The following is a 57671-nucleotide window of genomic DNA, read 5'->3' on the forward strand; positions in this document are numbered from 1 at the left end:
CGACATTTTTGGTGCAGAGGATATTATGTAGACACTGTAGGAAAAAATGCGAAGAAAATTCAAGAGTATATTCAGAATCAGTTAAAAGAAGATTTAGAATATGATCAAATGACACTGAAGGAATATGTAGACCCGTTTACGGGTGAGCCGGTAAAGCAAAACAAATAAAAAGAGCCCATGGGGCTCAGTAGGGAAATGATGTTGCGGCTGGCGAACCTTTCGACGAGTCTTTAGACTCAGTGCCGGTAATATGCCCTTATAGGGCAAGAGCAAACCACCGGCTAAGCCGGTGGTGCTGATTAATTATTTATTAAGAAAAAATATAAGCTACAAAACAATGCTGGTTAGTTATTCTTAACAAATAAAAGGCGGTATATAATGGAAATTGGTTAAAAAATCAATTTGATGATGCAAATGTAAAAATTACAGTTGCTAAAATGATGTAAATGCACATAAAAATGTTGACATAATAGTGCAAATGCACTATTATGTATTTAAGGTAAATGGAAAGGTAATAAAAAGAAATCAAAAAGGTTTAAGGAAGGGGAAATGAAATGAGTAAAAAAATTATGAAGGCTGTTTTGTCATTAGGGCTTGCATCATCTTTTATCATTACAGGAAGCTTTAATATAGTTAAAGCTTCACAGGCTAATGACTTCGCTCAAATGACACCAGATCAACAAGAGGCAAATTATGGAAATAAGATGTTTTTTAAACCAGTGGATCAAAATGGAATTAAATCATTTGTCGGAGATCCAATGCCTTATTATGAGAATGGAAAGTACTATATGTACTACTTAAAAGATGGAGGAGATAGTTTTAGACACTCAATTTATTTAGCTACTACTAAGGATTTTGTGAATTATGAGGAATATAAAAAACCAATTATTGAAACAGAGGGAATAGGACAGGAAGAATGGATTGGCACAGGATCAATGGTAAAAGTTAAAAATGAGTATTTATACTTTTATACAGCACATGCTAATACAGATGCAACAGGCTTTAAAGAGACAATACGTGTTGCAAAAGGAAATAATCTTACAGATTTAAAGAAAGATAAAAAGTTTGAAGTTACACCACCAGAAGATATTCATCAAAAGAATGATTTCAGAGATCCTCAGGTGTATTACGATAAAAAAACTAAAAAATTATCGATGACAGTTACAGCATCAAAAGACGGTGTTGCGAGAATTTTGAAATATTCAATTAGCGAAAACTTGAAAGAAGTTAAATATGATGGAATTATATTTACAGAACCTACTGGAGTATTTTGGAATCTAGAATGTACAGATACATTCAAATTGGGTAATCGTTGGTATATTACTTATTCTGCACAGGATGATACATTATGGTATGCTTCATCAGATTCTCAATTTGGACCATATAGTGAGCCAAAGAGATTAGAAGGTAAACTATTCTACGCAGCAAAACATGTTGAAGATGGTAAGAATACATACATGGTTGGTTGGTCAAGACGTTCAGATCAAACAACATCAATGGATGTAAATGCATGGGCTGGAAATCTTGTTGTGCAGCAGTTGAAGGTAAATTCAGATGGAAGTTTATATTTAGCACCAGTAAAAAATTATGTTAGTACATTAAAAGCTGGACAAAGAAGTAAATTTAATCATTTTACACAGACATCAGAAACATATATGATAAGAGGATCATTTTCATATAAATCACTTGGTAATTTTGGCTTGAGTTTTGGATATAGCGACGATGCAAATCAAAATAAGTTAATTACAATTAATCCACAGGATAATACATTAGAGTTGAATTATGAAAATGGTAAGAAGCTTATAACTAAAGTAAATGCTCCATTAAAACCAGGCAAAAAATATTCATTCACATATATTAATGATGGTTCAACAGGCGTATTTTATATTGATAAAATAGCAGCGTTAACAGTTAGATTACACGGAGTAACAGGAAAAAATGTATATCTCTACACAAAAAATGATTCTGTGAAATTTAGTGGTATGGAAATATATAGAAAAAATTAAGGTATAGATAAGATACAAGCAAGTAATACAATACATCGCAAAACTTCCCCAACGTCAGAATAAAATGGCGTTGGGGTTTTTATAGTTAAAAATGACATAAGCTTAAATTATCTTCTTAAGGTGATTTTTAAATTGTTGGTTTGTTAATATAGTTTGTTTTATATTTAGAATAAATAATTTTTTGACTAGTATATAAGCCAAAATATCCAGAAAATAGATAACTGAAAGCAGTTGTAATCAAGAAGAAAGGCATTCCTTGGTATCCAAATAATTCAAAACTTATTAATAGAGATGAAATAGGACAATTAGTTACACCGCAAAAACAAGAAATCATTCCGATTGCGGAAGCAAAAGCGGGATTTATTCCCAAAATCAAGCCGACAACACTTCCGAAAGTTGCACCAATAAAGAAAGATGGTACAATTTCGCCTCCTTTATATCCACTAGAAAGTGTGAGGCAAGTGAAAACGATTTTTAAAAAGAAAGTATAAAAACAAACGTTTCCAGCTAAAGCATTATGTATAACATCAATACCAGCACCGTTGTAATCGTGTGTTCTTAAAAGCAATGTTAAAATTTGGACAGATAAACCGCCTGCAATTATTCTATAATATGGATTTTCAAAATATTTTTTGAATAGGTGTCCACTATAATGAAGCATGATACAAAATAAAATACTAACTAAAGCTGTAAGTATCGTAATTAAACTAGTCGAAAGAATATTGGGTAAGTTGTACGTTGGAATAAAAATTTTGTACATTGCTGATTTAGCACCGAAATATGTTGCAATAGCATTTGCGGTTAGCGAACTTATAACGCAAGGAACAAGTGCAGCATAATACATTACACCAACACTTACGACTTCGATTGAAAAAATTGCTGCGGCCATTGGTGTGCCAAAAAGCGAACAAAAGGCTGCACTCATTCCGCTCATAATCATTATTTTTTTGTCTTTGTCATCGAGTTTAAAAAGACGACCTAAACTATTGCCGAGACTTCCGCCCATTTGAAGAGCTGCACCCTCTCTACCAGCAGAACCTCCAAAAAGGTGTGTTAAAATTGTAGATATAAAAATCAAAGGTGCCATCCTAAGTGGAATGTGTTCATTAGAATGGATTGCGGATAAAACTAAGTTAGTGCCTGTATCTTTTTCGTCTTTAAATATTCTATATAGAAAAACAATGCAGATACCAGCGAGTGGCAAAAAATAGATAATCCATGAATTTTGTTTTCTAAAATTTGTAACAAAATTTAATGCAAAATAAAAAATGGTTCCCAAAGAGCCTGCAATCGAACCAACAATTAATGATAAAAAAATCCACTTTAAAGAAGAAGCAAAAGCTTTAAGATGGTTATTTAAAGGTGGAATAGAAAAGTTATTCATAAAATACTCCTTTGTATATTGTATTAATGTCTAGTATATATATTACCATATTGAATAATATTTTGTAAAATATTGCATTTATAGTTGCTAATGTATAAAAAAACAAATATAATTATAATATACGAAAAAATACGAAAAGAGGTAAAAACATTAATATGAGGACTAGTGGAATTTTGATGCCAATTTCATCGCTACCTTCGCCTTTCGGAATTGGAACAATGGGAAATGAAGCAAAAAAATTTATAACATATTTAAAAAAAGCAGGACAAACATATTGGCAAATATTACCAATTTGTCCAACTAGTTATGGAGATTCGCCATATCAATCTTTTTCGAGCTTTGCAGGAAATCCATATTTTATTGATTTAGAATATTTATTAAAAGATGGTTTGCTTACTCAAAAAGAGTTAAGTGATTATGAGTGGGGAGACAATGAAAGATACGTTGATTATGGTGTTATTTATGAGAATCGTTATAATCTTTTGAATAATGCTAGTATCAGATTTAGAGAGAATATACCCAAAAAATATATAGAATTTTGTAATAAAGAAAAAGAATGGTTAGATGATTACGCATTGTTTATGGCATTAAAAGATGCAAACGATGGAAGAGCGTGGTTTGAGTGGGATGATAAATATAAATTCAGAGAAAAAAAAGCGCTTGAAGAAGCAAAAGAAGAATATGAAGATAGTATAGAATTTTATAAGATATTACAATATTTATTTAGAAAACAATGGGATGCACTAAAAAAATACGCAAACAAGAATGACATACAAATCATTGGCGACATTCCTATTTATGTATCAGCAGACAGTGCAGATGTATGGTCTAATCCAAATGAGTTTTATTTAGATGAAAATCTAGAAATGATAGAAGTTGCTGGATGTCCTCCAGATGCATTTTCTGAAGATGGTCAATTGTGGGGAAATCCATTATTTAGATGGGATGTTATGAAAAAAAATAATTATTCTTGGTGGGTAAAACGTATTAGAGCAATGTCAGAAATGTATAATATCATTAGAATAGATCATTTTAGGGGATTTGATTCATATTATGCAATTCCGGCAAAAGATTCAACAGCAAAAAATGGAAAATGGAAAAAAGGACCAGGAATGGACTTATTTAATACATTAAAAGAAGAATTGGGCGAATTACCTATTATAGTAGAAGATTTAGGATACTTAACACAATCGGTTAAAGACTTGTTAAAAGAATCAGGTTTTCCAGGAATGAAAGTTTTGCAGTTCGCATTTGATGATATTAATGGAAATGAATATTTACCACATTTTTATAATAAAGATTGTGTAGTTTATACAGGAACACATGATAATGATACTATTTTAGGGTGGCTAGAAGATGCACCAGAAGAAACGGTTGATTTTGTGAATAATTACTTCAATTTGACGAAAAAAGAAGGATACAATTGGGGAGTTATTAGAGGAGCAATGTCTTCTGTGGCTGATACATGTATAATAACTATGCAAGATATCATAGGATTAGGTAAGGAAGCTAGAATGAATATTCCGTCAACTTTGGGAAAAAACTGGAAATGGAGAGCAATTCCGGAAGATTTCTCACTATCGTCAAGAAATAAATTGTTGAAGTATACTAAAATGTATGGAAGGCTTAATAAAGCGTTCGTCAAAACAGAGATAAAAAACAAAAAAGAGGCTTAGATGGAACGAGTATATCGGCATTTTGATGTTGGTATACTCGTTTTATATGTAAATTGTACTAATTTTTTGAAAAAACGCCGTAAAAATGGTCTAAAAACCGAAAACGTACTTTGCAAATTTATTTTTTTTTGGTATAATAACAAATGCATCAGTCGTGACGGAATTTGACGGAAATTGATGCTTTTTAATTAAAAATGAAAGAAAATAAAAATAAGTAAACAATTATTAAAGTAAATTTTATTTATGAATTACGGAGGACAAATTTAAAATGAATATGAAAGAGTTTTTTGATGGTTTATATAATAAACCGCACATGTTAAAAAGATTAATAATGTGTTTTGTATCAGTTGTAATTATAGGTTTTTGTGTATACTGGTTAAATTTAGTTAATTTTGGTAATGATCCATGTTCAACAATGAACTTTGGTATAATTGGTAAAGTACATATGACATTAGGAAATTGGCAAGCTCTATTTAATTTATTTTTATTTATTATAGTATTTTGTATTGATAAATCAGGAATTGGTTTTGGTACAGTTTTAAATATGTTTCTTGTTGGATATGCAAATGATTTAATGGCATTTATTATGAAACATTTCTTCCCAACATTTAACATTAACAAAGTTTCATTTGCTGTAAGAGTTACAATTATGATAGTTTCTATCGCAATTTTTATTTTTGTAGTAGCGGTTTATATGGCTGTTGATTTAGGAACTGCTCCATATGATGCTATTCCAATTATTATTGCAAATAAACAAGATAAAGTTCCATTTAAAGTTGTTAGAATTATCATCGATTTAACAGCTACAATTATAGGTTTTTCTTTAGGACAAACAGTTGGAATCGTAACATTAATTATGGCTTTTACAATTGGGCCAGCTGCATCAGCTGTTAAGGCTCCGATTGCTAGAATGGTAGAAGATAAAGATGTTGCAATGTAATATTATTTTGTAAAAGTAATATAATGGTAAAGTAAATCGTGAGAAATAAATTTTTAAGCGTAACAGTGTAATAACTGTTGCGCTTTTTTTGCGTACTAAACGATAATATGTTATACTCTATCTATGGGAGAGTTTTTTCTATATATATTATAATAAGTATATTTTTGAAAGTGTTATAAGCAAACGTGTTTATAATATTTTTAAAATAATAACTTGTTATGGAGAAAGAAAGGCTAGAAAAGATTAGACATTAGGAGGAAATAAAATGAGTCCAGTATACGAAAAATTAATGAAGTGTTATGAAAGTGTAAAAAGTAAAGTGGATTTTGAACCTCAGGTTGCCTTGATTTTAGGATCTGGTTTGGGAAATTATGGCGAAAAAATCAAAGTTGTACAGACATTAGATTATCATGAAATTGAAGGCTTTCCAGTGTCAACCGTACAGGGACATAAAGGCCAATTTATTTTTGGTTATGTAGGAGATGTTCCAGTAGTATGTATGCAAGGAAGGGTACATTACTATGAAGGATATGAAATGTCCGATGTTGTTTTGCCAACAAGATTAATGAAACTCATGGGTGCAAAAGTTTTATTTTTAACAAACGCAGCTGGTGGCGTTATGCAAGGAATGAAAGCCGGAGATTTGATGCTTATAAAAGATCAAATAGCGTCATTTGTTCCATCACCATTAATCGGTGCTAATATTGAAGAATTAGGAACTAGATTTCCAGATATGTCTCATATTTATGATGAAGATTTACAGCAAATTGTTAGAAAACACGCAGCCTTAAATGATATTAATATTAAAGAGGGTGTTTATGTACAATTTACAGGACCACAGTATGAAAGTCCAAGTGAAGTTGCTATGAGCCGTTTGCTTGGAGCAGGAGCTGTTGGTATGAGTACAGCATGTGAAGCTATTGCAGCTAATCATATGGGAATGAAAATAGTGGGTATTTCTTTGATTTCAAATTTAGCAGCAGGAATTTCAGCAGTGCCTTTATCACATACAGAAATTCAGCAGAGTGCTAAAGAAGCAGAACCAAAATTCCAAAAATTGGTTACAGAAACTATAAAAGAAATTGGAACTATTTTAAATAAATAAAATAAATATACACATTAAATACATAAAGTTCTTGTGGTATATTTTGCCGCAAGAACTTTGTGCTATAAAAGAAAAGAGGAAAAAATGAATATTCGCTTTTATAATGCAAGAATAGTAGTGCCTAAAGAAGAAAATGAAGATAAATTAGAAGTGATTTTCGGTGAAGTTTGGGTAAAAAAAGACACAATAGTTTATGTTGGAAATGGAAAAAATTCAGAAAACGTTTGCAAAGAAAATGATATAATTATTTGGAATAGAGAAATTGATGTAAAAGGAAACGTTTTAATTCCAGGATTTAAGAATGCACATACACATACAGCAATGACATTCTTAAGATCTTATGCAGATGATGTTCCACTTCAAGAATGGTTACAAAATCACATTTTTCCAAAAGAAGCTTTATTAAAAGAAGAAGATGCATATTATTTAAATGTTTTAGGAATAATGGAGTATTTGACAAGCGGAATTACTGCATCATTTGATATGTATTTATATCCATATGCAACTGCTAAAGCTGCTTATAACACTGGCTTTAGAACAATGATTACATCAGGACTTAATAATTTTACATCTTCAGTAAAAGAAGTTGAGGAGCAATATTTAAAGATTAATGAAATGTCAGATAGAATAAAATTTGTTCCAGGTTTTCATGCAGAATATACATGCAGCAAAGAATTATTAGAAGAATTATCAGTTTTTTCAAATAAATATAAACTACCTGTATGGACTCACAATTCGGAAACTTCTTTAGAAGTAAAGGAATGTAAGGAAAGATGGGGAATGTCACCAACTAAATTTTTTGATGAATTAGGTTTGCATGAGTACGGGGGCGGTGGATACCACTGTATTTGGATGGATGATGGAGATTATGATATTTTTAAAAAACATAATATGTCTATGATTACTTGCCCTGCATCAAATCTTAAATTAAATGACGGAATTGCTCCAATTACTACATTTAGAAAAAATGGAATCAAAGTTGGAATTGGAACAGACGGTCCTTCAAGTAATAATTGTCTTGATATGTTTAGAGAAATGTTTTTAGTTTCTGGTTTGGCAAATATCAAAGATCAAACAGCAAATAGTATTAATGCTGAAGATGTTTTGAAAATGGCAATAAAAGATGGCGCAGATGCTATGGGAATAAGTGAGTGTAACGCTATCGCTGTAGGAAAAAAAGCTGATATTGTTATGATTGATTTAAATCAGCCAAATATGCAACCTATAAACAATATTATTAAAAATATCGTATATAGCGGAAGTAAAACAAATGTTAAAATGACAGTTGTAAATGGTGAGATTTTATATGAAGATGGACAATTTAATATTGGAATTGATCCAGTAGAAGTATATGAAAAAGCAAACAGTATTATTAGAGAAATGGAATAGGTGCTATTGAATGAAATTGCTAAATTGTAGTATAAATAGTGTCGATTAAATTAATGTAGTAGATAATTATGATCCAAAACTCAAAAGATACATTGAAATCTTATAAAAATTCATATATAATGAATTAAGTTATGGGTTTTGAACATTTTTAATTGAGCAAAAATAAGGAGGAAACCTATTATGATTACAGTTTTTAATGCTTTATTTAATTATCTAGTTAAATTACTAGGTATTGTTGTTATCGCTTTTATAGGCGGTTCAATTGGCGTTTCATGTCGTAAAGCGCGCAATAAAAATAAAAAAGATAAAATATACTAAAATAAAAACAGCTTAGTTGCTGCATAGAGTTTTGGAGGAAAGTTTTCATGGAAAAGAAATATGGCGTAAATGACCTACGTCGAATGTATCTTGAATTTTTTGAAAGTAAAGAACATCTTAAGATGAAGAGTTTTTCATTAGTACCACATAATGATAACAGTTTATTACTTATTAATGCTGGTATGGCACCACTTAAGCCATACTTTACAGGGGAAGAAATCCCACCACGTAGAAGAGTTACAACTTGTCAGAAGTGTGTACGTACAGGTGATATTGAAAATGTAGGTAAAACTGCACGTCATCTTACATTTTTTGAAATGTTAGGTAATTTCTCATTTGGAGATTATTTTAAACACGAGGCTATTAACTGGTCTTGGGAGTTTTTGACAAAAGTTTTAGAATTAGATCCAGATCGTTTATATCCATCAATTTATGGTGAAGATGAAGAAGCTTTTGAAATTTGGACAAAAGAAGTTGGAGTACCAGCTGAGAAAATAACACGCTTCTATCGAGATCCTGAAACAGGTGAATGTGATAACTTCTGGGAGCATGGTGCAGGTCCATGCGGTCCATGTTCTGAGATTTATTACGATCGTGGAGAAAAATACGGTTGTGGAAGTCCTGATTGTAAAGTTGGTTGTGAGTGCGATCGTTTTATTGAAATTTGGAATAACGTATTTACTCAATTTGAAGGTGACGGAAAGGGTGGATATTCTGAATTAAAACAAAAAAACATCGATACTGGTATGGGACTTGAGCGTTTAGCTACAGTAATGCAGGAAGTTGATACTGTTTTTGATGTTGATACTATGAAAGCAATTCGTGATGAAGTTTGCAGTTTATCAGGAAAGAAATATAATGTTGATGCACTTGATGATGTTTCAATTCGTGTAATTACAGACCATATTCGTTCATCTACTTTCATGATTTCTGATGGTATTATGCCTACAAATGAAGGTAGAGGTTATGTGTTACGTCGTTTAATTAGAAGAGCTGCAAGACATGGTAAGATGTTAGGCATTAAGGGAACATTTTTACCAAAAATTGCAGAAGTTGTAATTAGAGATAGTAAAGATGGTTATCCTGAGTTAGAAGATAAAAAAGAATTCATCTTTAATGTTCTTGCAAAAGAAGAAGAAAGATTTGATGCTACAATCGACCAGGGACTTTCTATCTTAAATGATATGCAGCAGAAGATGATTGAAGCTGGTAGTAAGGTTTTACCAGGAAAAGATGCATTTAAATTATATGATACATACGGATTCCCAGCAGATTTAACAGCTGAGATTCTTGAAGAAAAAGGATTTACATTTGATCAAGCAGAATTTGATGAGTGCATGGAAATTCAGAGAAAAACAGCTCATGATGCTAGAAAAACTACTAACTATACAGGTAGAGAAGCATCTGTTTTCCAGAAAGTTGATCCAAGCATTACATCAGTGTTTGTCGGTTACGATAAATTAGAAGCTAGTTCAAAAATTAGTGTATTAGCAACAAGTGAAGATATCGTTGATGCACTTGCAGAAGGAGACGAGGGAGTAATCGTTGTTGATGAGACACCATTTTATGCTACAATGGGTGGTCAGCAAGGCGATTGCGGAGTGATTGTATCATCTGAAGGTAAATTTGAAGTAAAAGATACAGTTAAGTTATTAGGTGGTAAGATTGGCCATGTTGGTAAAGTTACTGAAGGTATGTTAAAAGTATCTGATACTGTTGAATTAAAAGTAGATGTTTACAATAGAGATAATGTTTGTAAGAATCATTCTGCAACACATTTATTACAGAGTGCTTTAAGAGAAGTATTAGGTAATCATGTAGAACAAGCTGGTTCATTCCAGGATGGTGAGAAAATTAGATTTGATTTTACTCACTTTGAAGCTATGACTTCAGAAGAAGTGAAAAAAGTTGAAAAATTAGTTAATCAAAAAATTAACGAAGGTTTAGATGTTGTAACAAACGTTATGACATTAGATGAAGCTAAACAATCAGGTGCAATGGCTTTATTCGGTGAGAAATATGGTGAAAAAGTTCGCGTAGTTTCTATGGGAGATTTCTCAAAAGAATTATGTGGTGGTACACATGTTTCTAACACAAAGGATATTGTAGTATTTAAGATAGTATCAGAGAGTGGTGTTGCAGCTAATACAAGACGTATAGAGGCTATTACAGGCGATAATGTGTTTAATTATTACAATGAAGTAGAAAAACGATTAGAAGACGTTGCGAAGACTTTAAAAGCAACTCCAAATAATCTTTTGGACAGAGTTAAGGCATTATTAGATGAAAATAAAGCTTTATTAAGTGAAGTTGAATCATTAAAGAGTAAGGCAGCAAGAGAATCACTTGGAAACGTAATGGATTCTGTTGTTGAAGTTAAAGGCGTTAAATTGCTTGCTACTTCAGTTGACAATGTTGATATGAATGAGTTAAGAAATTTAGGTGACCAATTAAAAGAAAAATTAGGTGAAGGTGTTGTTGTGTTAGCGTCTAACAATGAGGGCAAAGTAAATCTTATTGTTATGGCTACAGATGAAGCTATGAAAGCTGGAGCACATGCAGGTAACCTTATAAAAGCTATCGCAAGCAAAGTTAATGGTGGTGGCGGTGGTCGCCCTAATATGGCACAAGCTGGAGGTAAGAAACCGGAAGGAATTCCAGAAGCAATTGCCGAGGCAAGTAAGGCATTAGAATCAATGATCAAATAAAATATTTATTAAAAATTTATAAAAATCAGCAAAAAGTGTTGACAAAATTTGATTTTTTGATAAACTAAATTATAGTGCAATGAAGATTACCTTACAGTTGATGCACAATATGCAACTGGAGGGAGGTTAGGTGTGAGATAATGTCTAGTATAACAGTTAAAGAAAACGAGACTTTAGATAGCGCTTTACGTAGATTCAAGAGAAGCTGCGCAAAAGCAGGTATCCAACAGGAAATTCGTAAAAGAGAACATTACGAAAAACCATCCGTAAAACGCAAGAAAAAATCTGAAGCTGCAAGAAAAAGAAAATACAATTAGTATTAAGTTCAAGGCTGTCGCATAGCACGTGCGACAGTCTTTTGTATATTGAATTTTTAAATTTAATAACTTGCATTTTGCACATAAAAGAAGTAAACTACATAGGTGAGTTAAATTTGACTAACCAATAATTTTGTTTATTAATAAAGGAGTGACACGATGACAAAAATTGATATTATTTCAGGATTCCTTGGAGCAGGTAAAACTACATTTATTAGAAAAATGCTTTCAGGAGTATTAAAAGGACAAAAAATTGTTTTAATTGAAAATGAATACGGTGAAGTTGGTATAGATGGTGGATTCTTAAAAGATTCTGGAATTCAAATTACAGAAATGAATTCAGGATGTATTTGTTGTACATTAGTTGGCGATTTCGCAAAAAGCTTAGATGAAGTAATTACAAAATATAATCCTGACAGAATTATTATTGAACCATCAGGTGTTGGTAAATTATCGGATGTTATGAAATCTGTTATTGATATGGAAAAAACACATGATGTTAAGTTAAATGGTTTAGTAACAGTTGTAAATGCTTTAAAAGCAAGTAAACAGATGAAGGCATTTGGAGAGTTCTTCAATAATCAAATTGAGTATGCTACAACGGTTATATTAAGTAGAACTCAAAATGCAAATGACGAGCAGTTAGAGTTCTGTACAACTCAGATTCAAAAATTAAATCCAAAGGCAGCAGTTATAACAACTGCTTGGGATGATATTTCAAGTGAGCAGATTTTAAATGTAATTGAAGGACAAGAGAATCTTGAAATGAAATTATTAGCTGAGCATAATAGAGCTAGTGAACATCACCACGACCATGATCACGACCACGAAGACCATGAGTGTTGCCACCACGACCATGATCACGACCACGAAGACCATGAGTGTTGCCACCACGACCATGATCACGACCACGAAGGCCATGAGTGTTGCCACCACGACCATGATCATGACCACGAAGGCCATGAGTGTTGTCATGGACATCATCACCACCATGCGGATGAAGTATTTACAAGTTGGGGAAAAGAAACTCCACATAAATTTGAAAGAGCTAAAATCGAAGAAATATTAAAAGGTTTTGTTGAGTCTGATAATATTCTTAGAGCAAAGGGTATGGTTGAAGCAACAGATGGCAAATGGATTTATTTCGATATGGTTCCAGGAGATTACGAATTAAGAGATGGTCAGCCTGATTATACAGGTAGATTATGTGTAATTGGTACTGATATTCATGATGATGAATTAGAAGAATTATTTGGCTTAAAATAAGATTTTTATTAATAGATTACAGGTAATTATAAGTCAAAAAAGTAATTGTGAAATAGAGAGGATAACTTTATGCAAGACAATATTCCAGTATATTTATTTACGGGCTTTATGGATAGCGGTAAAACAAGCTTGATTGAAGAAACATTATTTGAGAATGATTTTACAGATGGTGCTAAGGGCTTAATCATCATGTGTGAAGATGGTGATTGCGAATATGATGTAGAAAAGCTTAACAAGGTAAATTTTGATGTTGTTGAAATTGAATCTGAGGCTGATTTTACACCAGAAAGACTTAAAGAGCTAGCTGATAAGTATCAACCGGAACAGGTATTTATTGAATATAATGGTACATGGCCAATTTCTCATATTTTAGAGATTGAATTGCCAGTACAATGGATGATAGTTCAAACATTATCAACTGTTGATGCTAATACCTTTATGATGTATATGCAAAATATGAGAGCTATGATGCAGGAACAGTTAATTTGTTCTGATGTTGTAATCTTTAACAGATGTGATGAGAGTGTTGATAAGCGTCAATTCAGAATGAACATCAAAGGATTTAACAGAAAAGCTCAAATCGTATATGAGAGAGAAGATGGTTCTTTAGATGATACACCAGAGGAATTACCATTTGACTTAGATCAAGATATTATAGAAATTTCTGATGCAGATTATGCTATTTGGTATATGGATGTAATGGAAAACTATAAAAAATATAACAATAAAAAAGTTAAATTCAGAGCATTAGTTGCTAATCCTGATAAATTAAAGAAGGGAATATTTATACCTGGACGTTTTGTAATGACATGTTGTGTTGAAGATATAACATTTATTGGTCTTAAGGCTAAATATCCTAATGAGGATCAGATTCCAGATAAATCATGGATTGATTTAACAGCTAAAATAAAAATTGAATTTGATATGGGATATAAAGGAAAAGGACCAGTTCTTTATCCTATATCTATTGAACCAGCTGAGAAACCAGAAGATGATTTGGTATACTTTTCATAATAACATAAAAATAAATAGACTTGGTAGTATTGACAAAAACACTTTATAAGTTTAAAGTGTTATATTATCGAGTAGTTTAATGAACGCACTAGCTACTGTCTAGAGCGTTCCTTTTTTTAGGAGGAAAAGTATGAAAAGAAGAAAAATATTGATGAGTATTTTGTTAGCAACGACCATGCTAATGAGTCTAGGTGCATGTGGTTCAGAAAAAAGAGAATCGGGTAAAAAGGTTTATAAAGTGGGAATAGTACAATATGTAGATGATGCTTCATTGAATCAGATAGAATCTTCTATAGAAAAAGAGTTAGATGAAAAAGGGAAAGAAAAAAATGTAGTTTTTGAATATAAAAAATATAAACATAATGGTCAAGCAGATGCTTCTAATTTAAATCAGATTGCGACAGAGTTAGTAAATAATGAAGTAGATATAATTATACCTATAGCAACTCCGGCAGCAATGATTTGCCAAAATGCTACAGAAGACAAGGATATTCCTATAGTTTTTTCAGCTGTATCAGATCCAGTTTCTTCTAAGTTAGTTAAATCTTTAGAAAAACCATCAGGAAATATAACAGGAACTTCAGATGCTCTTGACACTAAAACTTTGTTTAAAGTGATTAGGGCAGGTTCAGATGTAAAAAAATTAGGTTTGTTGTATAACAAGAGTGAAGATTCTTCAATTAAAGCAATAAAAGAAATTAAACAATTATGTAAAAAGAATGGAATTGAGGTAGTAGAAAAGACAGGAACGACAACAAATGAAATCGCTTTATGTGCAGATGCTTTGATTGAAAATAAAGTCGATGCAGTATTTACACCAACAGATAATACGGTACAAGTTGCAGAAATATCAATTTATGATAAATTTCAAAATGCAAAAATTCCACACTATGCTGGCGCAGATTCATTTGCATTAAATGGTGCATTTTGCGGTTATGGAATAAATTATGTTGAATTAGGTAAGAAAACAGCTGATATTGCAGTAGATATTTTAGTTGAAAAAAAGAAGCCTTCGCAGATTCCGGTACAATTCGTCAACAGTGGAATAGCTACAGTTAATACAGAAACAGCAGAAAAGATCGGTTTAGATTATTCAAAATTCAAAGATTTGTGTACTCAAGTGATTGAAACTAAAACAAAAAAAGAATTTGATTAAAAACCTTATGGAGGATAGTTTTATAGAAAATGAGTGGAACGGTTATTTTTAGTAAATTAATTTTCATTGGAGCTCTTGAACAAGGTTTTATTTATGCATTAGTTGCATTGGCATTATTTTTGTCATTTTCGATATTAGATATAGCTGATTTGTCAACAGATGGTTGTTTTACATTAGGATGCGTTGTTTCTGCAATTATGACGGTTAATGGGTATCCAGTATTGGGATTATTAGTTGCAATTTTAGCAGGAGTGTGTTCTGGATTTGTGACAGCTATATTACAGACAAAACTAGGAGTAGAATCTATTCTAGCAGGTATTATTGTAAATACGGCTTTATATACAATAAATATGGCAGTAATGGGTTTTGTCGCAAATGTAAATATATTTGGTTGTGATACTGTTTTTTCAAAAGCTAAAATTTTTTTGCCAGATGAATATTACAAATTAATTATAGTGGTGATAATTGTAATTATTGTAGGCGTACTTTTATCGTTTTTTCTTAAAACAAAGTTAGGTTTATCAATAAGAGCGACAGGTGATAATGTTTACATGGTTCGTGCGTCAAGCATCAATCCAGCTTTTACAATTACAGTGGGATTATGTGTTGCAAACTCTTTGACAGCATTATCAGGAGGAATTCTTGCTCAATATCAAAAATCAGCGAATATTGACGTGGGAACAGGTATGGTGACAATTGGATTAGCATCACTTATTATTGGGGAAACATTGTTTGGCAAACGAAGTATTAGAGTACGAATTGTTGGAGTTGTTTTAGGAAGTTGCTTGTATAGAGTCATTATTGCTTTGGCATTACGATTAAATATTCCGGCAGACTTTTTGAAGCTTATTTCAGCAAGTATAGTGGCAATTGCAATTATAATTCCTTACATGAAAAAGAAAACTCGTTTTTTGATTAATAGGAGAGTTTCGAAAAAGGAAATTGAAAATATGTATGACCAGGAGGATTTATAATATGTTAAAAATTATTAATGTTTCAAAAACCTTTAATCCTGGTACGATTAATGAAAAAAAGGCATTAGTTGATTTGAATTTAGACTTAAAAGATGGTGATTTTGCTACGATAGTAGGAAGTAATGGTGCCGGTAAATCAACTCTATTTAATGCTATAACAGGGAATTTTTATGTTGATAAAGGTCATATTATTTTAGGTGGAGAAGATATTACTTTTAAAAAAGAACATTTAAGAAGCAAAGATATAGGACATCTTTTTCAAGATCCATTAAAAGGAACTGCACCGAATATGACAATCGAAGAGAATATGGCGTTAGCTTACCTTAGAGCGTCAACGTCAAATTATACACTTTTTAATAGGATTTCTGCAAAGGACAAAAGTCGATTTAGAGAGTATTTATCTCTTTTGAATATGGGCTTAGAAGATAGAATGAAACAGCCAGTCGGGTTACTCTCGGGAGGGCAAAGACAGGCACTAACACTATTGATGGCGACGATGGTTACACCTAAAATTTTACTACTTGATGAGCATACAGCAGCGTTAGATCCAGCGACAGCCGATAATGTTATTGAACTAACAAAAAAGATTATTGAGGAACGTAGCATAACTTGTTTAATGATCACGCATAATATGAACCAGGCACTTAAACTTGGAAATAGAACGCTTATGATGCATCATGGTAATATTGTTTTGGATATAAAAGGCGATAAAAGAAAAAACATGACAGTTAATGAGTTACTTAATGAATTTGCAAGAAATGCTGGACAGAACATGGATAATGATAGGATTTTATTATCTTAATAGCACTTTTTGCACGTTAATGCACAATATTTTAGCTGAAATCTTAATAAATTTAAGGTATAATAAATATTGTATGCCGCAGTGGCTACAGATACTACACTAAGAAATTGGAGGAGAAAATGTATCAAATAGTTAGAAAACAAATTTTAGCAGAAAATATCATTTTAATGGATATTTTAGCTCCAAGAGTTGCAAAACATTGTCTTCCAGGACAATTTATTATTGCAAAAACAGATGAGATAGGAGAACGTATCCCTCTTACAATTTGTGATTATGATAGGGAAAAGGGAACAGTTACAATAGTAGTTCAAACAATTGGAGCAGGTACAAGTCGTATGATGAGTCTAGAAGAGGGAGATGCATTAGAAGATTTTGTTGGTCCTTTAGGATGTGCTTCAGAGTTGTGTAAGGAAGAAAATTTAGAAGAAACTAAAAAGAAAAATATAGTATTTATTGCAGGTGGACTTGGTACTGCGCCAGTTTATCCTCAGGTAAAATGGTTACATGAACATGGAGTTGATGTTGATGTAATTATGGGTTCAAGAACTAAAGATTTATTATTCTACATTGATGAAATGAAATCTGTTGCCAAGAATGTATATGTAACAACAGACGATGGCTCATATGGTTTCGCTGGAATGGGAACAGATCAGCTTAATGCCTTAGTTAATGAAGGTAAACACTACGATGTTTGTGTCGCAATTGGCCCAATGATTATGATGAAATTTGTATGTGTTCTTACAAAAAAATTAGAAATTCCAACAATAGTATCCATGAATCCTATTATGGTTGATGGTACAGGAATGTGTGGAGCATGTCGTTTGGTTGTTGGAGATGAAGTTAAGTTTGCATGTGTTGATGGCCCAGAATTCGATGGCCACTTAGTTGATTTTGATCAAGCAATGAAGAGACAACAACAGTATAAAACAGCTGAAGGCAGGGCAAAACTTGCGCTTGAAGAAGGTAATACACATCATGGTGGATGCGGACATTGTGGAGGTGACAAGTAATGGATATGATGAAAAAAGTTCCAGTAAGAGAACAAGATCCAAAAGTGAGAGCTACTAATTTTGAAGAAGTATGTTACGGATATAATGAAGAAGAAGCAGTTAATGAGAGTACAAGATGTTTAAATTGTAAGAATGCAAGATGTATTCAGGGCTGTCCAGTAAACATTAATATTCCTGGATTTATTTCTAAAGTAAAAGAAAATAATTTTGAAGAAGCATATCAAATTATTTCAGAATCATCAGCTCTTCCTGCTGTATGTGGTCGTGTATGTCCACAGGAATCACAGTGTGAAGGTAAATGTGTAAGAGGTATCAAAGGAGAAGCTGTTTCAATTGGTAAATTAGAGAGATTTGTTGCAGATTGGGCAAGAGAAAATGGAATTAAACCTAAAAAAGCTGAAGAATCAAATGGCCATAAAGTTGCTGTAGTAGGTGCTGGACCAGCCGGTTTAACATGTGCAGGTGATTTAGCTAGATTAGGATATGAAGTTACAATTTTTGAGGCTCTTCATCAGCCAGGTGGAGTATTAAGCTATGGTATCCCAGAATTCCGTTTACCTAAAGACAAAGTTGTTCAAGCAGAAATCGAAAATGTTAAATCACTTGGTGTAAAAATTGAAACTAATGTTGTTGTTGGTAAAGCAGACACTGTTGATGAATTATTAGAAGAAGGTTTTGAAGCAGTGTTTATTGGTTCAGGTGCTGGTTTACCAAGATTTATGGGTATTCCAGGAGAACAAGCTAACGGCGTATTCTCAGCCAACGAATTTTTAACAAGAAATAACCTTATGAAGGCCTTTAAAGAGGGTTATGAGACTCCTATATCAAGAGGTAAGAAGGTTGTTGTAGTTGGTGGTGGTAACGTTGCTATGGATGCTGCTAGAACAGCACTTCGTTTAGGAGCGGAAACACATATCGTATATAGACGTAGTGAGGCAGAGCTTCCAGCTAGAGCTGAAGAAGTACATCATGCTAAAGAAGAAGGAATTGTTTTTGATTTACTTCAAAATCCAACAGAAATTCTTGTGGATGAGAATGGTTGGGTTAAAGGAATTAAGATTATTAAAATGGAATTAGGCGAACCTGATGAGTCAGGAAGAAGACGTCCAGTTGAAATTCCAGGTTCTGAGTATGAAATTGAATGTGATACAGTTATTATGTCACTTGGAACATCACCTAATCCATTAATTTCATCTACAACATATGGATTAGATGTCAATAGAAGAAAATGTATCATTGCATCCGAAGAAACAGGCCAGACTTCTAAAGAAGGAGTTTTTGCAGGTGGAGATGCCGTTACAGGTGCTGCAACTGTTATTCTTGCAATGGGAGCAGGAAAGAAAGCTGCAAAAGGCATTGACGAATTTATTAAGTCTAAAAATTAATGAAAATTAATATGCTTAAAGCGTAAGATTAGATATTACGTATATAGTAAACGGATAATAAGAAAGTCGTTTAAACTATAAAAAGCATAAAATATGCAATAAAGCAAAAAGTGCATATATTAAAATAGAGCCAAAGATAGAGTATATAAGAGTTTTTCTTAAATCTATTTTTGGCTTTATATTGTTAAAGATTTGTATTCCCATTTTGAAAAACATTATAAATATATAAACTTCTTTAAATAATGGCATGTCCTCAAAAATAAAATACCATTCCTAGATAATGGTATATCTTCAAAAATAAAAGATCATTTCTAAATATAAATTTCAAATATTTACTGAAAATCCATAAAAAAATGTATAAAGCACAGAGTTGTTGTATATACAACATACCTGTATTTATTTCTATGATATATTTACCTTATAAACAAGAATACACAATTAATTTTAGAGAAAGGATATTTAATAAATGATTACGAAAGAAATGTATTTAGGCGAAATATTAGCAACAAATCCAGCTCTTGCTGATGTCCTTATGAACTGTGGAATGCATTGTTTAGGATGTCCATCTGCTCAAATGGAGTCATTAGAAGATGCATGTGTTGTACATGGGTTAGATGTTGAGAAAGTTTTATATAAGCTAAATGAGGTAGGATTATAAGATATGAGTGCATTTTTAGGACCAATTCATACATGGTTGTATAATAAGATAAATATGCAGAATGATTTAGTTGAAGAATTAATTAAATCTGCAATAAGTGAAAAAGCTGAGAGAGATGAACTTAAAGGAATGATTGCTAGAAGATATGGAGAACTTGAAAGTGGTAATTTAGAAGAAATCTGTGATCCAAATAATATTCATGGATGGTTACAAGAGAGAGTTTCTCTTGTTGAGAATAGGTTGGCATTTGTGGTTACTTATTTAACAATGAATGAGGATAAGAATATTGAAAAATTAGAGAAGGCAGCATATTCTTTTGGAGAGGAAAGAACAACTGAACTCACAGATGCAAAGTCAGCTTATAAATTTTTAGAGGATAATCTTTTAAATGGGATGCCATGTGATAGAGTAAATGAAGTAATCTATGAAGAAGAAAACCAAGTTTTGTGGAGACAGGTTGTTGACATTCATAGTATTTATTGGGAAAACATATCAGGAAATATGGAATATTATAATAGGATAAAGGAATCGTTTATAAATGGTTTACTTAGTCTAACAGGATTAAAGTTTGCTAAAGTAGATGTGAATCAGTACGAAATAAGGAGATAAAGTATGTACGGTATTGAAGTGTTAATAAAGGAACATGAGAATATTATACAGTTTACAGAAGTTCTTAAGCAATTATCAGTGCGGTTACTAGAGGGGAAAGAAGTAGATACAGAACTGTTAAGAGAATGTGTTGACTTTGGAAAAAACTATTCAGATAAGCAGCATCATGGAAAAGAAGAAAAGATTCTGTTTAGCGTAATGATAGATAAATTAGGACCAGTTGCTAATAAGTTAATAAAAAATGGAATGTTAGTAGAACATGATTTGGGACGTTATCATATGACAAAGTTGCTAAAAACAATTGAATTATATGAAACAGATAAGTCATCTGAAATTAAGATTCAATTGATTTGTCACGCAACAGGATATGCTGATTTGTTGAAAAGGCATGTAGATAAAGAAAACTCAGTTGTTTATACTTTTGCGGAGAGGATGCTTTCTGAAGAAGATAAAGAATTAGTAAATAAAGAAACTGAAATGTTTGAAAAAGAAGCAGCTGAGAATAAGGTACAAGAGAAGTATCTTGGATGGTTGAAAGATCAATCAGAAAGATTTTTAAAATAAGGTAAATAATCTTAATAAGAATTTGTTGTGGAATATAATACTTCATACAAATAAAAAACAAAAAATACTCTTCCTAGATATTACATTATTGTATCAAAAACAGGCACAATTCAATATTGGTGTCTGTTTTTTTTTTGAAAAAAATAAAAAAAATAAAAAAAACCTTCTTTAAATTGTTTGTATACTTGCCAATAAAAGAGAAAAAACAGATAATTCAAAAACAATAGCTAAGAAAAAACACAATAGTCAAATAATCTGACAATAGAGCAGTAAAAAACAGTTTACAGAATAAAAAAAACGTAGTATTATTATAAAAGAAAATTCATGAATTTAACGTAGTAAAATATTATTATGTTATAAGCGTCGTATAAAAGATGCAACAAGAATCAAATACACTAAAAGAGAGGATAAAGCTATGAATGAACATTTAAGTGAAAGTAATAGAATAGCAGAAGGTTTATATGATCCAAGTTTTGAACATGACAATTGTGGTATTGGTGCTGTAGTCAATATCAAAGGTATCAAAACACATGGAACTGTTACCAATGCACTTAAAATTGTTGAAAACTTAAAACATAGAGCAGGAAAAGATGCTGACGGTAAAACGGGTGATGGAGTAGGTATTTTATTACAGATTTCACACAAGTTCTTTTCTAAAATAACAAAGGAAATTGGCATTGAAATTGGAAATGAAAGAGAATATGGTGTTGGTATGTTCTTTTTTCCACAGAATGAATTTAAAAGAATTCAAGCCAAAAAAATGTTTGAAGTTATTGTTGAAAAAGAGGGTATGGAATTTTTAGGTTGGAGAGAAGTACCTATTGATTCTGATAAAATTGGTAAGAAAGCTTATGATTGTATGCCTCATATTGCACAGGCTTTTATTAAAAAACCTAGCAATGTAGAAAAAGGCATTGATTTTGATAGAAAATTATATATTGCAAGAAGAGTTTTCGAACAATCTAATGATGATACATATGTTGTTTCATTATCAAGCAGAACCATCGTATATAAGGGAATGTTCTTAGTTGAACAGTTAAGAGAGTTCTTTAAAGATTTACAGGATGTTGATTATGAATCAGCAATCGCTACTGTACATTCTCGTTTCTCTACTAATACTAATCCTAGTTGGGAAAGAGCTCATCCAAACAAATTTATCGTTCATAACGGTGAGATTAACACAATTAAAGGTAACGCTGATAAAATGTCTGCTAGGGAAGAGACAATGGAAACTGACATTTTAAAAGGAGAATTCCAAAAAGTTTTACCAGTAGTTAATCGTGAAGGTTCGGATTCTGCAATGTTAGATAATACATTAGAATTCTTAGTTATGAGTGGAATGGAACTTCCTCTTGCAGTAATGATTATGATTCCAGAACCATGGGCAAATGATAAATTAATGTCTCAAAAGAAGAGAGATTTCTATCAATATTACGCAACAATGATGGAGCCATGGGATGGTCCAGCGTCAATTTTATTTACTGATGGTGATATTATGGGGGCTGTATTAGATAGAAATGGACTTAGACCATCAAGATATTATATTACAGATGATGATTATTTAATCCTTTCGTCAGAAGTTGGTGTATTACCAGTTGATTCTACTAAAGTTGTATTAAAAGATAGATTAAAACCAGGAAAAATGCTTTTAGTTGATACTGTTGAGGGAAGAATTGTTACAGATGATGAACTAAAAGAAAAATATGCTAGCGCTAAACCATACGGTGAGTGGTTAGATCGCAATCTTGTAAATCTTAAAGACATCAAAATTCCAAATGGTAGAGTAATGTCTTATAAAAAAGAAGATAGACAAAGAATGCAAAAGGCATTTGGTTATACATATGAGTCGCTTAAAGAGGCTATTTTACCAATGGCTAAAAATGGTGGTGAAGGAACAGCAGCAATGGGTACAGATACTCCACTTGCAGCATTATCTGATAATAGAGAGCCATTATTTAACTATTTTAAACAGTTGTTTGCTCAGGTTACTAACCCACCAATTGATTCAATTAGAGAAAAAGTAGTAACTTCAACAGCTGTATATGTAGGTGAAGCTGGAAATATTTTAAAACAAGATCCAAGTAACTGTAGAGTTATTAAGATTGAAAATCCTATTTTAACTAATACTGATTTAATGAAAATTAGATCAATGAAAGTAGAAGGATTTAAGGTTGAAACTATTCCAATCATTTATTACAAGAATACAAGCTTAGAAAAAGCTGTAGCAAGATTATTTGTAGAAGCAGATAGAGCATATAAAGATGGAGCTAACATCATTATTTTATCAGATAGAGGTGTTGATGAAAATCATGTTGCTATCCCTTCACTTTTAGCTGTATCAGCTTTACAACAATATTTAATTAATACTAAGAAGAGAACATCACTTTCAATGATTCTTGAGTCAGGTGAGCCAAGAGAAGTGCATCATTTTGCAACATTATTAGGATACGGTGCAACAGCAATTAACCCTTATCTTGCACAAGATACAGTTAAACAGTTAGTTGATGATAATATGTTGGATAAAGATTATTATGCAGCAGTTGCAGATTATAATAATGCAATCGTAACTGGAATCGTTAAAATCGCTGCTAAGATGGGTATTTCAACAATTCAGTCTTACATGGGTTCAAAGATTTTTGAAGCAATTGGAATTGATAAATCTGTTATTGATAAATATTTTACAGGTACAGTAAGTCGTGTAGGTGGAATTAAAATTGAGGATATTGAAAAAGTTGTTAATGATCTTCACTCAGAAGCTTATGATCCATTAGGATTAGGAACTGATTTGACATTAGATTCTATGGGACGTCATAAGATGAGAAGCGGTGCTGATTCTCATTTATATAATCCTGCTACAATTCATATGCTTCAACAAGCAACATGGAAGGGCGATTATAATTTATTTAAAGAGTATACAAACTTAGTAAATAAAGAAGGTTCACACACTAATTTAAGAGGATTGATGGACTTTAATTATCCAGCCAAAGGAGTTCCTTTAAAAGAAGTAGAAAGCGTAGATAGCATTGTGACACGTTTTAAAACAGGTGCTATGTCATATGGTTCAATTTCTAAAGAAGCTCATGAAACACTTGCAATTGCTATGAATAGATTACATGGTAAATCTAATAGTGGTGAAGGTGGAGAAGATAAAGATAGATTAACAGTTGGTAAAGATGGAAAGAATCGTTGCTCAGCAATTAAACAAGTTGCATCAGGAAGATTTGGTGTTACAAGTAGATATCTTACATCAGCAAAAGAAATTCAAATTAAGATGGCACAGGGTGCTAAGCCAGGAGAAGGTGGACATCTTCCAGGTAAAAAAGTTTATCCTTGGATTGCTAAAACAAGATTATCAACACCAGGTGTAGCATTAATTTCACCACCGCCACATCATGATATTTATTCAATTGAAGATTTAGAGCAGTTGATATATGATTTAAAAAATGCAAATGAGGATGCTAGAATTTCAGTTAAATTAGTATCAGAGGCAGGTGTAGGAACTATTGCTGCAGGTGTAGCAAAAGCAGGAGCACAAGTTGTATTAATTTCTGGATATGACGGTGGTACAGGTGCTGCGCCAAGTAGTTCAATTCATAACGCAGGACTTCCATGGGAACTTGGACTTGCAGAAGCACATCAGACTTTAATTATGAATGGGCTTCGTAACAAAGTCAGAATTGAAACAGATGGTAAATTGATGAGCGGTAAAGATGTAGCTGTAGCAGCATGTTTAGGAGCAGAAGAATTTGGTTTTGCAACAGCTCCATTAGTAACATTAGGATGTGTAATGATGAGAGTATGTAACTTAGATACATGTCCAGCTGGTATCGCAACTCAAAACCCAGAATTAAGAAAACGATTTGCTGGTAAGCCAGAATATGTAGAAAACTTCATGAGATTTATTGCTGAAGAATTACGTGAATACATGGCTAAATTAGGCTGCAGAACAGTTGATGAATTAGTTGGTAGAGGCGATTTATTAAAGGTAAGAGAAGATTTATCAGATAGTGCTAAACTTATTGATTTAAATAACATTTTAAATAATCCTTACGGTAAAGCAGGAGAGACAGTTGTTTTTGATCCAAAGCATGTATATGATTTTGAACTAGAAAAAACTAAAGATAAAACAGTTATTTTAAAACAGTTAGAAGATGCATTGAAAAATAAACAAAGACGTGAATTATCACTTGAAATTACTAATACAGATAGATCTTTAGGAACAATTTTTGGATCACATATTACAAAATTATATGATGATACACTTGATGAAGATTCATATATCATCAAATGTAATGGTTCTGGTGGACAAAGTTTTGGTGCATTTATTCCAAAAGGATTAACATTAGAATTAATTGGTGATTCAAACGATTACTTCGGAAAAGGTTTATCAGGTGGTAAATTAGTTGTTTATCCACCAGCAGGAAGCAAGTTTGAAGCATCTGAAAATATCGTAATCGGTAACGTAGCACTTTACGGTGCAACAAGTGGTAAAGCATTCATCAGCGGTGTTGCAGGAGAACGTTTCGCAGTTAGAAACTCTGGTGCTACTGCAGTTGTTGAAGGTGTTGGAGATCACGGATGTGAATACATGACAGGCGGTAGAGTTGTAGTTTTAGGTAAAACTGGTAAAAACTTTGCAGCAGGTATGTCAGGCGGAATCGTTTATGTATTAGATGAGGATAATGATTTATATATTAGAACAAATAAATCAATGGTATTTACAGAAGAAGTTACAAATAAATACGATGTTATCGAACTAAAACAGATGATTGAAGAGCATGTAACACTTACAAATTCTAAAAAAGGTAAAGAAATTTTAGATAACTTCAGTGAATATTTGCCTAAGTTCAAGAAAGTTGTACCTTATGATTACCATAAGATGCAAACAGCAATTGTAAAAATGGAAGCAAAAGGATTAAATCCAAAACAAGCTCAAATTGAAGCATTTTATGCAAGTATCAAAGGTTAAGGAGGTAATAAGAAAATGGGCAAAGCAACAGGTTTTTTAGAATATGAAAGAGAATGCGCTAGAGAAATCGAGCCAAAAGAAAGAATAAAGAATTTTAATGAATTTCATGTTTTTCTATCACAAGAAGAACAAAGAAAACAGGGAGCAAGATGTATGTCATGTGGTGTACCTTTTTGTCAATCAGGAATGACAATTGGTGGAATGACATCTGGATGTCCTTTAAATAATCTTGTACCTGAATTTAACGATTTGGTATATACAGGAAATTGGCGTCAAGCATATAATCGTCTTAAGAAAACAAATAATTTTCCTGAATTTACTTCAAGAGTATGTCCAGCACTTTGTGAAAAAGCATGTACATGTGGACACTGGGGTGAGCCTGTAACAGTTAGAGATAATGAACATGGAATTATCGAAACTGCATACAAAGAAGGTTATGCAAGCGCTAAAGTACCAAAAGTAAGAAGTGGTAAAAAAATTGCCGTAATTGGTTCTGGTCCTGCAGGTTTAGCTGCAGCAGACCAACTTAACCAAAGAGGACATAGTGTTACTGTTTTTGAAAGAGATGATAGATTAGGCGGCCTTTTAATGTATGGAATTCCTAATATGAAATTAGAGAAGGATGTAATTTATCGTAAAATCAAAGTAATGGAAGAAGAAGGCGTTGAATTCAAAACTGGAGTTAATGTTGGTGTTGATGTAAACGTAAAAGATTTATTCAAAGAATTTGATAGAGTAATAATGTGCTGTGGAGCTAAAAAAGCAAGAGATATTGCAGCTCCAGGTAGAGAAGCAAAAGGAATTTATTTTGCAGTTGATTATTTATCAAGAAATACTAAGAGTTTATTGGATTCTAATTTTGCAGATGGTAATTATATCAGCGCAAAAGATAAAAATGTAGTTGTAATAGGTGGCGGAGATACAGGAAATGATTGTGTTGGTACATCTATTAGACAAGGTGCTAAATCAGTTGTTCAAATCGAAATGATGCCTGCACCACCAAAAGAAAGAGCAGCAGATAATCCATGGCCAGAATGGCCAAAGGTTCTTAAAACTGATTATGGCCAGGAAGAAGCAATTGCAGTATTTGGTAATGATCCACGTATTTATGAAACAACTGTAAAAGAGTTCCATAAAGATAAAAAAGGAAATCTTACAGCTATAACAACTGTAAAAGTAAGACGTGAAAAAGATGAAAAAACTGGAAGATTTAAAATGGTAAATGTAGAAGGATCAGAAAAGAAAATCCCAGCAGATATCGTTTTAATCGCAGCAGGATTTGTCGGAACAGAAGATTATGTTGTTAAGAATTTTAAAGTTTCTACAACAGAACGTGGAAACGTGGCTACGAAGCAAGGATCTTACGAAACTAAAATTCAAAACCTTTATGTTGCAGGTGATAACAGAAGAGGTCAATCTTTAGTAGTTTGGGCTATTAGAGAAGGAAGAGAAGTAGCAAAAGAAGTAGATAAGAGCCTTATGGGTTATTCATATCTATAAAATTTTATTAAACGTAATAATATAATTTACTCAACTTTCCCACCTGTAAACCAGTCGGTAATTTATGCTGGGAAAGTTGAGTTTATAAAAAACTATTGACAATTGAATGATTAAGAAGTAGAATGCAAAAAAAGAAGAGAAATAAACTAGTGACCGAGAGTAGTACATGTATCAAGTTTGATTTACAGAGAGCTACAGATAGTGAGATTGTAGTAATGAAAGGAACATGGAATGGACTTGGGAAGGTGGGAGCAAAGAGCAGTGGCTCGAGTAATGCCCAACGGGATTTCCGCTCGTTATCAAGGGAAGATGTATGTTAGTACATTATGTGAGTGGGTGCATTTTGCATCAATTTAGGTGGTACCGCAGGAGTATAGACTCTTGTCCTAAGACAATGAATTGAGATACATTGTCTTAGGACAAGAGTTTTTTTTTGGGGAGGTGAAAAGAGGAATGAAAAGAAGATAGTAAAGAGGTTGTTGAAAAAATTGTTTATGAAATGAAAGAAAGTTAAGATGGTTAATAGAGTTGTTGATGCAGTTAAGAAAGGGAAGAGATAATGAAAAAAATATTGTTGATCGATAATTATGATTCTTTTACATTCAATGTTTATCAATATTTGCGCGAATTACAGTATGATGTTATTTGTGTAAGAAATGATAAAATCACACTTGAAGAAATCGAACAAATGGATTTAGGAGCGATTTTTATTTCGCCAGGTCCTGGTAATCCACAAAGTGCAGGCATTTGTTTAGAGGTTGTGAAGAAATTCGCAGGGGAAATTCCAATGTTTGGAATCTGTCTTGGACATCAAATTATAGGAGAAGCATTTGGTGGTAAAGTTATTCATGCAAATCAGTTGTTTCATGGAAAAACATCAAAAATAATATCTAAAGGATTAGGAGTTTTTAGTGATTTTCCTAGTGAGTTTATTGCAACTAGGTACCATTCTTTGATAGTTGAAAAAGACAGTTTGCCAGATTGTTTTGAAGTTACATGTGAAACTGAAGATGGAGAAATTATGGGTATTGTACATAAAGAATATGAGATAGAGGGCGTACAATTTCACCCAGAATCCATAATGACCCAAAGCGGTCTGAAAATGTTAGAAAATTTTTTGAATAGAATTAATCTCAAGAAAGAAACAGTGGGAACACATAATCAGAATACTATTTGCTATGAGGCATTAAAAGAGATTCATGAACTTGGAATTAAACAGTATGCAAAAAAAGAAAGTCTGAAAACAGATTTTATTAATGTATTTAAAGCATTGAGAAAAAGGTTTGGAACAGAAAGTTGTTGTTTATTTGATTCAGTAAAAGGACCTGAAATTGATTGTGGCAATAGCTATATAGGATTGTTCCCAGAGCTTGAAATTATTGTTGATAATCATAAAATGAAAATACTGAGCGATTCAAAATATTTAAAAGAAAAATTTGAAATTAATTTTCGTGAGATCTTTGATAATGAACGGCAAGAATACAATTTGGGAGAAAGATGCTTTTCGGATATATTTCCTATAATTTCGGCAATGTTTAAAGAAGAAAAAGTTCATGACTTTGAGTCAAATTTTACAAACGGATTAATGGGAGTTTTTTCATATGAATATTTACACTATATTGAAAAGATTGCTGACAAGAACAAGCGAGTGCTAAATTTCCCGGATATTCATTTGAAATATTATTCACACATAATAGAATATAATCCAAAGAATAATGAAATATTGATTATAAATAATATTTTACCAACACAAAAGTATAAGGACATAGATATTATACAAATTGTAAATGATTATTTGAAAGAATCAAATAACGAAAACGCAGTTGAAACAGGTAAAATTGAATTTCTTCATTCTAATATTGAAGAAAGAGAATATTATCAAAAGGTGAAGAAGGCAAAGGAATATATAAAAGATGGTGATATATTTCAAATACAATTAGGTAGAAGACTTCACATAAAGCAAAAAATTAATCCGTTTAGTATATATGAAAAGCTTAGAGCAGTTAATCCTTCACCATATATGTTTTATTGGGAAGATAAAGCATATCAGTTAATTAGTAATAGTCCAGAGTTACAGTTAAGGGTTGAAAATGGAAATGTTATTATCAGACCAATTGCTGGGACATCCAAAGGAAAAGGAAAGAGTAAGGTGGAGGCTGAGTTTTTAAGAAAAGACTTGGAGAACAATCCGAAAGAGCAGGCAGAGCATATAATGCTAGTAGATTTAGCAAGAAACGATATTGGACGTGTTGCGGATGCAGGAAGTGTAAAGGTAACTACACTGATGAAGAGTGAAGAATTTTCTCATGTTTTTCATCTGATTAGCAGTGTGGAGGGAAAAGTAAGCAAAAATATCAATACAATGAAACTTTTTGAATCTACATTTCCAGCAGGAACTTTAACCGGTGCGCCTAAAGTACGTGCTATGGAAATTATAAATGAACTTGAAAATGAAGAAAGAGGACCATATGGTGGTGCTACGGGATTTTTTGAGTTTAATGGAAATATAGTTAGTTCTATTACAATAAGAACTATCTTAAGAAAAGAAGATGATTTGTATTTACATGCATCAGCTGGAATTGTAGCTGACTCGAAAGATTATCTTGAGTGGCAAGAAATTCAGCATAAGACAGAAGCAATAAAACAAGTATTAATAGAGGAGACATAAGATGTATTTAATTAATGACTCAACTTTCACAGCATAAATTACCGAACATCGCTTGGATAAATCCAGCCTGGGATTCTATCCAAGTGGTTACTTGATTTTTAATTATTTCTGTGATTTGTACAGAAAAACTCAGAAAGCATATCATAGTTTATGTGTGCTTCTTTGGTTTTTTTGTTTTTATTTAATTTTCTTTACATTTTTCAAAAGTTAGTCTATACTAATTATAACAAAAGTAATTAAACTAGGAGGAGTAATGATGTTATTAGAAATAAAAAGTTTATGTAAATCGTATGGAAAAGATGAGAATAAATTACAAGTATTAAAGGATATTACATTTTCAATACAAAAAGGTGAAATATGCGTGCTTTTAGGACCATCAGGATCTGGGAAATCTACGTTATTGAATATTATTGGCGGAATAGATGTGGCAGATAGTGGTTACGTATCAATCGATGGAGATAAGACTAAAAATATGTCTGAAAAAGAACTAACCATGTATAGAAGAAAACATTTAGGATATGTTTTTCAGATGTATAATTTAATTCCAAATTTAACTTTAAAGGAAAATATTGAGGTTGGAGAATATCTTTCAGATAATCCCCTTGATATTAATGAACTAATAAATGTTTTGGAATTATCAAATCATGAAAATAAAATACCAAATCAATTATCGGGTGGCCAACAACAAAGAACAGCGATAGGGCGAGCTATTATAAAAAATCCTGATATTTTATTATGCGATGAGCCAACAGGCGCTTTAGATTATAAAACTTCGAAAGCAATTCTTAAATTATTAGAAGATGTTAATAAAAAATACAAAACAACGATTATTATGGTTACGCATAATGATGCTATAAAAAATATGGCAGATAGAATAATTAAGTTAAAAGATGGAGAAATTAGAAAAAATTATTTGAATAATGAGAAAATATCAGCAGAAGAATTAGAATGGTAGGTAGGAGAGCGAAAATGAAAAATCCATTAAGAAAAAGAATATTAAGGAATATGAAAAGTGAAATTGGAAAATATCTAGCTATTTTTCTTTTTATGGTAATTTTTATAGGATTTATTTCAGGATTTATAGTAGCTGATGTAAGTTTAAAAGAAAGTAATAAGAAGGGGTTTGAAAAATATAATATTGAAAATGGAAATTTTACATTTGCAGATAAATTAGATAAATCCACATTGAAAGAAATTGAAAAGGAAAACAAAATAAAAGCGTATGAGCTTTTTTATAAGGATCTCAAAATAGAAGAAAAAAAAGAAAGAGAACTTCGTATTTATAAAAAAAGACATCAAATAAATCGAGAGTGCCTAATGCAAGGAAAATTTCCTAAGAAAAGAAATGAAATAGCAATAGATAGAATGTTTGCAAAATTAAATAATTATGAGGTAGGAGATAAAATTAAACTAAAAGGTAAAAAATACAAAATTAGTGCGTTAGTTGCCTTTTCTGATTATTCTACGCTTTTTAAAAGCAATTCAGATATGATGTTTGATGCTAATAAATTTGGTGTTGCGATAACAACGGCAAATGCGTATAACGAGATTAAGGAACGAGAAATTAACAAATATGCATTTAAATATAATAAAAAAATTGATAATAAAGTAAAAGACAATCAGTCAGAAGAAAAAAAGATATCAGATAAAATGGTGAAAAGACTCTTTTATAAGGGAAAATTAGAGGATTTTACACCAAGATATTTAAATAATGCGATAAAGTTTGCTGGAGATGATTTTGAAAGTGATGGTGTAATGATAGATACACTGTTTTATATCTTGATAGCAATAATAGCGTTTATATTTGCTGTTACAGCAGATAACACGGTTGTAAAGGAAGCAAATGTGATTGGAACACTCAGAGCCTCAGGTTATAAAAAGAGCGAGATTATAAGACATTATATATGCTCGCCTATGGTAATTACTTTGATTTCGGCTATTGTAGGTAATATATTAGGTTACACATATTTGTTTAAAGTATGTGCTGATTTATATTATAATAGCTATAGTTTGCCAACATTTACGCCTATTTTTAGCATGGATGCATTTATTAAAACAACAATTTTACCACTGATTCTAATGTATGTAGTTAATTATGTGATTTTGCGCCGAAGACTAACATTGTTACCTATTGATTTCATTAGAAGAAATTTGACCAAAAATAAAAAGAAAAAAAGTATTAGATTGCATAATTTTAGTTTTATGACAAAATTTAAAATTAGAGTTTTTTTACAGAATTTTCCAAATTATGTGTTGCTTTTTATAGGAATATTTTTGGCAAATGTATTATTATTTTTTGGATTAGCTTTAGTACCTCTATTAGATAATTTTGAAAAAATAACTATTGATAATATGGTTTGTGAATACCAAGTGTATTTAACATCGCCACAGAAGACTATGACAAAGGGCGCAGAAAAATTTTATCAAAAAACATTAAGTAATTTGCCAAATTCAGAATTTAGACAAGAAGATATTTCGATAATGGGAGTTCCTAAAAAATCAAAATATTTTAAAATTAAACCCCAAAAAGGTGAAGTGATAATTAGTTCATCAATTGCAGAAAAATACAACTTGTCAAAAAATGATGTTATTACTTTAAAAGAAAAATATAATAAGAAAAAATATAAATTTAAGGTATCAAGAGTATTTGAATATCCAGCAAATGAAACGATTGTTTTAAATGAAGCAACTTTTTGCAAGAAATTCAATGTTAAAAAGGAGAATTTTACGGGATATTTAACAAATAAAAAAATAAGAGACATAGACGAAAAAAATATATTAACAATTATTACGAAGTCCGATTTAACCAAAATGACTAGACAATTAAAAACTTCAATGGGAGGAATGTATAAGGCAGTTAATGTATTTGCTATAGTTACTTTTATGTTAATTATTTTCTTGTTAACTAAGTTGACGATTGAAAAAAATTCAAATTCAATTTCAATGCTTAAAATTTTAGGTTATACTCCAAAAGAAGAAAGAAAATTATATTTAATGACAACAAGAATTGTTGTATTTTTCTCAGTTTTATTGAGTTTGCCAATTACATATTATTCTTTTTCTATAATTTATAAAAGTATGATGAAAAAAATGTTCTCAGGATGGATGCCATTAGAGATACCACTAGAGGTTTACTTAGAAGTTATATTGTTAGGAATGCTATCTTATTTTGTTGTAGAACAATTTATTTACAAAAAAATAAAGAAAATTCCAATGGACTTAGCATTAAAAAATATAGAATAAATAATTTAAAATCTTTTGTTTTAGTGCTTTGTGTGATATACTAAATAGACATGTAAAAGATAAAGGCGCATAAGTTAAATTTATGCGTCTGATTATTATGGAAGGGGTAGACGTTATGTCTATTGGTATAAATATGAAAGAAAATAGTTATATATTAAATGTAAAAAATGCATACACACATGCCGGAAGTTTTCATTCGGACGATGTTTTTGCAACAGCATTTTTACAAATATTAAATCCAAATATTACAGTACATAGAATATTTAAGTGTACATCAGAGCTTGATGGAATCATTTATGATATTGGTTGGGGAGAATTTGATCACCATCAAAAAGACAAAAGATATAGAGAAAATGAAGTGCCTTATGCAGCGTTTGGTTTACTTTGGGAGAAATTCGGAACATTAATTATGGATGAAGAAAGTGCTCAAAAATTTGATGAGTATTTTATACAACCTTTAGACCTTTCGGATAATACAGGCTGTGATAATGATTTTGCAATGGCTATTTCTGATTTTAATCCAAAATGGGACGAAGATAAAAGTACAGATGAGGCATTTTTTGAAGCAGTTTCTTTTGCTAAGGGAATCTTAGAAAGAAGATTTGAAAAAACAAAATCAAATTTAAAAGCTCGTGAAATAGTTAGAGAAGAATTAAGTAAACTTCCAGAGGATATTGAGATTTTCGAGTTACAAAATGATGTTCCATGGAAATCTGCAGTTAAAGATACTAACATAAAGTATGTTATTTATAAATCAAATCGTGGTGGATATAATATTCAGTGCGTTCCTTCAGACGAAGATAAAGATGAACTAAAGAAAGCGTTACCTGAAGAATGGAGAGGCAAAACACAGGAAGAACTAGAAGAGTTGACAAATGTTAAGGGATTTAGATTTTGCCATAATTCTGGATTTTTATGTGCAGCAGAAACAATAGAGGGTGCTAGAGCTATAGCTAAAATGGCACTTGAGTTTTAATGGAGGAAAAATGAAGATTAATAAGAAATTATTTGTTATAATTTTTTGTTTGACTTTGCTTGTTGTGACAACATGTGTTTTTGCAATGATAATAAATGAAAATCATAGCGGAAATGCAGCAGTTGATTTATCAGATGAAAAGATTGTTGCAAATGGTGAGGGTGTTGTATTAAATAAGTCAAATATAATTATTAATCGTGCTGGAGTGTATGATTTTTCAGGTAAGATTTCAGATAAACACATAATTGTTGATGTTAAAAGTGGAAATGTTGTTATCAATTTTAGCAATGTTGTTATTTTAACTAAAAACTATAGTCCTATCCAAATAAAGAGAGCACATAAGGTTACCTTGAATATAGAAAAAAATACAACGAATACTCTTACTTTTGGAGATGAAAATGAGTATAACAAGAAGTTAGATGATAAATCTAAAAAAAATATTCAAAAATTAAACAATATTTATCAACAAAGTGAAGGTAGTCAACAAGATAACCTAAAAATTGCAAGTCCAAAAACTACTAAAGAATCAAAATCTAAAAAAGATACAGTAAAAGATTTTACAAAGCATTTTAGAGATAGGGCTGTTATCTCTACGGAGGTTCCGTTAGAAATTCGTGGCTCTGGAGATTTGTTTATTAATGCGTATAGAGGAAGCTCGATTGTTTCACAAAGTGATTTAAATTTTTACAATGCAAATTTGACTATTAAATCATGTGATAATGCGGTTGTTGCTAATAAAAATATTGACTTTAATGGTGGATTATATACGATATCATCAGGTAATCGAGGCGTTTATGCTGGGGGATATATAAATGGTTCACTAGCAAAAATTAAAGTACAAAATGGACAGGCTCAGAAGAAAGCATTTTGCGAATTGTATCAAAATGAACGAATTGATGCAATGAATAAATATATGGATTCTCAGACATATAACAATTATTTATCAGGCTTAGATTCTGAAAGTGGAATTTCATTAAACAAAAGTAAAATGAAATTAGATACATTTGGAAATGCTATATCAGCTCAGAATGATATTACTTTAATTGAAAATACTTTAAATTTAAAAGCTAATAATAATGCAATTTTATGCGAAGGCGATTTAAAAACCGTAAAAAATGATTGCTATATAGAAAATTCGTATAATGCTATCGTAGCTGATGCGTTTATTATGAATGATAAATATTGTGAAATAAATTGCAATAAAGTGGCTTTAAAGAGTAAATCTTATGATAAAGACATAAAAATAGAAACAGGTAAATATGTGATTAGAACTAAGGATATCTTGTTTTGGACATCAAAATCTGTTGTTTTGAAAAATAGTAATGTTTACGCTGAATCAAGTTCGGAAGACGAAAATTCAATTTGTAAAAATTCTCAAACAAATGGAACTATTGTCGTAAATGATGGTAAGTTTATAGCATGTGTCAAAAAGTTTGATGAGCAGATTTTGAATGACGATGATGATAGTAATTATTGTATATTAGATATTCCTGAAAATATTTTAGATGGTACAGACTACAATATTAGTGTCATAAATGGACCTCAATTCTATCAGGGTAAATTTGTGGCTGGAACCAAAAAAATAATTTGCGCATCAAATAAACTACAGGACAAACTGAAATTTACTTATGCTGACAAAGTATATGAATATCCGGTGATTGTAGTTGATGATGAGGAGAACAACTAAATGGAAGAATATATAAAAGAAGAAGGTTACACAGGCATGCCAGATGAGCAGATAATTAGCGAATTAGCGGAAGTATTTAAAACATTTGGCGATAGTACAAGAATTAAAATTTTGTTTTCTCTTGCAAAAAAAGAAATGTGTGTTGGAGAGATTGCAGATTTTGTTGACATGTCACAATCGGCGATATCACATCAATTAAAGATTTTAAAGCAAAAAAAATTGGTTAAATCCCAAAGAGATGGAAAACAAATAATTTATTCCTTGGCAGATGATCATGTTTATACTATTATAGGACAAGGATTAGATCATGTAAAAGAATAAATGAATTAGTTATATGTGGAAGGAAGAAAAATTAATGCACTCTAAAGTTATTTTTTTTGATATTGACGGAACAATTTGGGATGAAAACCATAAAATTCCAAAAAGTACAGTTGAAACAATTAGATTGTTAAAAGAAAATGGACATAAAACATTTATTTGTAGTGGAAGAGCTAGAGGAAATATCATCGATGAAAGATTATTAAATATAGGCTTTGATGGTATAATTGCTGCGTGCGGAAATCATATAGAGATGGATGGCGAAGTTCTTTACGAAAATATTTTATCAGATGAGTTAGTTGAAAAATCTTTGAATGTTACAACACAGCAACACATTCCAGTAGTATTAGAAGGGCCAGAGTATCATTGGTTTGATATAGAAAAGTTTTCAGGTGATCCATACACTAATAAATTAAAAAAAGTATTAAAAGATAAAGCGGTCCCTCTTGAAAATTATGAAGGAAAAATAGTGATAAATAAATTTTCTGGAGATATAACAGAAGATACAGATATGAATGTTGTCGAAAAGGAATTAGGAGAATACTTTGATTTTCTTATTCACGAAGGCGATGTTATAGAATTTGTCCCAAAAAATACTTCAAAAGCAACAGGAATAAAAAAAGTATGTGAAATTTTAAATATCAAACATCAGGATACATTTGCAATAGGTGATAGTATAAATGATGTAGAAATGCTAGAGTATGTAAATACTGGAATAGCGATGGGAAATTGCACTCAACCAGCAAGAAAAGTCGCAGATTATGTGACAACAAGTTTGTGGGAAGATGGTATTTACAATGCTATGAAACATTTTGAGTTAATATAGTTGCTTTAAAATGCAACATATTCGAATTGATATAGTTAACAAAAATGCAACGTATGTCAATAAAACGACATAGGTTGTATTTTTTTATTAAAAAAAGAGAAAAGATGAGAAAATCAAAGAAAAGAAGAGAAAAATGGCAGAAATATACACATAAACCGATAAAACAAGCAAATTACCCTTGTTTTATAGGATTGCAAATGATAGCAAAAAAAGTTTATTATTAAATCATCAATTAGCACTCAAAAGAAATGAGTGCTAACAAGAAAAGCGAGATAAGATAATTATTTTGATATTTACGAGGAGGCATATATAAATGAAATTAGTACCATTAGCAGACAGAGTTGTCTTAAAACAACTTGAAGCAGAGGAAACAACAAAATCAGGAATCATTCTTACAAGTTCAGCACAGGAAAAACCACAGGAAGCTGAAATTGTAGCTGTAGGTCCTGGCGGTGTGATTGACGGGAAAGAAGTAAAAATGAATGTAGAAGTAGGTCAGAAAGTTATCTATTCTAGATACGCTGGATCTGAAGTTAAATTAGATGGAAAAGAGTATATTGTCGTAAGGCAAAACGATATTTTAGCAATCGTTGAGGATTAATAGTTAGCAAATAATATTTATTGGAAAAGAGGTATTTTATAATGGCAAAAGATATTAAATATGGTTCACAAGCTCGTGCAGCTTTAGGCGCAGGTGTAGATAAATTAGCAAATACAGTACGTGTAACATTAGGACCTAAAGGAAGAAATGTTGTATTAGATAAATCATATGGTGCACCATTAATTACAAATGATGGTGTTACAATAGCAAAAGAAATTGAACTTGAAGATGCATTCGAGAACATGGGTGCACAATTAGTAAAAGAAGTAGCAACAAAAACAAATGATGTAGCAGGAGATGGTACAACTACAGCAACTGTTTTAACACAGGCAATGGTTCAAGAAGGAATGAAAAACCTTGAAGCTGGAGCTAACCCAATTGTTTTACGTCGTGGAATGAAAAAGGCAACAGATAAAGCTGTTGAGGCTTTAAAAGAGATGAGCCAAAAGGTAAATGGTAAAGATCAAATTGCTAAAGTTGCTGCAATTTCTGCTGGTGATGAAGAAGTAGGTAACTTAGTTGCAGATGCAATGGAAAAAGTTACAAATGATGGTGTTATTACTATCGAAGAATCTAAAACAATGAAAACAGAATTAGATTTAGTTGAAGGTATGCAATTTGATAGAGGATATTTATCAGCATATATGTGTACAGATATGGACAAAATGGAAGCAACATTAGATGATCCATATATTTTAATTACAGATAAGAAAATTTCTAATATCCAGGATATTTTACCATTGTTAGAGCAAATTGTTAAAACAGGCGCTAAATTATTAATTATTGCAGAAGATGTTGAAGGTGAAGCTCTTACAACATTAATTGTAAATAAATTACGTGGAACATTCAATGTTGTAGCTGTTAAGGCACCAGGATATGGCGACAGAAGAAAAGCTATGCTTGAAGATATTGCAATTTTAACAGGTGGACAGGTTATTAGCTCAGATTTAGGATTAGAATTAGCAGATGTTACAATCGATCAATTAGGAAAAGCTAAATCAGTTAAAGTACAAAAAGAGACAACAGTTATTGTTGATGGTGCTGGTTCTAAAGATGCAATTCAAGCGAGAATTAAACAAATTCGTAATCAGGTTGAAGAAACAACTTCTGAATTTGATAAAGAAAAATTACAAGAAAGACTTGCTAAAATGGCTGGTGGTGTTGCAGTTATCAGAGTTGGTGCAGCAACAGAAACAGAAATGAAAGAAGCAAAATTAAGATTAGAAGATGCATTAAATGCTACTAGAGCAGCAGTTGAAGAAGGAATTATCTCAGGTGGTGGATCAGCTTACATTCATGCAGCTAAAAAAGTTCAAGAATTAGTTGAAACTCTTGAAGGAGATGAAAAAACTGGTGCAAGAGTTATATTAAAAGCATTAGACGCACCATTATATTACATTGCTGCAAATGCTGGATTAGAAGGTGCAGTCATCATTAATAAAGTAAGAGAATCTGAAGTGGGTGTTGGATTTAATGCAGCAACAGAAGAATATGTTAACATGGTAAGCTCAGGTATCCTTGATCCTGTAAAAGTAACAAGAAGTGCATTACAAAATGCAACATCAGTTGCTTCAACATTATTAACAACAGAATCTGCAGTTGCTAATATAAAAGAAGAAGCACCAGCTATGCCAGCTGGAAATCCAGGAATGGGTGGAATGATGTAATTTAATAGTTAATGAGTAAATAGAAAATATTATAATTAACTATTTAAAATTAGCAAAAAAGTATATGCTTATATATAATTTATACATTATTCTATAAAAATAACACATGAAATTTATTAAAAGTAATCGGAAGAAAAGCGCTAATTGGTGGTGTTTTTCTGACGATTACTTTTTTTATAAAATAGTAAGAAAAAAATGTTGCTTTAAACATATTTGTTATGTTATACTCTACTGTGTGTGTTTATTTTGCAAGTTACTCATCTTTGTAAAAGACATACCAAATAGAAACAAGAAAACACGGTTAATGACGGTAAAACTGGTGCCTGAAAAGGTAGCTTTGTCGAGTGAGTTGACCGGAAGAATTAAACCATGGAGGTATTAAAATGAGTGTTATTTCAATGAAACAATTATTAGAAGCAGGTGTTCATTTTGGACATCAGACAAGAAGATGGAATCCTAAAATGGCTCCATACATTTATACAGAGCGTAATGGTATCTACATCATCGACTTACAGAAATCTGTAGGAAAAGTTGATGAAGCATATGATGCACTTTCTGACATCGTTGCTCAAGGTGGAACAGTTCTTTTCGTTGGTACAAAGAAACAGGCTCAGGATGCTATCAAATCTGAAGCAGAGCGTTGTGGAATGTACTTCGTAAACGAAAGATGGTTAGGTGGTATGTTAACTAACTTCAAGACTATCCAGAGCCGTATTGAAAGATTAAAACAGATCGAAACAATGTCTGAAGATGGAACATTTGATGTTCTTCCAAAGAAAGAAGTTGTTGAACTTAAAAAAGAATGGGATAAATTAGAGAAAAACCTTGGTGGTATCAAAGAAATGAAGAGAATTCCAGATGCTATCTTCGTTGTAGATCCAAAGAAAGAAAGAATCTGTGTTAAAGAAGCTCAGTCTTTAGGAATTACTTTAATTGGTATCGCTGATACTAACTGTGATCCAGAAGAATTAGATTACGTTATCCCAGGTAACGATGATGCTATCAGAGCAGTTAAATTAATTGTTTCTAAAATGGCTGATGCTGTTATTGAAGCAAAACAGGGTGTAGAAGAAGTAAACTCAGAAGCAGATGTTGAAGAAACAGAAGCTTAATTTGCTCTATCCTTTTAAAAGAAGAGGAAAAAGTATTTTAAAGAACTCAAATAGATGTGAAATGCAGTCGTAAGACTGCATCACATCGTGCGAGTTTTTTGAAATGTTTAATTAAATTAAATAATTGGAGGATGAAAATAATGGCTATTACAGCAGCTATGGTAAAAGAATTGCGTGAAATTACAGGCGCAGGTATGATGGATTGTAAAAAAGCATTAAATAAAACAGAAGGTAACATGGATGAGGCTATTGAATTCTTAAGAAAAAATGGCCAGGCTAAAGCAGAGAAAAAAGCTGGTAGAGTTGCAGCAGAAGGTCTTTGCTCAGTTAAAATCGATGGAAATACAGCAGCTATGGTTGAAGTTAACTCTGAGACTGATTTCGTTGCTAAGAACGAAGTATTCCAAGAATTCGTTGCTTCTGTAGCTACTCAGGTAGTTAATTCAAACGCTACAACAGTAGAAGAGTTATTAGAAGAAGATTGGAACGAAGATGCAAGCAAGAAAGTTAAAGATGCATTAGTAGATAAAATTGCTGTTATCGGTGAGAACTTAAAAATCAGAAGATTTGTTAAAGTTACATCTGAAAACGGATGTGTTGTTTCATACGTACATGGTGGCGGAAGAATCGCTTCTATCATTGAAGCTGAAACAGAAGTTGTTAATGATGACGTTAAAGAAGCATTATTAAACATTGCAATGCAGGTTGCAGCTTTAAATCCAAAATATATTTCAAGAGAAGAAATTTCAGCTGAGCACATTGCTCATGAAAAAGAAATTCTTCTTGCTCAGATCATGAACGATCCAAAAGAATCTCAGAAACCTGAGAAAGTTATCAAAGGTATCGTTGAAGGTCGTGTAAACAAAGAATTAAAAGAAGTTTGCTTAGTAGATCAAGTTTACGTTAAAGCTGAAGACGGAAAACAGACTGTAGCTAAATACTTAGAAGAAGTATCTAAAAAAGTTGGTGCTACTGTAACTGTTAAGAAGATGGTTCGTTTTGAAACTGGTGAAGGAATCGAGAAAAAAGAAGAAGATTTCGCTGCAGAAGTAGCTGCACAGTTAAATGCATAATTTGTAAGAGATTATACTTACTTATCCCCAAAGTCATGCGAAGTCATTGACTTTGGGGCTTTGTATATAACGAGAAAATAAAAGGATTACATTCCTTGAAAAAGTCGGATAATATCTTATTATTTCTCCTTTTTTTTAAATATTTCCACAAGATTTTATTTACAACCTATTAATATATGATAAAATATAACTAGGTATAATAATTTAGGAGGAGATTATGGAAGAAAAGGGGGAAAATGTTAATGAAGCAAGAAATAGGCGTAGGCGTATAAATAAGATAAAAAACACTATAGTTATATCTATTATAGTGTGGATGGTTTTATCATTTATAGGCTTGGTTTGTTTGAGTATTTTTGTCGTTCGCTTGAATAAAGATATTAAATTCTTATCAAAACAATTAGAACAGCGTTCTTATAATGGTGTCGGTGTTCAAAAAGATAATCTAAATAAAGTTTATCTTACATTCGAAGGCGGGCCAAGTGAAAATACACAACGTCTTTTAGATGTTTTAAAAGAACAAAATGTTAAGGCAACTTTTTTTGTTGATGGGAATGAAAGTGTACAAGCAAAAAATATTTATAAACGAATAGTAGATGAAGGACATACATTAGGGATGCGTTCGTATACTAATAAGTTGAACCAAGTATATAATTCAAAAGAGGCATTTGAACAAGATTTTTTCCATTTACAGAAGCTATTGTACAATAATACGGGAGTAAAATGTAAATATTACAGATTCCTAGGAAGTAGTAACAATCGTATAAGCAACGTGAGTATGTCAGTGTTTGTTGATTTTTTAAAAAAACATAATATAACATATGTTGATTGGAATGTTGCTGAGATTTTATCACTTAATAGTGAAGATAGAATTCAAAAAATGGAACAAGAAATTGCAAAAAATAAGATATCTGTGGTTTTGTTACATGATGGAATTGTAGAGTCAACAACGGTTGAAAATTTGGGGAGACTGATAAATGATTTAAAGAAATCTAAATCTCAAATTTTACCGATTGATAAAGATGCAAATGTAATACAGTTTTTTAATTCTAGTAGTATTGAATAAGGGCAAGTAAATATAAGGGATTAATGGAGGTTTTGAAAATGGGACTTTTTAAAGATTTTAAAGATGATTTTTCACAGTCAGTTAACGAAATTGCATCGGTGGATGAAAAGAAAAATGAAAAGACTACAAAAACAATTGAGTTAGATGTTGTAAAAAATAAAATGACATCTGAAAGCACCGATTTAAAATCAGAATTGTCAAAGCTAGATGGTTTGCTTGAACAGGTTAATGAGCAAGAAAAAAAGAATGGTTCAGCTGTTTCAACAGGGGCAAACAAAATGAATAATCAATCTAGAATAGAAGAAAATCCATTAGTAAAAAATAACGAGGAAAGAATTGAAGATGATAGAACTAAATCACAATTTATTGAATTGACAGGAGAGGCTTCTGATGATGTATCAGTTATTACTACTAGTACAACATTAGTTGGAGATATTCAGACAACTGGTTCGTTTGATATCCAGGGACAGATAAATGGAAATGTTGCATGCAATGGTAAATTGAATGTCACAGGTACAATTATCGGAAATAGTAATAGTGCAGAGTTTTTCTCTGATGCTGCAAAAGTTGAGGGAGAAATAGTAAGTACAGGAACAGTAAAAATTGGTGCTGGTTCTGTAATTATTGGAAATATATCTGCAACTTCTGCTGTAATAGCAGGTGCTGTAAAAGGTGATATAGATGTTCAAGGTCCTGTTGTAGTTGATACATCGGCAGTTGTCATGGGTAATATTAAATCTCGTACAGTTCAGATTAATAATGGTGCTGTAATAGAAGGCTTTTGTTCACAGACTTACGCGGAATTAGATGTTCAAGGCTTATTCGGAGTAAACTAAAGAGGTAATAAAAATGAAACGTATTTTATTAAAATTAAGTGGTGAAGCACTTGCGGGTGATAAGCATCAAGGATTTGATGAGGCTACAGTAACTGTAGTAGCTAAACAAATTAAAGAAGTTGTAGAACAAGGAACACAAGTTGGTATTGTTATCGGAGGAGGTAACTTTTGGAGAGGTAGAAGTAGCGAAACAATTGATCGTACAAAAGCAGATCAAATCGGTATGTTAGCTACAGTTATGAACTGTATTTATGTTTCTGAAATTTTACGTTCAGTTGGTTTAAAAACTGCAGTTCTTACACCTTTTGAATGTGGTTCAATGACTAAGTTATTTTCAAAAGATCGTGCAAACAAATATTTTGAGAAAAATATGGTTGTTCTTTTCGCAGGTGGTACAGGACATCCTTATTTCTCAACTGATACTGCTACTGTTTTAAGAGCAATTGAAATTGAAGCAGAAGGAATTTATTTAGCAAAGGCAATTGATGGAGTATATGATAGTGATCCAAAAATTAATCCAGATGCTAGAAAATATGATCAAATTTCTATTGATGAAGTAATTGAAAAAAAACTTGCGGTAATAGATTTAACAGCATCTATTATGTGCATGGAAAATAAAATGCCAATGTATGTATTTGGTTTAAATGAAGAAAATGGTATCGTTAAAGCCGTAACAGGAGATTTTAATGGTACTAAAGTGACAGTTTAGTAGGAGGAAATTCATAATGGATGAAAGACTTAATTTATACAAAGAAAAGATGCAGAAATCCTTAAAAAATCTTGAAGAAGAATATGCGTCAATTAGAGCAGGAAGAGCTAATCCACATGTACTTGATAGAATTCGTGTAGATTATTACGGAACACCAACAGCACTTAATCAGGTGGCTAACGTTTCGGTTCCTGAACCAAGAATGATTCAAATCCAGCCATGGGAAGCTTCACTTGTAAAAGAAATTGAAAAAGCTATCTTAGTATCAGATTTAGGATTAAATCCAACAAATGATGGTAAAGTAGTACGCCTTGTTTTCCCTGAATTAACAGAGGAAAGACGTAAAGATCTTGCAAAAGATATTAAGAAAAAAGGTGAAGATGCAAAAGTTGCTATCAGAAATATTAGAAGAGATGCAAAGGATTCATTTAAAAAGCTTAGCAAAGAAGGCGATATTTCTGAGGATGAAATCAAAGATTTAGAAGATAGTGCTCAAAAATTAACAGATGAATTTATCAAGAAAATTGATGCTGCTGTTGAAGTAAAAGCTAAAGAAATCATGACAGTTTAATATTTGATAACTTTATAAAGTGAAAATATAGACTGGTGGGGCATTGTATGTACATGCCCCACTTTCTACATAAGGAGAAAATTTAATGACTAATAATTATAATGAAATTAAGGATAATTTAAAAATTCCAAATCATGTAGCAATTATTTTAGACGGAAATGGAAGATGGGCAAAAAGCCAGGGAAGACCTAGAACATACGGACATACAGTTGGAGCAAAAAACGTAGAAAGAGTATGTGAGGCTGCAAATAATTTAGGAATTAAATATTTAACTTTATATGCATTTTCAACTGAAAATTGGAATAGACCAGATGGTGAAGTAAAAGCATTAATGAAGTTATTAGGAAATTATCTCTCAACATGTATTAAAACTGCAAATAAAAATAATATGAGAGTTAGAGTTATTGGTGACAAAACAAGACTTACAGCTAAATTTCAAGAAAAAATCAAGGAATTAGAAGAAGTTTCATCAAAAAACACAGGACTTAATTTAACAATTGCAATTAATTACGGTAGTAGAGATGAAATGATTCGAGCATTTAAAAAAATGACAGTTGATATTGAAAATGGATCTTTAAAAAAAGAAAGCATTGACGAAAAATTATTTTCTTCTTATTTAGATACGAAAGATATTCCGGATCCTGATCTAATGATCAGAACAAGCGGAGAACAGAGACTATCAAATTATTTGTTATGGCAGTTAGCATATAGTGAGTTTTATTTTACAGATACACCTTGGCCAGCATTTCATGAAGAAGATTTATTATTAGCAGTTAAGGAATATACTAAAAGAGATAGAAGATTTGGTAAAATAGAAGAGTAAGTGATTTTATTTTTTTGCAGAATGTTATATAATAGAATATATTATGCAAAAAATGTTTTAAGGAGACAAAATTAATGTTTAAAACAAGACTTATTAGTGGAATAATATTAGTTCTGCTTTCGATAATTTTAATTACAATTGGGGGTGATTTGCTACTATTTTCAACTATGGCAATTTCATTAGTTGGAATGTTTGAACTTTACCGCATATTTGAAATTCAAAATAAATTACTTGGATTTGTTGGTTATGCATCGGCGGTAGCATTTTATAGTAATTTCAAATGGCACTTTGTAAGTGATGTAGTATTGATTTTTATGGTAACCATGATTTTGACAATGTTTGTTTATGTTTTTACATATCCTAAATATAAAGCAAATCAAGTTTCGATGAGTTTCTTTGGTATTTTCTATGTTGCAGTAATGCTTTCATATGTATATCAAATTAGAAATCAAGTAAATAATGGACTATACATTGCATTTTTAATTTTTATTTGTTCTTGGGGATGTGATACATGTGCATATTGTGCAGGAAAATTATTTGGAAAACATAAGATGTCACCAAAATTAAGCCCTAAAAAATCGATAGAAGGTGCAGTTGGTGGAGTGTTAGGTACTGTTGTTTTGACAGTAATTTATACATCTATTTTCAAAAATAAGATGTGTAGTGATACAAGAGAAATCATAATTTTAGCAGCTGTTTCAGCGATTGCGGCATTAGTTTCTATGATTGGAGACTTGACAGCGTCAGCTATTAAAAGAAATTATGATGTTAAAGATTATGGAAAATTAATTCCAGGTCATGGTGGAATTCTTGATAGATTTGATAGTATGATTATTACAGCTCCTATTATTTATTATTTAGCACATTATATGCTTTAATAATAGAAAGTTTAGTATTAAAAATATCGGGATTACATTGTTATAGGAATTATAATGAATAAAGGAGAACCAAAGTGAGAAATATTGCGATACTAGGTTCTACAGGTTCTATAGGAAAGCAAACATTAGAAGTTGTAGAGGAACAAGGAGATATAAATGTAGTTGCTCTATCTTGTAGAGGAAATATTGATATTATAGAAGAGCAAATCAGAAAATTTAGACCTAAATTAGTTTGCGTATTTGATTCCAAAAAGGCTAAAGAATTAGAAGTCGCTATTAAAGATTTAGATGTCAAGGTAAGATCTGGAATGGAAGGTCTTATAGAAGTTGCAACTATTAAGGAAGCAGATATTGTTGTGTCTGCAGTAGTTGGAATGTTAGGAATTAGACCAACAATTGCTGCAATAAAAGCAAAAAAGGATATTGCATTAGCAAATAAAGAAACATTAGTTACGGCAGGACATATAATAATGCCACTTGCTAGAGAAAATGGTGTAAAGATTTTACCAGTCGATAGTGAACATAGTGCTATTTTCCAATCATTAAATGGAGAAAATTTTAATAAAATAAGTAAAATTCTTCTTACAGCATCAGGCGGACCATTTAGAGGAAAAACTTTAGAGGATTTGAAAAAAGTACGTATTGAAGATGCTCTTAATCATCCAAATTGGTCAATGGGTAAAAAAATAACAATTGATTCGTCTACTCTAGTGAATAAAGGCTTAGAAGTGATGGAAGCAAAATGGCTTTTTGGAGTTGATGCTAAACAGATTCAAGTTTTAGTTCATCCACAAAGTGTAGTTCATTCAGCGGTTGAGTATGAAGATGGTGCGGTTATTGCTCAGTTAGGAACACCTGATATGAGATTGCCAATTCAGTATGCGTTGTATTATCCATTAAGACGAAATTTATCAGGAAAAAGATTAGATCTATTTGAATTAGGTCAGCTTACTTTTGAAAAACCTGATTTAGATACATTTAAGGGTTTGGCGCTTGCATATGATGCAATTGAAAAAGGTGGTAATATGCCAACTATTTTTAATGCTGCCAATGAAAAAGCTGTTGCTATGTTTTTGAACAATAAAATAAAATATTTAGACATAGTAGAGATTATACAATCAAGCATGGAAAATGTGAAATTTATTGATACACCTAAATTAGAAGATATTCTTATGACTGAGAAAGAAACATACAGTTATATAGAAGAAAGGTGGTAAAATGAGTATAGTAATTGCAATAATTGTATTTGGTGTAATTGTTTTATTTCATGAATTAGGACATTTTTTATTTGCAAAATTAAATAATGTAAAAGTAAATGAATTTTCGTTAGGATTAGGTCCAACACTTTTTGGTATAAGAAAAGGAGAAACGTTGTATTCAATCAAACTCCTTCCATTTGGCGGAGCGTGTGTAATGGAGGGAGAAGACGGCGAAAGTAGCGAAGCAGAGGGGACTGATACACTTCGTAACACTTCCCAAAATGTCCAAGAAGAAATTATAGGCTCGAAAGAAAGTATACAAGTGGATGAGCATAAAGATGTTGGAAGATCATTTAATGATGCATCTATTCTTGGGAGAATGAGCATTGTGTTCGCAGGTCCTTTTTTTAATTTCATTATGGCATTTGTTTTCTTGATAATTGTTATAATGGCATCAGGATATGATACAACTAAGATTGTTGGGGTATCTAAAGGTTCTGCGGCTGCCGAAGCTAATATACAACCAGGTGATGATATAATCAGTATTGACGGAAAGAATATACATTTCTTTTCGGAATTATCAACATACAGGGTATTTCATCCTAACAAAGAAATAGATTTAAAAATTGAACGAAAAGGAAAAGTTTCAGAGGTAAAGATTGCTCCAAAATATGATAAAAAAACTAAGCAGTATTTGTACGGTATTGCAGGTGGAGCAGTGAAAAAGAATCCTAATATATTAGATGCTACAATTCATTCAGTTTATAAATGTAAGTATTATGTAGACACAACAATTAGTAGTTTGAAGCTTTTAGTTACAGGAAAGGTTAGTGCTAATGAGATGAGCGGCCCAGTTGGAATTGTAAAAGACATGGGCAGTAATTATAATGAGACAAAAGCCCAAGGTGGGATGCAAGTTGCAATTTTGTTTTTATTAAGTTATGCAGCCTTATTGTCAGTTAATCTGGGTGTAATGAATTTATTACCAATTCCTGCACTTGATGGTGGAAGATTATTCTTTTTAATAATTGAAGCTATCATGAAAAAGGTATTCAAAAAAGAAGTTGATAGAGAAAAAGAAGGATTAATTAACTTCGTAGGAATTGCATTATTGTTGGGGTTAATGGTATTAGTAATGTTTAATGACATTAGAAAAATTGTTATATAAATTTTGGAGGCAGTTTATATGTCGAGAAAAAATAGTAAAGTTGTAAAAATTGGTAATAAAGTTATAGGTGGTAATAATCCAATATTGATTCAGTCTATGACAAATACCAAAACAGAAGATGTTGAAGCAACTGTAGAGCAAATAAAACGACTTGAAAAAGCTGGTTGTGATATTATCAGATGTGCTGTTCCAACTAAAGAAGCAGCATATGCTATTAAAGAAATAAAAAAACAAATTAACATACCTTTAGTTGCAGATATTCATTTTGACTATAGATTAGCATTATTAGCTATAGAAAATGGTGCAGATAAAATTAGAATTAATCCAGGTAATATTGGTAATATAGATAAAATAAAGGCTGTTGTTGATGCAGCAAAAGAAAAAAATATTCCAATAAGAGTTGGAGTTAATTCTGGCTCATTAGAAAAAAATATAGTTGAAAAATATTCAGGTGTTACAGCTGAAGGACTTGTAGAAAGTGCACTAGATAAGGTTCACTTGATTGAAGGATTAGGATATGACAATTTAGTAATTAGTATTAAATCATCAGATGTTTTAATGAGTGTTAAGGCACATGAATTAATAGCTAATAAAACTAATTATCCACTTCATGTTGGTATAACAGAATCTGGAACACTCTTGAGAGGAAATATTAAGTCATCAATTGGATTAGGTATTATTTTAAATGAAGGAATTGGTGATACAATTAGAGTTTCTCTAACAGGTGATCCAGAGCAAGAGATAATTACAGCCAAACTGATTTTGAAGACATTAGGTCTTAGAAAAGGTGGCATAGAGGTTGTTTCTTGTCCAACATGTGGCAGAACACAGATAAATTTAATTAAGCTTGCAAACGAAGTTGAAGAATTAGTTGCTAATTATCCATTAGATATAAAGGTTGCCGTAATGGGCTGCGTTGTAAATGGACCAGGTGAGGCAAAAGAAGCTGATTTAGGTGTTGCAGGTGGTAAAGGCGAAGGTTTAATCATTAAGCATGGTGAAATCTTTAAAAAGGTTCCAGAGAATGAACTTTTAGCGGAACTTAAAAATGAATTAGATCATTGGGGAGAATAAAATTGAAGAAATTTTTTGATGTTTTTCCAACCTTAAAGATAAAAGATAATAGTGTAAATGCATTAATGACAGAAGCTGATGTAACAAAAGTAAGTGCGAATCGTGACAATAGTCGGATTCGCATTTATTTACATTCTACAAGGTTAATTTTTAAAAAAGATATTCATTTGATTGAAAACGAAATAAAGAAACAACTTTTTCCTAAAAATAATATTGAAGTAAATATAATTGAGAGTTTTACATTGTCAAGTCAATATAATGCTCAAAAATTATTTGAAATATATAAAGAAAGCATCTATGATGAATTAAGTGAATACAGCATATTAGAGGGAAATCTGTTACGAAAAGCGGATGTTTCCTTTACCGATGAAAAGCATATGACACTTGTCCTAGAGGAGACTATAATAGCTAAAACTAGAAAAGATGAGATTATAAATTTTTTAGAAAAGGTTATTTGTGAAAGATGTGGATTTGATTTAATAATAAATCCATCTTATAAGCATCCAAAAGAAAGCAAATATAGAATAAATAGCGAAAAGCAAATTCAGGAAGAAGTAGCACATATCGTTGAAAGAACAAATATCGCTAGCAATAAAAACAAAGATAGTGATATTGAAAAGGGTAACAATAATAATCAAAATATTATTACTAAAAATGATAATACAAAGGTTGAATCACATAATGGAGCTAAAGCAGATGCATCAACTAGTTCAACTTCGAAAAAACAAGAAACAGTTACTAAGAATTCTTCAACCGCAAATGCTCAGAAAACTAAATTTGCAAAAGGCGAAAATAAACGATTTGAAAGATACAAAAAATCAAATAATCCTGATGTTGTATATGGAAGAGACTTTGATGAAGAATCAATTTCAATTGAAAAATTAGATCAACCAATTGGCGAAGTAGTTGTAAGAGGTAAAATTTTATCAGTTGAAACAAGAGAAATTCGTAATGAAAAAAATATTGTTATACTTAAAATCACAGATTTTACAGATTCGATTGCAGTAAAAGCTTTTGTAAGAAATGATCAGTTAGATGACTTATTGTCATATATCAAAAAAGGTGCATTTATTAAAGTTAAAGGTAATGCAGCCCTAGACAAATACGATAATGACGTTGCAATTACAAATATAATTGGAATAAAAAAATTGAATGATTTTACAGTGGAAAGAGTAGATACTGCACCTGAAAAACGTGTTGAGTTACATTGTCATACAAAAATGAGTGATATGGATGGTGTAACAGATGTAAAAGATTTGGTAAAAAGAGCAATGAAATGGGGGCATAAAGCAATTGCGATAACAGATCATGGGGATGTTCAAGCTTTTCCTGACGCGAATCATGCTGTAGAAGGATGTGATACTGATTTTAAAGTAATTTACGGAGTAGAAGCGTATTTAGTTGATGATACCAAAGACATTATTGTGGATTCTAAAAATCAAACATTAGATGAAACATATGTAGTTTTTGACTTAGAAACAACAGGATTTAGTCCGGAAAATAATAAAATTATTGAAATAGGTGCGGTAAAAGTAGAAAACGGAAAGATAATCGATAGATTCTCTACTTTTGTAAATCCGAAGGAACCAATACCATTTAGAATTGAAGAATTAACTTCAATAAATGATAGTATGGTTGTTAATGCTGATGTGATAGAAGGCGTTTTGCCAAGATTTCTTGATTTTTGTGGGGATGCAATAATGGTAGCGCATAATGCAGATTTTGATATGAGCTTTATAAAACATAATTGTAAACTGCAAAATATTGAATTTAATCCAACAATTATAGATACAGTTGCATTAGCAAGAATGTTAATACCAACGCTTAACAGATTTAAACTAGATACAGTTGCAAAAGCTGTGGGTGTTTCATTAGATCATCATCATAGAGCAGTTGATGACGCAGAATGTACAGCAGAAATATTTGTAAAATTTATTGAAATGCTAAAAAATAGAGACTTAGATACTCTTGATAAAGTAAATAAAGCGGGCACTTCTTCAATAGAAACAATTAGAAAAATGCCAACATATCATGCAATTATTTTAGCTACTTGTGATCAGGGACGTACTAATTTATACAAATTAGTGTCTGATTCTAACGTAATTTATTATCATAAGAGACCTAGAATTCCTAAAAGTGAATTCATTAAATATCGAGATGGCTTATTAATAGGATCAGCATGTGAAGCGGGTGAGCTTTTTAAAGCAATCGTTGGAGGAAGACCAAACGAAGAAATTGCAAGATTAGTAAATTTTTACGATTACTTAGAGGTTCAGCCTATAGGAAACAATCATTTTATGTTAGAGGATGAGAAATATCCAGCCGAAACAGAAGAAGATTTACGAAATTATAACAGAAGAATAGTTAAACTTGGTGAGGAATTTAATAAATTAGTTGTTGCAACATGTGACGTTCATTTTATGGACCCTGAAGATGAAGTGTATAGAAGAATTATTATGGCAGGTAAAGGATTTAAAGATGCGGATAACCAACCGCCACTTTATCTTCACACAACAGAAGAAATGTTAAACGAGTTTTCATATTTAGGTAGCCAAAAGGCAGAAGAAATTGTTATAACTAATCCAAACAAAATAGCTGATATGTGTGAAAAAATCTCTCCAGTTAGACCTGATAAATGCCCTCCAGTTATTGAAAATTCAGATCAGATGCTTAGAGATATATGTTATAACAAGGCACATAAAATGTATGGAGAAAATTTACCACCAGTTGTAAAAGAAAGACTAGATAGAGAATTAAATTCTATTATTTCTAATGGCTATGCCGTAATGTATATCATTGCGCAAAAACTTGTGTGGAAGTCGAATGAAGATGGATACTTAGTAGGTTCGCGTGGTTCGGTAGGTAGTTCATTTGTAGCAACGATGTCTGGTGTAACGGAGGTAAATCCAATACATGCGCACTATGTGTGTCCAAATTGTAAATATAGTGATTTTGATTCAGAAACGGTAAAATCATTTGCAGGTAGAGCAGGATGTGATATGCCAGATAAAAATTGTCCAGTTTGTGGAACACCACTTTCAAAGGATGGATTTGATATACCGTTTGAAACATTCTTAGGTTTTAAGGGAAACAAAGAGCCTGATATTGATTTAAATTTCTCAGGAGAATATCAAAGTAAAGCGCATAAATATACAGAGATTATTTTTGGAGAAGGTCAGACCTACAAAGCTGGTACAATTGGTACATTAGCGGAAAAAACAGCATTTGGTTTTGTAAAAAATTATTATGAAGAGCGTGGAATACATAAAAGAGTATGTGAAATTGAACGAATTGTTCAAGGATGTGTCGGAGTAAGAAGGACAACAGGACAACATCCAGGAGGAATTGTTGTTTTGCCAATGGGAGAAAAAATATATACTTTTACGCCAATTCAGCATCCAGCAAATGATATGACGGTTGATATCACAACGACACATTTTGATTATCACTCAATTGATCATAATTTGCTTAAACTAGATATTCTTGGACACGACGATCCAACTATGATTAGGATGTTGCAGGATTTGACAGGTTTAGATCCAACAGAGATTCCATTAGATGATAAGGCAGTTATGTCCCTTTTCCAAAATACGAGCGCTCTTGGTGTGACACCGGAACAGATAAGAGGATGTGATTTAGGAGCATTAGGTATTCCAGAGTTTGGTACAGATTTTGCGATGGGAATGCTTCGAGATACACAACCCAAAGAATTCTCTGATTTAATTCGTATTTCAGGATTATCACATGGTACCGACGTTTGGCTAGGAAATGCTCAAACACTGATTCAAGAAGGAAAAGCAACAATTTCAACAGCAATTTGTACTCGTGATGACATAATGACATATTTGATTCAAAAAGGTTTAGAATCAGAAGAAGCGTTTAAGATAATGGAAGCTGTTCGAAAGGGAAGAATTGCTGGAAAAAAATGTGCAGAATGGGATGAATGGAAACAAGATATGATAGATCATGGAGTGCCAGATTGGTATTTGTGGTCATGTGAAAAAATTAAATACATGTTCCCTAAAGCTCATGCCGCTGCGTATGTTATGATGGCGTGGAGAATTGCTTATTGTAAAGTTTATTATCCACTTGCATATTATGCCGCATATTTTTCTATTAGAGCGACTGCGTTTAATTATGAATTAATGTGTATGGGACAAGAAAAACTAGAAAGCTATATGGATGAATATGAAAAAAATTCAGATTTATCTAAAAAAGAACAAGATACGTATAAAGATATGAAAATTGTTCAGGAAATGTATGCAAGAGGTTTTGAATTTATGCCAATAGATGTGTATGTGGCTAAACCTAACCGTTTTCAAATAATAGATGGTAAATTGATGCCAGCTTTTGATACAATAGATGGCTTAGGCGAAAATGCTGCAATTAATATAGCAGAAGCGTCAAAAAATGGTCCATATTTATCAAAAGATGATTTTAAAGATAGGACAAAAGTTCCACAAAAAGTGTGTGATAAAATGGCAGAAATGGGGCTCTTAGGTGATATCCCAGAATCTAATCAATTATCATTATTTGATTTCGCATAAAATAAAAACATTAAAACAATATAAAAACAGAAAAGTATTAATGAATTAATATGTTAAAATATTAAATCGCAAGGTAATGTTTCCTTTATTAGGTTGACATCAACTTGCGATTTTTTATTTATTTACTTAAGAAAATTTTGAAGTTTTCAGGTGCATTAACAGGTGCATAGTAAACTTCTTTAGATGAATAATCGGTAAAGAAATAGTATTTTGAAGTTATGTGTATGTTCTTAAAAATACCCATTTTTATTTCGTGAGGTTCTTCATTTTTGGTCAAATCCTTATAGTATAATCCAGGATGAGATGCATCATTTTTTTGGTAAATTACAAGTGTATCACTTACATTATAGCAATCGACACGATCTTTTATAATTGTTTTAGGTTTTCCACCAGGAGTTGCTTTAACTAAAGAATATTTATTATCAACGTCCATGTAATAAATATTTGAATTTTTGTCAACTATTGGTCGGTAACAATTACAATTGTAATAAAGTGTAGAAGTATCGGTGTTTGTACTGAATTTATATAAATCTCCATTTTTTTCAGTATTGTTATAATAAAACGCTTCCTCTCTTGCACTACAAGTAAAAATATATGTTGGCATTACCTGTTGTCTATTTGTACCATCAATGCAAACTTTGTAAAGGGAAGTTGCATTTTCATCATCGTAGTGTAAATAATAAATGTAATTACCTAGCAAAGAAGCATAAATACAGGGATCTTTGTCTAAAATTAAGGCTTTACTCGGTTTTACTTTATCGATTCGACAAAGGCTGTTGTTATTATATGAAAAGAAAGAATAATCATTATCCGACTTGGTGTTATTTCTTACGTAATAGAGGTAATTGCTGTCTGCGTTTATGTACATAATTGTATCATCATTTATTTTTTCAGGATTAGTTAAATCGGAATTCATTTTGTACAATTTAAATTCGTCACGAGGATTCGCAAAATAAATTACACCATCGGATTCGCAAAAAAGACCTGCATTATATAAATTTCCACCGGTATTTCCGTTTACAAAAGAAGTATTCATTTTTGTGATTTTCTTTTTTCGTGTATTAAAAAACGCAAAAAGACAGATTCCAACGATAATAATTAAAATAACCAATCCGATTATAGTTTTTATCTTTTTTTTCATAGTAGGGTACCTCCTAAAAGGAATATAAAAAATAATAACTTGTAAATAACTTAATAATGTAATATTATTTTAGATATAAGATGGGGTTAGTGTAACGAAACACTAAACTCTATTACTATTTCGAAAAATATAAAAAAGGACTTTAGTATAATGAAAGAAGATTTAATAAAAATAAGAAATGAAATTGATGAAATTGATAGTAAAATAGTGGAGTTATACGAAGCAAGAATGAGGATGTCAGAACGAGTTGCTAAGTATAAAATAGAAAATCATAAGCCAGTTTTAGACAAAGAACGAGAAAAAATCAAATTGCAAAAAGTTGGTGATTTAGCGTCGTCTGAATATACCAAAAATTGCATAATAGATTTATATAAGCAGATTATGTCGATGAGTCGTGAAAGACAATATCAATTATTAACGGAAAAAGGACAGATTCAAAAACCAAATTTTAAAGCTCTTGATGAATTAGATTTTAGTAATTCAAAAATTGTTTTTCAAGGTGTTTCGGGAGCTTATACTGAACTTGCAATGAAAGAATATTTTGGCGAAAATTGTGATAATTTTCATGTTAATACATGGAAGGAAGCTATGGAAGCACTAAAAAATAACGAAGCGGATTATGCTGTTTTTCCATATGAAAATTCAAGTGCTGGAATTGTAGCAGAAAATTTTGATTTATTAGTTGAGTATGATAATTTTATTGTGGGTGAGCAAATTATTAAGATAGAACATTCTTTATTAGGAAAAAAGGGTTCTAAAATAGAACAAATTAAAAAGATTTATTCACATCCACAAGCATTTATGCAATGTCAAAATTTTGTGGATTCACATAAAAATTTGAATAAGATTTCAATGAAGAATACAGCAATGGCAGCTAGGAAAATTAAAGAAGATGATGATTATACGCAAGCGGCTATAGCAAGTAAATCGTCAGCTGAAATATATGATTTAGATATTTTGCAAGAGTCAATTCAAGACAATAAAGAGAACTATACTAAGTTTATAATTGTTACAAACCAAAAAATATATAGTAAAAATGCAAAAAAAATTAGTGTTTGTTTTGAAGCACCACATGAAAGTGGTTCCTTATATCATATGCTTTCACATATTATTTACAATAATTTGAATATGAACATGATTCAATCAAGACCAATAAAAGAAAAAAATTGGAAGTATAGATTTTTTGTTGATTTTGAAGGAAATTTAGATGATTCAGCTGTAATAAATGCTTTGGTTGCATTAAAAGAGGATGCGGTTTCATTTAGAATTCTTGGTAATTATTAAATATTAATTTTTGGGTGATTTTCTTACTATTTTTTTATAAATTTATAGAACTTTAGCTAGAGATTAGCTATAATTAAATTAAGACATCTTTTTATTTTAATGAAGAAATGAGGTGCATAGTTTGGACATTCATACATTTGCAGCAATTTATATTGGTTCATACGAAATAAGTCTTAACATATATGAAATTTCATATAAAAAGAGAATAAAAAAGATTGATAATATCCGTTATCATATAGAATTAGGCAAAGAAGCTTTTTCGAAAAAACGTCTAGGATATGAGGCGGTTGAAGAACTATGCTCTAAATTATCTGATTTTTCAAAGATAATTAATGGATATAAAGTAGACGAGTATGAAATTTATGCGTCTGCAGTTTTAAGAGAAGTAACAAATGCTACGTTTGTGCTGAACCAAATTTACTTACGTACAGGCTTTTCGATAAAAGTCATCAATAAT

At 31.4% G+C, this 57671-nt stretch carries 46 protein-coding genes and 1 other annotated feature (1 of these 47 running past the window's edge); of the genes, 44 read left to right on the plus strand and 2 right to left on the minus strand.

Annotated features, from left to right (window positions below; translation table 11 throughout):
• On the plus strand, positions 1 to 168 hold a 168-nt coding region (locus tag BMY79_RS02610), incomplete at its 5' end, for a transposase (RefSeq protein WP_177176417.1).
• A gap of 386 nt (positions 169 to 554) precedes the next feature.
• Positions 555 to 2006 carry a glycoside hydrolase family protein gene (locus BMY79_RS02615; RefSeq protein WP_022749422.1) on the plus strand — a complete coding sequence of 484 codons (1452 nt, stop codon included), beginning with the start codon at positions 555 to 557 and terminating at the stop codon, positions 2004 to 2006.
• Between the two features lie 127 nt (positions 2007 to 2133).
• Here BMY79_RS02615 and BMY79_RS02620 read toward each other — a convergent pair whose 3' ends face one another.
• Positions 2134 to 3390: a chloride channel protein gene (locus BMY79_RS02620; RefSeq protein ID WP_022749423.1), complete on the minus strand. Its 1257-nt coding sequence runs from the start codon at positions 3388 to 3390 to the stop codon at positions 2134 to 2136.
• A 155-nt stretch (positions 3391 to 3545) separates the two neighbouring features.
• Here BMY79_RS02620 and malQ point away from each other — a divergent pair, with 155 nt between their 5' ends.
• The 40 genes from malQ to BMY79_RS02825 all read left to right on the plus strand — a co-directional run bounded on the left by malQ (position 3546) and on the right by BMY79_RS02825 (position 54789).
• Positions 3546 to 5066, plus strand: a complete 1521-nt coding sequence (gene malQ / locus BMY79_RS02625) for a 4-alpha-glucanotransferase (protein ID WP_022749424.1) — start codon at positions 3546 to 3548, stop codon at positions 5064 to 5066.
• 268 nt (positions 5067 to 5334) lie between these two features.
• Positions 5335 to 6006, plus strand: a complete 672-nt coding sequence (locus BMY79_RS02630; protein WP_022749427.1) for a YczE/YyaS/YitT family protein — start codon at positions 5335 to 5337, stop codon at positions 6004 to 6006.
• Between the two features lie 265 nt (positions 6007 to 6271).
• Entirely contained in the window at positions 6272 to 7111 is an 840-nt protein-coding gene (locus BMY79_RS02635) for a purine-nucleoside phosphorylase (protein WP_022749429.1), read from the plus strand.
• A gap of 84 nt (positions 7112 to 7195) precedes the next feature.
• On the plus strand, positions 7196 to 8500 hold the full coding sequence (locus BMY79_RS02640; protein ID WP_027421948.1) for an amidohydrolase: 1305 nt from the start codon (positions 7196 to 7198) through the stop codon (positions 8498 to 8500).
• A gap of 180 nt (positions 8501 to 8680) precedes the next feature.
• Positions 8681 to 8818 carry a hypothetical protein gene (locus BMY79_RS12110; RefSeq protein ID WP_022749431.1) on the plus strand — a complete coding sequence of 46 codons (138 nt, stop codon included), beginning with the start codon at positions 8681 to 8683 and terminating at the stop codon, positions 8816 to 8818.
• 47 nt (positions 8819 to 8865) lie between these two features.
• On the plus strand, positions 8866 to 11526 hold the full coding sequence (gene alaS, locus BMY79_RS02645) for an alanine--tRNA ligase (RefSeq protein WP_022749433.1): 2661 nt from the start codon (positions 8866 to 8868) through the stop codon (positions 11524 to 11526).
• Between the two features lie 140 nt (positions 11527 to 11666).
• Entirely contained in the window at positions 11667 to 11843 is a 177-nt protein-coding gene (rpsU, locus tag BMY79_RS02650; RefSeq protein ID WP_022749434.1) for a 30S ribosomal protein S21, read from the plus strand.
• Between the two features lie 159 nt (positions 11844 to 12002).
• A complete protein-coding gene (locus BMY79_RS02655) occupies positions 12003 to 13109 on the plus strand; it encodes a CobW family GTP-binding protein (RefSeq protein ID WP_074730381.1) in 1107 nt (368 codons plus the stop codon).
• Between the two features lie 69 nt (positions 13110 to 13178).
• Positions 13179 to 14123 (plus strand): TIGR03943 family putative permease subunit, encoded by a 945-nt coding sequence (locus BMY79_RS02660; RefSeq protein ID WP_022750366.1) that lies wholly within the window; start codon positions 13179 to 13181, stop codon positions 14121 to 14123.
• A 130-nt stretch (positions 14124 to 14253) separates the two neighbouring features.
• Positions 14254 to 15279 carry an ABC transporter substrate-binding protein gene (locus BMY79_RS02665; RefSeq protein ID WP_022750368.1) on the plus strand — a complete coding sequence of 342 codons (1026 nt, stop codon included), beginning with the start codon at positions 14254 to 14256 and terminating at the stop codon, positions 15277 to 15279.
• Between the two features lie 29 nt (positions 15280 to 15308).
• Positions 15309 to 16253 carry an ABC transporter permease gene (locus BMY79_RS02670; RefSeq protein ID WP_022750369.1) on the plus strand — a complete coding sequence of 315 codons (945 nt, stop codon included), beginning with the start codon at positions 15309 to 15311 and terminating at the stop codon, positions 16251 to 16253.
• Between the two features lies 1 nt (position 16254).
• A complete protein-coding gene (locus BMY79_RS02675; protein ID WP_022750371.1) occupies positions 16255 to 17055 on the plus strand; it encodes an ABC transporter ATP-binding protein in 801 nt (266 codons plus the stop codon).
• 119 nt (positions 17056 to 17174) lie between these two features.
• Positions 17175 to 18065 (plus strand): sulfide/dihydroorotate dehydrogenase-like FAD/NAD-binding protein, encoded by an 891-nt coding sequence (locus BMY79_RS02680; RefSeq protein ID WP_022750372.1) that lies wholly within the window; start codon positions 17175 to 17177, stop codon positions 18063 to 18065.
• Entirely contained in the window at positions 18065 to 19450 is a 1386-nt protein-coding gene (gene gltA / locus BMY79_RS02685) for an NADPH-dependent glutamate synthase (protein WP_022750373.1), read from the plus strand. The genes BMY79_RS02680 and gltA overlap by 1 nt, the downstream gene beginning before the upstream one ends.
• A 466-nt stretch (positions 19451 to 19916) precedes the next feature.
• Positions 19917 to 20108, plus strand: a complete 192-nt coding sequence (locus BMY79_RS02690) for a DUF1858 domain-containing protein (protein WP_027421954.1) — start codon at positions 19917 to 19919, stop codon at positions 20106 to 20108.
• A gap of 3 nt (positions 20109 to 20111) precedes the next feature.
• Positions 20112 to 20717, plus strand: a complete 606-nt coding sequence (locus tag BMY79_RS02695) for a hypothetical protein (RefSeq protein ID WP_027421955.1) — start codon at positions 20112 to 20114, stop codon at positions 20715 to 20717.
• 3 nt (positions 20718 to 20720) lie between these two features.
• Positions 20721 to 21281 (plus strand): hemerythrin domain-containing protein, encoded by a 561-nt coding sequence (locus BMY79_RS02700; RefSeq protein ID WP_027421956.1) that lies wholly within the window; start codon positions 20721 to 20723, stop codon positions 21279 to 21281.
• 415 nt (positions 21282 to 21696) lie between these two features.
• Positions 21697 to 26250 carry a glutamate synthase large subunit gene (gltB, locus tag BMY79_RS02705; RefSeq protein ID WP_022747969.1) on the plus strand — a complete coding sequence of 1518 codons (4554 nt, stop codon included), beginning with the start codon at positions 21697 to 21699 and terminating at the stop codon, positions 26248 to 26250.
• 15 nt (positions 26251 to 26265) lie between these two features.
• Positions 26266 to 27750 carry a glutamate synthase subunit beta gene (locus BMY79_RS02710; protein ID WP_022747970.1) on the plus strand — a complete coding sequence of 495 codons (1485 nt, stop codon included), beginning with the start codon at positions 26266 to 26268 and terminating at the stop codon, positions 27748 to 27750.
• Between the two features lie 140 nt (positions 27751 to 27890).
• Positions 27891 to 28142: a binding site (T-box leader), on the plus strand.
• Positions 28143 to 28309: 167 nt separating this feature from the next.
• Positions 28310 to 30418, plus strand: a complete 2109-nt coding sequence (locus tag BMY79_RS02720; protein ID WP_074730382.1) for a chorismate-binding protein — start codon at positions 28310 to 28312, stop codon at positions 30416 to 30418.
• A gap of 256 nt (positions 30419 to 30674) precedes the next feature.
• A complete protein-coding gene (locus tag BMY79_RS02725) occupies positions 30675 to 31373 on the plus strand; it encodes an ABC transporter ATP-binding protein (protein ID WP_022747973.1) in 699 nt (232 codons plus the stop codon).
• 14 nt (positions 31374 to 31387) lie between these two features.
• Complete coding sequence (locus BMY79_RS02730) at positions 31388 to 33661, plus strand: ABC transporter permease (RefSeq protein ID WP_022747976.1); 2274 nt, start codon at positions 31388 to 31390, stop codon at positions 33659 to 33661.
• 115 nt (positions 33662 to 33776) lie between these two features.
• Positions 33777 to 34637, plus strand: a complete 861-nt coding sequence (locus BMY79_RS02735) for an MYG1 family protein (RefSeq protein WP_022747978.1) — start codon at positions 33777 to 33779, stop codon at positions 34635 to 34637.
• Between the two features lie 10 nt (positions 34638 to 34647).
• A complete protein-coding gene (locus BMY79_RS11855) occupies positions 34648 to 36324 on the plus strand; it encodes a carbohydrate-binding domain-containing protein (protein WP_083383449.1) in 1677 nt (558 codons plus the stop codon).
• The gene (locus BMY79_RS02750) at positions 36325 to 36645 is read left to right on the plus strand and encodes an ArsR/SmtB family transcription factor (protein ID WP_022747980.1); all 321 of its coding nucleotides are present in this window, start codon (positions 36325 to 36327) and stop codon (positions 36643 to 36645) included. It begins immediately after the preceding gene.
• A gap of 34 nt (positions 36646 to 36679) precedes the next feature.
• Positions 36680 to 37468 (plus strand): Cof-type HAD-IIB family hydrolase, encoded by a 789-nt coding sequence (locus BMY79_RS02755; protein WP_022747981.1) that lies wholly within the window; start codon positions 36680 to 36682, stop codon positions 37466 to 37468.
• A gap of 313 nt (positions 37469 to 37781) precedes the next feature.
• The gene (locus tag BMY79_RS02760) at positions 37782 to 38069 is read left to right on the plus strand and encodes a co-chaperone GroES (protein WP_022747983.1); all 288 of its coding nucleotides are present in this window, start codon (positions 37782 to 37784) and stop codon (positions 38067 to 38069) included.
• A gap of 41 nt (positions 38070 to 38110) precedes the next feature.
• Positions 38111 to 39736: a chaperonin GroEL gene (groL, locus tag BMY79_RS02765; protein ID WP_074730383.1), complete on the plus strand. Its 1626-nt coding sequence runs from the start codon at positions 38111 to 38113 to the stop codon at positions 39734 to 39736.
• A 383-nt stretch (positions 39737 to 40119) separates the two neighbouring features.
• Positions 40120 to 40848, plus strand: coding sequence for a 30S ribosomal protein S2 (gene rpsB, locus BMY79_RS02770; protein ID WP_022747986.1), 729 nt, complete (start codon positions 40120 to 40122; stop codon positions 40846 to 40848).
• Positions 40849 to 40988: 140 nt separating this feature from the next.
• On the plus strand, positions 40989 to 41921 hold the full coding sequence (gene tsf, locus BMY79_RS02775) for a translation elongation factor Ts (protein ID WP_022747987.1): 933 nt from the start codon (positions 40989 to 40991) through the stop codon (positions 41919 to 41921).
• A 217-nt stretch (positions 41922 to 42138) separates the two neighbouring features.
• Positions 42139 to 42984, plus strand: a complete 846-nt coding sequence (locus tag BMY79_RS02780; RefSeq protein WP_083383451.1) for a polysaccharide deacetylase family protein — start codon at positions 42139 to 42141, stop codon at positions 42982 to 42984.
• Between the two features lie 38 nt (positions 42985 to 43022).
• Positions 43023 to 43820, plus strand: coding sequence for a polymer-forming cytoskeletal protein (locus BMY79_RS02785; RefSeq protein ID WP_022747990.1), 798 nt, complete (start codon positions 43023 to 43025; stop codon positions 43818 to 43820).
• Positions 43821 to 43833: 13 nt separating this feature from the next.
• Positions 43834 to 44529: a UMP kinase gene (gene pyrH / locus BMY79_RS02790; protein WP_022747991.1), complete on the plus strand. Its 696-nt coding sequence runs from the start codon at positions 43834 to 43836 to the stop codon at positions 44527 to 44529.
• A 16-nt stretch (positions 44530 to 44545) separates the two neighbouring features.
• A complete protein-coding gene (gene frr / locus BMY79_RS02795; RefSeq protein ID WP_022747993.1) occupies positions 44546 to 45100 on the plus strand; it encodes a ribosome recycling factor in 555 nt (184 codons plus the stop codon).
• An 85-nt stretch (positions 45101 to 45185) separates the two neighbouring features.
• A complete protein-coding gene (locus BMY79_RS02800) occupies positions 45186 to 45923 on the plus strand; it encodes an isoprenyl transferase (RefSeq protein WP_022747994.1) in 738 nt (245 codons plus the stop codon).
• 74 nt (positions 45924 to 45997) lie between these two features.
• Complete coding sequence (locus tag BMY79_RS02805; protein WP_074730384.1) at positions 45998 to 46801, plus strand: phosphatidate cytidylyltransferase; 804 nt, start codon at positions 45998 to 46000, stop codon at positions 46799 to 46801.
• Between the two features lie 74 nt (positions 46802 to 46875).
• Positions 46876 to 48018 carry a 1-deoxy-D-xylulose-5-phosphate reductoisomerase gene (locus tag BMY79_RS02810; RefSeq protein ID WP_022747997.1) on the plus strand — a complete coding sequence of 381 codons (1143 nt, stop codon included), beginning with the start codon at positions 46876 to 46878 and terminating at the stop codon, positions 48016 to 48018.
• Position 48019: 1 nt separating this feature from the next.
• Positions 48020 to 49168, plus strand: coding sequence for an RIP metalloprotease RseP (gene rseP, locus BMY79_RS02815; protein WP_022747998.1), 1149 nt, complete (start codon positions 48020 to 48022; stop codon positions 49166 to 49168).
• 18 nt (positions 49169 to 49186) lie between these two features.
• On the plus strand, positions 49187 to 50242 hold the full coding sequence (gene ispG / locus BMY79_RS02820) for a flavodoxin-dependent (E)-4-hydroxy-3-methylbut-2-enyl-diphosphate synthase (RefSeq protein WP_022747999.1): 1056 nt from the start codon (positions 49187 to 49189) through the stop codon (positions 50240 to 50242).
• Positions 50243 to 50244: 2 nt separating this feature from the next.
• Positions 50245 to 54789, plus strand: coding sequence for a PolC-type DNA polymerase III (locus BMY79_RS02825; protein ID WP_034230019.1), 4545 nt, complete (start codon positions 50245 to 50247; stop codon positions 54787 to 54789).
• Between the two features lie 118 nt (positions 54790 to 54907).
• On the opposite strand, the gene BMY79_RS02830 is transcribed toward BMY79_RS02825, so the two are convergent.
• Positions 54908 to 55930 (minus strand): DUF5050 domain-containing protein, encoded by a 1023-nt coding sequence (locus tag BMY79_RS02830; protein WP_074730385.1) that lies wholly within the window; start codon positions 55928 to 55930, stop codon positions 54908 to 54910.
• A 150-nt stretch (positions 55931 to 56080) separates the two neighbouring features.
• On the opposite strand from BMY79_RS02830, the gene pheA reads away from it, so the two are divergent.
• The gene (gene pheA, locus BMY79_RS02835; protein ID WP_074730386.1) at positions 56081 to 57214 is read left to right on the plus strand and encodes a prephenate dehydratase; all 1134 of its coding nucleotides are present in this window, start codon (positions 56081 to 56083) and stop codon (positions 57212 to 57214) included.
• 121 nt (positions 57215 to 57335) lie between these two features.
• On the plus strand, positions 57336 to 57671 hold the beginning of the coding sequence (locus BMY79_RS02840) for a Ppx/GppA phosphatase family protein (RefSeq protein WP_022748005.1). The gene runs 1203 nt beyond the window's last position; only the first 336 of its 1539 coding nucleotides appear in the window; its start codon is at positions 57336 to 57338; the stop codon falls past the right edge of the window.

The organism is Lachnobacterium bovis, assembly GCF_900111325.1.
GTDB classification, from domain to species: Bacteria; Bacillota; Clostridia; order Lachnospirales; family Lachnospiraceae; genus Roseburia; species Roseburia bovis_A.

Excerpts from the sequence above, each read along its gene's own strand:
- BMY79_RS02615 (WP_022749422.1), top strand. The coding sequence starts at position 555 with ATGAGTAAAAAAATTATGAAGGCTGTTTTGTCATTAGGGCTTGCATCA.
- BMY79_RS02620 (WP_022749423.1), bottom strand. The coding sequence starts at position 3,390 with ATGAATAACTTTTCTATTCCACCTTTAAATAACCATCTTAAAGCTTTT.
- malQ (WP_022749424.1), top strand. The coding sequence starts at position 3,546 with ATGAGGACTAGTGGAATTTTGATGCCAATTTCATCGCTACCTTCGCCT.
- BMY79_RS02630 (WP_022749427.1), top strand. The coding sequence starts at position 5,335 with ATGAATATGAAAGAGTTTTTTGATGGTTTATATAATAAACCGCACATG.
- BMY79_RS02635 (WP_022749429.1), top strand. The coding sequence starts at position 6,272 with ATGAGTCCAGTATACGAAAAATTAATGAAGTGTTATGAAAGTGTAAAA.
- BMY79_RS02640 (WP_027421948.1), top strand. The coding sequence starts at position 7,196 with ATGAATATTCGCTTTTATAATGCAAGAATAGTAGTGCCTAAAGAAGAA.
- BMY79_RS12110 (WP_022749431.1), top strand. The coding sequence starts at position 8,681 with ATGATTACAGTTTTTAATGCTTTATTTAATTATCTAGTTAAATTACTA.
- alaS (WP_022749433.1), top strand. The coding sequence starts at position 8,866 with ATGGAAAAGAAATATGGCGTAAATGACCTACGTCGAATGTATCTTGAA.
- rpsU (WP_022749434.1), top strand. The coding sequence starts at position 11,667 with ATGTCTAGTATAACAGTTAAAGAAAACGAGACTTTAGATAGCGCTTTA.
- BMY79_RS02655 (WP_074730381.1), top strand. The coding sequence starts at position 12,003 with ATGACAAAAATTGATATTATTTCAGGATTCCTTGGAGCAGGTAAAACT.
- BMY79_RS02660 (WP_022750366.1), top strand. The coding sequence starts at position 13,179 with ATGCAAGACAATATTCCAGTATATTTATTTACGGGCTTTATGGATAGC.
- BMY79_RS02665 (WP_022750368.1), top strand. The coding sequence starts at position 14,254 with ATGAAAAGAAGAAAAATATTGATGAGTATTTTGTTAGCAACGACCATG.
- BMY79_RS02670 (WP_022750369.1), top strand. The coding sequence starts at position 15,309 with ATGAGTGGAACGGTTATTTTTAGTAAATTAATTTTCATTGGAGCTCTT.
- BMY79_RS02675 (WP_022750371.1), top strand. The coding sequence starts at position 16,255 with ATGTTAAAAATTATTAATGTTTCAAAAACCTTTAATCCTGGTACGATT.
- BMY79_RS02680 (WP_022750372.1), top strand. The coding sequence starts at position 17,175 with ATGTATCAAATAGTTAGAAAACAAATTTTAGCAGAAAATATCATTTTA.
- gltA (WP_022750373.1), top strand. The coding sequence starts at position 18,065 with ATGGATATGATGAAAAAAGTTCCAGTAAGAGAACAAGATCCAAAAGTG.
- BMY79_RS02690 (WP_027421954.1), top strand. The coding sequence starts at position 19,917 with ATGATTACGAAAGAAATGTATTTAGGCGAAATATTAGCAACAAATCCA.
- BMY79_RS02695 (WP_027421955.1), top strand. The coding sequence starts at position 20,112 with ATGAGTGCATTTTTAGGACCAATTCATACATGGTTGTATAATAAGATA.
- BMY79_RS02700 (WP_027421956.1), top strand. The coding sequence starts at position 20,721 with ATGTACGGTATTGAAGTGTTAATAAAGGAACATGAGAATATTATACAG.
- gltB (WP_022747969.1), top strand. The coding sequence starts at position 21,697 with ATGAATGAACATTTAAGTGAAAGTAATAGAATAGCAGAAGGTTTATAT.
- BMY79_RS02710 (WP_022747970.1), top strand. The coding sequence starts at position 26,266 with ATGGGCAAAGCAACAGGTTTTTTAGAATATGAAAGAGAATGCGCTAGA.
- BMY79_RS02720 (WP_074730382.1), top strand. The coding sequence starts at position 28,310 with ATGAAAAAAATATTGTTGATCGATAATTATGATTCTTTTACATTCAAT.
- BMY79_RS02725 (WP_022747973.1), top strand. The coding sequence starts at position 30,675 with ATGTTATTAGAAATAAAAAGTTTATGTAAATCGTATGGAAAAGATGAG.
- BMY79_RS02730 (WP_022747976.1), top strand. The coding sequence starts at position 31,388 with ATGAAAAATCCATTAAGAAAAAGAATATTAAGGAATATGAAAAGTGAA.
- BMY79_RS02735 (WP_022747978.1), top strand. The coding sequence starts at position 33,777 with ATGTCTATTGGTATAAATATGAAAGAAAATAGTTATATATTAAATGTA.
- BMY79_RS11855 (WP_083383449.1), top strand. The coding sequence starts at position 34,648 with ATGAAGATTAATAAGAAATTATTTGTTATAATTTTTTGTTTGACTTTG.
- BMY79_RS02750 (WP_022747980.1), top strand. The coding sequence starts at position 36,325 with ATGGAAGAATATATAAAAGAAGAAGGTTACACAGGCATGCCAGATGAG.
- BMY79_RS02755 (WP_022747981.1), top strand. The coding sequence starts at position 36,680 with ATGCACTCTAAAGTTATTTTTTTTGATATTGACGGAACAATTTGGGAT.
- BMY79_RS02760 (WP_022747983.1), top strand. The coding sequence starts at position 37,782 with ATGAAATTAGTACCATTAGCAGACAGAGTTGTCTTAAAACAACTTGAA.
- groL (WP_074730383.1), top strand. The coding sequence starts at position 38,111 with ATGGCAAAAGATATTAAATATGGTTCACAAGCTCGTGCAGCTTTAGGC.
- rpsB (WP_022747986.1), top strand. The coding sequence starts at position 40,120 with ATGAGTGTTATTTCAATGAAACAATTATTAGAAGCAGGTGTTCATTTT.
- tsf (WP_022747987.1), top strand. The coding sequence starts at position 40,989 with ATGGCTATTACAGCAGCTATGGTAAAAGAATTGCGTGAAATTACAGGC.
- BMY79_RS02780 (WP_083383451.1), top strand. The coding sequence starts at position 42,139 with ATGGAAGAAAAGGGGGAAAATGTTAATGAAGCAAGAAATAGGCGTAGG.
- BMY79_RS02785 (WP_022747990.1), top strand. The coding sequence starts at position 43,023 with ATGGGACTTTTTAAAGATTTTAAAGATGATTTTTCACAGTCAGTTAAC.
- pyrH (WP_022747991.1), top strand. The coding sequence starts at position 43,834 with ATGAAACGTATTTTATTAAAATTAAGTGGTGAAGCACTTGCGGGTGAT.
- frr (WP_022747993.1), top strand. The coding sequence starts at position 44,546 with ATGGATGAAAGACTTAATTTATACAAAGAAAAGATGCAGAAATCCTTA.
- BMY79_RS02800 (WP_022747994.1), top strand. The coding sequence starts at position 45,186 with ATGACTAATAATTATAATGAAATTAAGGATAATTTAAAAATTCCAAAT.
- BMY79_RS02805 (WP_074730384.1), top strand. The coding sequence starts at position 45,998 with ATGTTTAAAACAAGACTTATTAGTGGAATAATATTAGTTCTGCTTTCG.
- rseP (WP_022747998.1), top strand. The coding sequence starts at position 48,020 with ATGAGTATAGTAATTGCAATAATTGTATTTGGTGTAATTGTTTTATTT.
- ispG (WP_022747999.1), top strand. The coding sequence starts at position 49,187 with ATGTCGAGAAAAAATAGTAAAGTTGTAAAAATTGGTAATAAAGTTATA.
- BMY79_RS02830 (WP_074730385.1), bottom strand. The coding sequence starts at position 55,930 with ATGAAAAAAAAGATAAAAACTATAATCGGATTGGTTATTTTAATTATT.
- pheA (WP_074730386.1), top strand. The coding sequence starts at position 56,081 with ATGAAAGAAGATTTAATAAAAATAAGAAATGAAATTGATGAAATTGAT.